Genomic DNA, 43,564 nt, shown 5'->3' with positions numbered 1-43,564 from the left:
GAATGAGGGGAATATTTTTTGAGGAAAAACTCGGAGAGACTCGGAGAAACTCGGAGGGGGTGGTGGGAATAGCCCCCGAACCCCCGAAGGGGGACTAGCCGGAAAGGGGGTGCGAGACGCACGGGCAGGAATGGGAATTAGGAATGGGAGCGGAGGGGTGCGAGCTGTGCGGGCAGGGATGGAGGGGTGAGATGAATGAGAAAATTAGGAAAAGAGAGGGTGGTGATGGGATTTGATGATTGGGGGATGGGTGATAATGAGTTTTTTGGGGAAGATAATAATAAAATTTTGCCAAAGAGACGAACTTTTGAGATTATTCATATCTTTGGCAAAGTGTAGATTGTTTTTATTCTTCGTCATCACCATCCCAGTATTCTAAAAACTCTTTAATGAGTTTGGCGGGATTGGCTTTTTTAGTCCAAAGAATTGGAGTTTCTTCAAAATCTTGCTGATGAATAATAATAGGAATATTACGACCGAATATTTTCTCTATTTCACCTTCATCTAACAATTGTTTGGCAAGGGCGATCACTTCTTTTATAAATTCTTTGCAAAATCTATCTCCTTTTTTGAGGAGTTTATCGTACAAATCCTCGTCTTCTTCAATAGCACGATCATTTTCTTCATCGGTGTAAAAGTGAGGGGTTTTGGCAAACCACTGTTTAAGCAGTTTATCTTTTTTACCTCCTATAGTTTCCATTTCAGTTTGTAACCAATAATCAAAATTCCACTTGGCTTCTTCTTTAGAGGCAGCATTGTAGCTTTCTTCTTTTACATTTGAAAGGGTGTTATAGCTCAGTGTAATTTTAGGGAATCGCAAATCGTCGTCGTCACAGGTGTAGCAAAAAGACAGTGTGTATACATCTTTTTTATCCTCCTCATTCACAATCTCTTGAATTGCATTTTTCAACTTCTCGTAACTCTTCTCTGTAAATTTTTTTCGTTCCTTTTCCACTATTAATATTGCTGTTTTAGTGTTATTTATTTGTAATGCTTTTTTTAAAATGATTGCAAAAGTAGTTATTTTATTTTACATAGCGCAATTTTTTTAACTATTTTTTTTCATTTTACACAATGAGTAAAGAAACGAACTTCTTAAGATAGTATTTTGTATAAATTCGTAAGTTTTAATGCTACTGTTTCATCAAAAGAGGTAGTATTTTTCACTTGTATATCGGCCTCTTTATGTTGAATAGCGAGCGTAAGTTGCAACATAGGATGAGTTATAGGGTTGATAAGTGCCATAAACTTTACATTAGTTGTTTTGACTAAGAAGAGTTTATGTTTTGTAATTTCCTCGGTGAGGTTTTTGATGATTTGCATCATACACACCCCGGGAGTGATAGGGTTGTTAGGAAAATGCCCTTCGAAAATAGGGTGTTGAGGATTGAGGGTAAGGGTACAGAGGTAATTTTCTGCATCTTGTTTTTCTAAGCTATTGAGGGTATAAAAATCTTTTAACATCTTTAACAATTGACAATTAAGAATTAACAAGGGGTTCTAAAACTATTTTAATGGTAAGGGTGTGGTGCTCTATGGTTATGTTGTTAGGATTGTATATAAAGGTAGTATACAACCTTTTACCTTGTATATTGAGTTGCTTTTGGAGTGTATCTTCTGAGGTAAACAGATAAACTGTATCATTCCCATCTTTGCTTTGTTCCACCACTATAGTGTTGTTATTTATGTATTTTTGGGTAACCTGCCAATGGGTTTTCAGTAGGTGATTAAAGTCGGTATTGAGGGTACGAATAATGATTTTTCTATTGAGATCAGGAGTTATATAGTTGGTTTTTATCTTTCCGTTTTGGTTTTCAAAATCGAAAAGCGTGTTGCCAAAGTCGGTAGTGAGGGCTACTCGCCACGTATTATCTGCGGTAACTTTAGCTGCTAAGAGTCCGCTAAAAGTGTGACCATAAGCAGTAATAGTAGCTCGATAGAGGTACTCCTCCCCTACCCTTATGTGGGGATTGGCTATCGTTGTTGGCGTTGTAGCCATTGATTGGTATTCAGCAGGAAGATTATAAGAAGATGAACAGCTGCCGAGCCATATAGCAAACAGACTACATTTTAAAATTTGCTTCATCAATTTTTGTATTTAGTTTTTTATTGCTGAATAGGATTTCGGTGTAGTCTTTAGAAGGTTCAATGAGTTTTACGCGCTCTACTACGCTATCGACATCGAAATAGAGATGTATTTCGCTCACATATTTTAAGAGAGTCTTATCCTTAGGCAATAGTTTTACCAATGTACTTTTGTCCGATTTGGCAAAGGTCATAGCAAATTCTTTCTCATTGAACATATCACCACTGATAGAACTCACAATAAGGTTATTTATTTTTTTAAATACTTTATTATCAGCTTTCATCTGTGAGACATTACCTGCATCATTCACTGTGATTTTATCTTTCTGAAAAATAATGCGATACTGGTAAGGTTTAGTGTATTGCCAATTCAGTTTATCGGGTTTAGCGAATGCCATTTTACCTAATGTTTCAATATCCTTACTCATAAAATCCAAGTGTTTTTTCTGAGTAAAATCCGCTTGCAATGTTTGGATTGACTTGTTTTTAGCAATAGTTTGCGTTTTGAAGTCGCGTATTTGGGCTTCTGTAAGAGCTTGGGCACTGATTGTTAAAGGTGCAACACAAATAAGGAATATTAAGAGTTTTTTCATTCTAAATTGTTTGTAATTGTATAGTTATTTTCTTTGAGGTACTGCAATAAGCGTTCCAAAACGGTAAGGGTATGAGGCAGACGGTCGTGCATCAGTATGATATTACCGTTGGTAAGTTTGCGCACAATGCGGTGAAAAAGCTTGTCTTCATCGTGTATTACGGTATCTAATGAGCGTACATCCCAACCTATAGCTTTTTTAGCTGTTGCCTGAATTGCTCTAGCAACGGGCGGTGAGGTGATTCCGTATGGAGGTCGGAAATATGGGGTAACGATATCCAAGTGCGCCAAAGCTTCATCGGTATGGCGAATTTCGTTGGCAAGGGCTTTTGCGTGCAGAATATTTTTAGGTTGATGTGTAAAAGTATGATTTGCCACTAAATGACCTTCAGCTTGCATACGTTTGACGACCTCTGTATACTTTTGTATTTGTTCACCTACACAAAAAAAGACTGCTTTGGCGTTGTATTGCTCCAATAGATCTAAGAATTGTGGTGTGAGTTCTGAGGGACCATCATCAAAAGTTAGCGCTACTGTTTTTGCTGGACGCCCCTTTAAGAAGTATTGTGTTTTAACAAAATAAGAGAGGCGGATATCGAATACGCCCCAAGAGATAATGCCTAAAAACAACACTATTAATAATACATATACCCACCAAGAAGCATTTTGTATAAATGCTGTTACAAGAGCATTGATAAATATTGCAATTGTAAAAAGATATTTGTTCAATGTTTAAATGATATAGAGTTGATACTTTGTTAAGGAAAACCTCACACGGATTTCACGGATTTACACGAAATTAAGACTAAAAAAACTTTTTGTAATATATTATTTTACAAATTTCCACCTAACAATGAATACTTTAGTTTTTCTACAATAAAAGTTGTTTCAGCACGGCAAAAGTAACATACATTTTACTTCCTTACAAATATTTTAATTATTTTTTCTTGAAACATAGAAATTCAGTTTTTGAAAGAAAAGATCTTTTTATTCTTTTAGACAAAACTTTTTGAAGAAATTTAAACTAAAAGCGTTTTACTATCAATCTTAATATATTTATCTATCTTTCAAAAAGAGATTTTATACATAACTTTATTTATCAGCACTAATGAGGAAATTTAAACATTAGTAGATTTTCAAATTAAAATACTCGTATAATGCTAAATACAATAAATATAAAATGGAAAGATACTATCTGAAAAGTTTAATTTTGAAAAGATGCTACAAAATAAAGATCAAACTTTGGTAACCTTTTTACAATGAAGGGACAGTCCGAAAAAGTTCTATTTATGTGGGCGTTTACAAAACGCCCCTACACAAAACACTCTAAAACACTTGATTATCAAGGTAATAAAATTTAACAAAGTGTGAAACTCTGCCAAAGACACAAGTTGTAAAGTCAATTTTAATACTTTTCAAACAACCTCTTTTATTTCTTCAACAGTACAAAACTAAAATCTTTGCCCCTATATGAATTTACTAATAAAATATATTGTATGGGAGTAGAGAGAGGAAGTTCACAAATGGCGGGAAGGGTTTGCTTTTGTAGTACTTGACAAGCAAACCAAAGTCCGAAGGCTGAAGCAGTATAATACTCACTACTCAGGGTTTTATAGTGCAAGGTAGGGAGTCGCCAAGAACGATTTTCTGCTTCACCGGTAAGTATCAAGTCTATATTAGAGAGGGTAAGATGGTGGCGAGAAAGAAAGTCCTTTAGGGCTGTTTGTTGTTGCTCGGGAGTGAGTTCATTGTACAAAGCTACATCCACAAGTTCTCCATAGGTATTGGGGGTAGCCTCTGCTGATAATGCAAAGAAACTTGCGCCTTCTCCTTTTTGGTCAAGCCCTACTAAATCATATAAATACAAAGTGTGCGGACTGTGTTCATCTACACCTCCTACCAAAGCCGTATTGATAGTGTCTTGTTCCATTTGCATTTTGGCATCTAACAAAGCTGATTCAAATGATACAGCCCCATTTACATAGGTAAAGTTTTCTCCTTTGCACTGCAACAAAAGAGCTATCTGCCCCGCAACAGTATTATGAGTAGATTGTATAAAAGCCGTGGGGGTGAGGTGCTCCTCGTTATCATTGATAAGCGCTGTAAGAAATTTTTCAGAATCTTGCAGGCACCCCATACCGGTACCCACCAAAATAGCATCGGGGGTAGAGATATGTGCTTCTTTTAGAGCTTCAGCAGCAGTAGCTATAGCCATTTTTACGCCTTTAGCCATACGACGACTGGCATTAGGGGCAATATATTCTTTATAAGAAGGTTCTTGAGCGTAACACACTTCCTCTGGAGTAACTTTTAGGGCTTCATCGAGGAAATGAGGAGTTAAGAAAGTAGGTTGAGCCGAGATACAGGCTGTTCCATTGATATAAGACTTCATTCAATTAACAATTAACAATTTACAATTTACAATTAATAATAACGATTTAGGAGTTAGATATTAGGAATTAGTATTAGACTTTGGTAAAACTTGTGATGTATTTTTCACTCTCAAATACGATACCAGTCCTAACAACAGCACTATACCCACAGCATAATACACAAAGGTAGGGGTGATAATTTTATCGCCTGTGGCATAGCTGTGCATACCTGTAAGGTAGAAATTCACACCAAAATAAGTCATCAAGATACTGCTAAAGGCAACAATGCTCATAAAATTGAACGCCCATCGTCCACGCCAATGGGGTATCAAGCGCAGGTGTATCACCAAGGCATAAACCATAATGCTAATCAATGCCCAAGTTTCTTTTGGATCCCAGCCCCAATAACGTCCCCAGCTTTCATTTGCCCACATACCACCCAAAAAATTGCCTATGGTGAGCATTACGAGCCCCACTGTAAGAGCTAATTCGTTTACGATAGTGAGTTCCTGTTGTATGAGGTTGATTTTATGAGCGTTCTTGCGGGTGGTAACTATCATCAGTAGGAGGTTGATAACACCTAAGAGCATTCCTAAGACAAAAGGTCCATAACTACCTACAATCACGGCAACGTGCAACATCAGCCAATAGCTATTGAGCACGGGTTGGAGGGTTCCAATAGCAGGATCCATCCAATTCCAGTGGGCGATCATCAGTATCATAGCGGTTACAAAAGCGGTAGCAGCAACCGTGAGGGGGGAACGTCGAGAAAAGAAAAGTCCTACCCCAATAGCCGACCATCCTACATATATCATACTCTCATAAGCATCGCTAAAAGGTGCGTGACCTGAAAGATACCAACGTACAGCAAGTCCTACAGTATGCAGGATAAAACAAATCCATAACAAGGCTATACCTATTTGGGTAAGTCTTCTAAAAATTTGTTTTGGCATAAAAATATGCCATAGTAGTACTATAAATAGCACTGTACCAAGATACAAATACGCTTGAAAGAGTTGTTCAAAAATATTGATGCGATTGTACCACAATTCAGTTTGTACTTTGGCAGGTGAGGGCAATACCTCAGCCGAGTAAAATTCTTGTTGTAGTTTGATATTGTCGAGCACCTTATCAGCTTTGCTATAATCGTCTGTTTCAGTGGCTTGTTGTAGCAAAATAAGGTAAGCTGGCAGTGCGTTTTTTACAAATTGTTTGTACAGTGGGTCGGTGATTTGGAGGGTATCGTTTACGTAATCTAAGTGCGAAATCCACTTATAATTAGGGTCATTAGGCACAGGGAAGACCTTAATAATATCACCTTGTAGCGCTCTGTTGAGCAAGCCAATACGTTGGTCTACTTCCTTAAAATCTTTTTGAAATTGGTTAGGAGTATTTGTGTTGTAAATATCTTTCAATAAAGGGGCAAGCTTGTACTGTCCATTTGCATCAAAAAAATCTTTAGGCTTCACCCATTTGGTTCCTTTGGGGACTCCCAAAAAACGATGCAAACTGTCATTAGCTTTCTTCACATAGATAATGTCCGACTCATACCACGCCTGCGGACTGAGGAGCATCGAAAGCAAGACTTGATCGGAAGTTAAACCTTTATAAGTATCGTGTTTGCTAAGTTTGCGCAAAAGTTCTGAAGAGAAGGTATTCACGGGCTTAAAGCGCCCATCATCTTGAATGAGCATTGCACCAAATTTTTCAGCGTGCGCTTTATCGGGTACTACCATAGAAGTTTGGGCAGTAGCGAAAGAGCCAAAACATAATGCCAAAACCATTGCAATCCTTTTGGCTTGCAAATCTTTAAGTTGCTGATTGAGTTTCCTAAATCGAGATTTGACTACAAACATAAATGCTAACAAACTGACAAAAAGTAGTATATAACCTATGTAAGTGATGAGGATACCCCAAAAGTCACGATTTACCGAGAGTATAGTACCTTGTTCATCGGGGTGAAAAGAAGATTGGAACAAGCGATAACCTTGATAATTGAGAATATGATTCATCTCAATATCATAAGGAAAGGTCTCCCCTCCCCCACTCACGGTTACTTTGCTTTTAAAGGAAGCATAACTATTCTCGGTACCAGGATATTTTTCGGCTATAAAATCGTTGAGGGTGAGACTGAAAGGCAACTTCTCTTCACGTGCTCCATAGCTTAGATGAAACTGCAAGCCGTTCAAAGTGATTGTGGTAGGAGGGTATTGCATACCGCGTTTGCCCATCACCGTTACTTCTTTGCGCTGATCACCTGAAACAACTTCCAATACCAAGGCATTCATTCCCTCACCTATACGTTTAAACGATTTATACGTAATGCTAAAAGGTTTGCCTTTAAAGTCAGACGACCACTTGTAATGATTAGAGGTATATGAAGAAAAAAGCACCTCTTTTTGTTTCTTTTTACGCAAGGGAGCTCCTTGATAATTGCCATCTACCATTACAGTGATATAAGTGCGGTCAGAAAGGTAAGTATTTGTAGTTTCTCCTTCACGTAGAGAAATCATACCTTCATTGCCAAAATAGCGCGTAACCCCAGCCCCTACGATGATAAACACCCACGAGAGGTGTAACACCAGCACTGCCCAATTCTCTCTTTTGAGCAATTGATAGCGAGGAATATTACCTATAAAATTCACAACAAAAAGTACCATTATCGCCTCAAACCACCAAGTGTTATACACCAAAATGCGGGCGGCATCAGTATCGTAATCATTTTCTACGAAAGTACCCACTGCCATAGCAATGGCAAAAGTAATGAAGAGAATTGCCATTAGCTTGGTGGAATAAAAGAAAGATATGAGTTTCTGTATTGTCATAAATCAGGGGGCAAAAGTATAGATAAATTAGCAATTTAGCAATTTTTTCAAATAAAAACTACCTTCTAATTCTTTGCTGTTTCATAAGTATTTACTAATTTTGCAAATTGAAAATGATAAAAAGACAATCGTTACATACGCGCATCTTCGCTTTTCTGCTACTTTTATGTATGCTGAAAGTCGCTTTTCCAGTGGGTGAATTCTTTCATAATCACCACACTAAGGAAGAGTTATGCACTATAGCCACAGGCGATGAGTGCCATCACCAAGCACACTTTTCCGCTACCGATACTCATTTTGATTGTATCTTTTTACAACTTCACCAATTCTTTGCTCCTTCTTTTTTTACTTACCACTTGTGGGAGCAAACTATTTCAACTGTATTTTCCTTCATTGAAAAAGGCATCTCTCAAACTGCCTTTAGCATTCCTTCACGGGCTCCCCCTACTAATTTATCAATGTGTCAATTTGCCTATTAGCAAGTTGACAAATCAGCAGATTTGCTAATTTTTCAAATTAAATTTTTATGCAAAAGATATTATCTCTTCTGCTACTTTTGTGTGCGCTTTCCGCTTTTGGGCAAAACCAATTACAATTGCAAGTAGAAGATACACAGCAATTGCCTTTGGTAGGGGCTGTAGTGCACTTTATGGGCAAACACTACCTCACTGATAGTAATGGCAAAGTAACTATTGAGAAACTACCGAGAGGAACTTACCCCCTCAAAATTACCTATCTTGGCTTTCACGACTACGAGACGGTTCTTTCATTAGGTGTCGTACAGTTTTATAAGATAGTAATGAAGGAAACGGTCAGTCAGTTAGAAGGCGTAACTGTAGTAGGGGAGGGTATTAAACAGCAAATGACTTGTAAACTGCCCATTATCGTTCGCACACTTGAAAGAGAGGGCTTCGTAAATCATTCAGGAGACGAACTATCTAAAATTCTTACCCAAATAGCAGGTGTCTCAATGATACAAACGGGGGCTACTATTGCCAAACCAGTAATTCACGGCTTGCACAGCAATCGTATCTTGATACTCAATAACGAGGTGCGCCAAGAAGGACAACAATGGGGTGCCGACCACGCTCCTGAAATAGACCCTATGGTAGCTGACCAGATAACCGTGGTAAAGGGCGCGGATGCCGTGCGCTACGGATCCGATGCACTGGGGGGGGTAATTCTCATAGCTCCTAAAAAGCTACCCTATGGAGATGGCGTGCACGGCAGATTACTTCCCTCTTTCGCTTCCAACGGTAGAAAAACAGTCTTAACAGCAAGTGTAGAAGGTTCTGTCCCTAATCTTCATTCGTGGGCGTGGCGCGTACAAGGTACGCTAAAACGCTCTGGCGACCTCAGTACCGCCAACTATTTGCTGAACAATACGGCTGCTCGTGAGGCTGACTTTTCGGTAGCTACAGGCGTACAAAAAAAACAAGGTACTGCCGAGCTGTTTTATAGCCGTTATGAGAATGAAAGCAGTGTTTTCTATGGGTCTCATATTGGTAATTTAGACGACTTATTAGGTAGGTTTGAAATCGGTAGACCGATTACTACCTATCCATTTTCGTATACTATCAACGCCCCTAAACAGAAGGTTGTGCATCACCTGCTGAAAGCCAAAGCGTTTTATCATTTACCTTTTGGTGGCAAACTCACCGCGCAATACGCTTTCCAAAAAGATATACGCCAAGAGTTTAGCCTCCGCCGTATGGATAGAACGCGCATCCCTGCCCTCAATATGGCGCTTACTACTCACTCCCTTGATGTAGATTGGGAACATGACTACAACCGTTGGGAAACAACAATAGGAGCGAGTTTTGGCAAGCAGGACAACTTCAACCAACCGGGTACAGGGGTAGTGCCTGTAATCCCTAACTTTGCATCGTTTAGCTATGGCGTTTTTGGTATACAACGTTATGACTACTACAAATGGCTTGCTGAGATAGGACTTAGGTACGACTACAAATACCTCAATGCCGATGGCTACGATATGTACTCGCAACGTTATGGAGGCGAACATCAGTTTCACAATATTACCTATAGTGCAGGAGCGTTATATCGTTTCGATAGATGGATAGACCTTAGCACCAATGTAGGGGTAGCGTGGCGTGCTCCTCACGTAAACGAGCTGTATAGTAGCGGGCTACACCACGGAGCGGGTACTTATGACTTGGGTGATGAGACGTTGCAGTCCGAAACGGGCATCAAGTGGCTTACCAGCTTTGCTTACAAGCACCCCAAGTTATCGCTCAATGTAGATATGTACCTGCAATGGATAAAAAACTATATCTACGATTACCCTACAGGTGAAGTACGCACTCTATTTTCGGGCGTATACCCTATCTTTCAGTACACTCAAGCGGATGCTTTCTTTAGAGGCGTAGACCTTGAGGCAAGATTACTACTGATAAAATGGCATCGCCTAAACGACTATGAACTAAGCTATGAGCTGAAAAGTTCTGTAGTCTTTGCCAACGAGATGCAAACCAAACGCTATTTCCCTTTTATTCCTGCTCCTCGTCTGAGTCAGCATTTAAAATGGAATATAGATCCCAATGGGGGCTTGCTGAGAAACCTCGTTGTGGGTATAGGGCATACTTTTGTGGCTAAACAAACCCGCTTTGAGCCTTCTCAAGAGTTAGTTCCCACCACCCCCGATGCCTATCACCTTTTTGAGGCTAATATAGGCACTACCTTAAAAATTGGCGACCAACAGACCTTAGGAATAAGAGTCTCCGCCGAAAACCTTTTAAACACCGAATACAAAGAATACACCAATCGTTTTAGATATTATGCTCACGATTTGGGTAGAAATGTATTCGTAAGATTAAATTATAATTTCTAATAAAAACATCAAAAATGAAAAGAATATCATATTTATCAAAAGCTATCAGCTTAATAGTTTTAGTAGCTTTTACATTCAGTAGTTGTAGTAAAGACAACACCCAACCTAAAGCTGCTACTGATGAAACCAAAGACAGAGGTCACGATATGCCTGACAAAGTGCAGTTTATCATCACCGATATAGGCACTAAGGAAGTACAAGAGCGCACCGCAAACAAATCACCTAAAGGAGTTGTATACGACATCAGTACCCCTATACAATGGCAAGTAGGACACGAATACCGTTTCGAAATTGTATATTACAACAACAATGTGCGTATGAACCACGAGTTTGTAACCGCCGAAATGGCACCTATCCACCAACATTTCTTTCAGTTATTTCAAGGGAATTACCCCGAAAATAAAGACGGAAGAGATGCGATGGTAACCGCTATGAACAAAGCTGTAAGTTATGAATATCAAGATACCGACCCCGAAAATGCCTCTTATGGCACACAAGGAGTAAAATTGCGCTTCCGTACTTGGGATAAAAAACATCCTGAACTACGTGACCCTATCGGTCTAAAAGGTATCTTTCACATCAAAGACGAGGCTACTGCGGGCGATTATAAGTTACGTATCAAGTTAGCACACTTCCTTATTGCTAATAAACTCAACCCTCAAACCCAAGAAGAACGCCCTTACAACGTTGTGGAGTATTCTAGTGCCTTTCAATTAGACTCCGATATGACACTCCCTATACAAATTAAACAATAACCTTTTTAACATTAAAAAACGATGAAAAATATATACGACCTTTTTAAAATCTCATTGCTCTCAATATTTGTTACTTTTCTTTCTGTCTCTTGCAGTAAAGACGATAATAAAGTAACCCCTTCTACTACTCAATCTTCTACTACTACCGTTACCACAACTTCCACAACCACAGCTACTACCGAAGAGTTTGTAGCTAAGTGGAGCCGACTTGAAGTGCGTTTTACCAAAGGGCATTCTCACGGCTATTTCCACGGCAACCCCGACTACCCCGTGAAATACCTCAAAACAGTACAACGTTTCTATTTTGAGAACAAAAATGGTGTTATTACCCCAGCAAGCGATAATCCTACCGCCATCCGTTGGGAAGGAAGTAATGATCTAGCTGGAGTATCACTCTCTGGAATAGAACTTATCTTCTATGATAAAGAGGGTAAACGTATAAACTCACTGTTGACTACTGGTCAGGCTCCCAATCACTATCAATTCTTCTTTATCGCCGATAATTTCACAGCAGTAGCTAGCAATACTACCGTCCCTACTCAAGCAGAAGCCTTACATTACAAATACCGCGATACCAATCCTGAAGAATTGTACATCAAAGGCGGTAATTATGATAAAAATCCAAACGCCCCTAAAGGAGTACTCCGTAGAGAGCAAATAGGATTGAAAGGATTCTTTGAAATCAAAAGAGCTTATGTAAATTTCGATTTGAAAATCGTATTAGGCTATTTCACCACCAAACCCGCTGAATTAACTTATAGTACCCTTCCTGCTAACAAAGTTATGGAGGTGAAAATCCCTATACACATTTACCACGATATCATAGCAGAAGATAAACAAATAGAAGATGCAGTGCGCGAATTTGGCGTGAGTAAAGCTGAAATCGAAAAAGACCAAAACGACATTATAGCTTCTGATCTTTCTCCTGAAAGTAGTGGTACTTTCTTGTAAAAACAAAAAAAATAAACAACAATACTTTGCCAAAGTTCATAACACAACAAACTTTGAACTTTGGCAAAGTTTTTTATATGATTTCCTTCCTAAATTTTGCTGGTTCAAATAATTGTCGTACCTTAGCCGAAAATTTCTAATTTATTATTAACAACTTAAAACACGAAATAACAATGGGAAAAGGATTTTTTAAAGTACCTAAGGCTGTTAATGAGCCTGTAAAGAGCTATGCTCCCGGAAGTCCCGAGCGTGAAGCGGTGCTCAAAGCTTACAAAGAATTGTGGAACACCCCAGTAGATGCTCCCCTCTACATCGGTAGTGAAGAAGTGCGCACTGGCAACACTGGTGAAATGCACCCTCCTCACGACCACAAACACTGCTTAGGCATTTACCACAATGCCAATAAAGCTGAAGTAGAAAAAGCTATTTCAGTAGCCCTCGAAGCCCGCAAAAAATGGGCTGCTCTCGCGTGGGAAGAACGCGCCGCTATCTTCTTAAAAGCAGCTGACCTTATCGCTGGTCCTTACCGCGCCAAAATGAACGCTGCTACTATGATTGCACAATCAAAAACTGTACACCAAGCCGAAATCGACTCAGCTTGCGAACTTATCGACTTCTTGCGCTTCAATGTCGAATTTATGGCTAATATCTATAACGACCAACCCAACTCTTCTGAAGGAGTTTGGAATCGTGTTGAATACCGCCCACTTGAAGGATTTGTATATGCCGTTACTCCTTTCAACTTTACTGCTATTTCTGGCAATTTGCCCGCCAGTGCTGCCTTAATGGGTAATGTGGTAATTTGGAAACCAAGTACTTCGCAAATCTTCTCCGCTAATATGATAGTCGAAGTCTTCAAAAAAGCAGGCTTACCCGATGGCGTTATCAATGTACTACACGGCAATGCCGCTATGATTACCGACACACTACTTGCAAGCCCTCACTTCGCAGGCATTCACTTCACTGGCTCTACCAATGTATTCCAAGATATTTGGAAAAAAATAGGCAACAATATCCATAATTACCGAACTTATCCTAAAATCGTAGGTGAAACAGGTGGTAAAGACTTTATCCTCGCTCACCCAAGTGCTTGTCCTAAACAAGTGGCTACAGCTATTACTCGCGGTGCTTTTGAGTATCAAGGGCAAAAATGTAGTGCCGCCTCTCGTGTCTACTTGCCTAAATCAAAAGCTGATGAAACCTTAGCCTTCGTAAAAGAAGATGTATTGTCTTTCAAAATGGGTTCTCCCGAAAACTTCGAAAATTTCATCACTGCCGTTATTCACGAACATTCTTTCGATAAATTAGCTAAATATATCGACCAAGCTAAAAAAGATAAAGATGCCGAGATATTCGTCGGCGGTGGCTACGACAAGAGCAAAGGCTATTTCATTGAACCTACCGTGATTGTCACTACCAATCCCCATTACACCACTATGGAAACCGAACTTTTCGGACCTGTAGTAACCGTGTATGTATATGATGACTCTAAATGGGAAGAAACCTTGAAACTCGTTGACGAAACTTCAGCTTATGCGCTCACAGGAGCAATATTTGCTACTTGTCGTTATGCCATAGACGAAGCTGTGAAAGCCCTTGAAAACGCCGCTGGTAACTTCTATGTAAACGATAAACCTACAGGAGCTGTCGTTGGGCAACAACCTTTTGGTGGCGCACGTGCCTCAGGTACTAACGATAAGGCTGGATCAGCTCAAAATCTGTTGCGTTGGGTATCGCCACGCCTCATCAAAGAAACATTTGTACCACCCGTAGACTACCGTTATCCGTTCTTAGGATAATAAATAAAATTTTAACTTTGCCAAAGTTCTCTGCCCGTGTGGTTCGCATCTTTGGCAAAGTTTCTCTTAAATTTATATAAAAAACAGTTCCCTTACAAACACTTGTATTTGTTCGGGGGCTTAATTAATCATTAAACACTAAACATTAATCATTAAACATTAAATGGAATGGCTTTGGAATTTGATGACTAACCACGAAAGTGTCGCCTACACCGTAATAGTGTATAGCGTAGTCATCGCAGTAGGAGTTGCCTTAGGTAAAATAAAAATATTCGGCATTTCATTCGGGATCGCTTGGGTACTTTTTGCAGGTATCGCTATGGCCGAATTAGGCTTTACTATCAATTCTCACATACAACACTTCATAAAAGAATTTGGACTTATTCTATTTGTATATACCATCGGATTACAAGTAGGACCTGGATTCTTCGCTTCCTTCCAAAAAGAAGGTATCAAACTCAATTTATTAGCTGTACTCTCCATTGTAACGTGTATGTTTACAGTAATTGCTATTCACTACCTCACCCAAACTGATATGGGCACCTTGGTAGGAATAATGTCAGGCGCTGTAACCAACACTCCAGGACTCGGTGCTGCACAAGCTACATTAGAAGATGTATTCAAAGGCGACCCCACTACAATACCTTCCCTCTCTACTGCCTATGCAGTAGCTTACCCATTTGGAGTATTGGGAATCATATTAGTGATGTTAGGACTCAAAGCTTTTCTAAAAGTAAATGTAGAAGCCGAAAAACGCCTCAATGCTGTGCGCCATTCTAAAGATCAAGTAATTATCAATAGATTTGCTATTAAAGTTACAAACCCTGCGCTCTATGGCAAAAAATTAAAAGTCATCAGAGAAACTCTTGATTTTGATTTTACTGTTTCTCGTATGTGTCGAAAAGGCGAAATACTAATGGCTGATGCAACTACTGTTATTCAAGAAGGGGACATCGTACTGATAGTAGTCAATAAAAAAGAAAACGAGAAGTTCCTTACTCTAATGGGCGAAAGTGTTCCTATTCTCGACTATTTCCCCGACGAAAAAGAAATGCGTTACACCTCTCGTCGCATCAATGTTACCCAGCGTGCTATTTTCACTAAAACCTTAGCCGAACTCGATGTGCGCAAGCGTTTTGGAGTAACGATTACTCGTGTATTTCGTGCAGGTATTGAGTTTGTACCTTCTGCTCATACCAAGTTGCAGTTTGGCGACACCATTACTGTAATAGGCGACGAAACTCATATACAACTCGTGAGCAAAGAGTTTGGTAACTCCAAACGCCGATTGCAAACCCCTCATATCGCCGAACTCTTTATGGGAATTACCCTCGGAGTACTTTTAGGCTGTATTCCTTTCTCTATCCCAGGAATTCCTGTACCTGTAAAATTAGGATTAGCAGGTGGCCCCCTTATCGTAGCAATACTTATCAGTAGATATGGAGGTAAATTTTCAGTAACACACTATGTATCTCAAAGTGCCAACCTAATGGTGCGCGAAATAGGTATTGTACTTTTCCTCGCCAGTGTAGGCTTGGATGCAGGAGCTACTTTTGTAGAAACGATCTTGCATGGTCAAGGTTTATATTGGATGGGATTAGGCGCACTTATCACTCTTATACCCCTCATTATCACATCTTTGGCAGCACGTATCAAAGGAAAATTGGACTATTTAGAAATTTGTGGTTTGCTATCAGGTGCCTCTACCGATCCCCCTGCTTTGGCTTTTGCTAATGATATGAATAATTCCGAAGTGCCAGCCCTCACGTATGCAAGTGTTTATCCACTTACTACCTTCTTGCGAATAATGGTAGCACAATTATTGATTGTTTTTTTTGTGTGATGTTTCAAAAAAAGTTGTACTTTTGCCCTCTGAAAAAATAAAATATTATGTTTGAAGATATGATGGGAATGATGGGAAAACTCAAAGAAACCCAGCAAAAAATAGAAGAGGCTAAAGCACGTTTAAATCACGTATTAGTTGATGAAATTGCCGCTGATGGCAGTGTGAAAGTAACTATTACTGCCAATCGAGAAATTAAAAGCATTCAAATAAACGAGGCTTTATTAGAAGACAAAGAAGCCTTGGAGGATTATTTGATTATCACACTCAACAAGGCTATTGCCAAAGCTACAGAAATCAATGAATTAGAATTAGCTAATGTAGCCAAGCAAGGACTTCCGTTTAACTTTTAAAAACACTAAATCTATGGGTAAAATAATAGCTATTGCAAACCAAAAAGGAGGCGTCGGAAAAACTACTACCTCCGTGAACTTAGCTGCCTCATTAGGCGTATTAGAAAAAAAAGTATTACTCATTGATGCCGACCCACAGGCAAATGCTACTTCTGGCTTAGGTATTGATGTAGATTCTATTGAACACGGCACCTACGAGCTCTTAGAGCACACTATGGAAGCTAAAGATATGATTGTTCACACTAGCTCTCCCAATCTCGACCTTATCGCTGCCCATATCAACTTGGTCGCTATCGAGATTGAGTTAGTTGATAAAGAACAACGTGAGTTTATGCTCAAAAAAGCCTTAGAATCTATCAAAGATGAGTATGATTATATTTTAATTGACTGTGCTCCTTCCTTAGGGCTCATCACTCTAAATGCTCTTACAGCTGCCAACTCAGTGATCGTGCCTATCCAATGCGAGTACTTCGCTCTGGAAGGATTAGGCAAACTCCTCAATACTATTAAAAGCGTACAAAAAACCTTCAATCCCGATTTAGATATCGAAGGCTTATTGCTCACTATGTACGATGCACGCTTGCGACTCTCTAACCAAGTAGTAGAAGAGGTCCAAAAACACTTTAGCGATATGGTATTCAAAACCATTATACAGCGCAATGTACGCCTCAGTGAAGCACCAAGTTTCGGCGAAACCATTATCAACTACGATGCTACCAGTAAAGGGGCTACCAATCATATCAACTTAGCTCAAGAGATTATTGATAAAAATAAAACTGTATAATGACGAAACCTGCTAAAAAACCTGCCTTGGGGAGAGGTATTTCAGCCATTTTTGGCAATAGCCCCGAAGTGGCTATCAATTCTATAAAAGATAAGAACGCCGATAAAATCGTAGGAAATATCATAGAACTCGAACTCGACCTGATAGAAACAAACCCCTTTCAACCTCGTACTTCTTTTAACGAAGAAGAACTACAAGGGCTCGCTTCCTCTATTGAAGAATTGGGGGTAGTCCAACCTATCACCGTGCGCAAACTCGACGGCGAAAACAAATATCAGCTCATATCGGGCGAACGCCGTTTCAGAGCTTCCAAATTAGCTGGACTCAAAACAATCCCAGCCTATATCCGCATCGCCGACGACAACGAGTCGCTTACAATGGCTTTGGTTGAAAATATCCAACGCCAGGATTTAGACCCTATAGAAATTGCACTTTCTTACCAACAACTTATCGAGCAAGTAAACCTCACTCAAGACCAAATGAGCAAACGCGTAGGTAAAAAACGCTCCACAATCACTAACTATCTGCGTTTGCTGAAGCTCGCTCCTATCATTCAAACAGGCATACGCGACGGCTTTATATCTATGGGACACGGACGTGCAATTATCGCTATAGAAGACCCCGAACAACAAGCTGAAGTGTACCAACGAATCATTTCCGATAACCTATCAGTACGTGATACCGAAGAGTTAGTGCGCCGCTTGCAAAACCCCGAAACACCTAATGTGGTAAGTATTCAAATCCCTAAAAGCAATAGTAAAACTGAAGTACCTACTTATATCAAAGAAAATATGAGTAGCTTTAATCATTTTTTTGGCACCAAAGTTGCCGTAAAAATGAACAAAGATGGAAAAGGTAGCCTTACCATCCCTTTTACTTCAGAAGAAGATTTCAAACGTATTCAAAGCTTATTACACAAAAAAGATGAGTAAAACATTTGTTTTCATAATGGCACTCCTTTCCGGAGTGGGTATTTCGTACGCACAAAACAATACAGAGGAAGTGGTGGAAGTACCCTCCGATTCTATGCAAGTAGCCGTTATGCAAGACAACATGAAAAAAGTTCCTTGGAATACCGACCCTCTTTCTCCTGCAAAAGCAGCTTTCTATTCAGCTGTCGTACCAGGCTTAGGGCAGATATACAACAAAAGCTACTGGAAAGTCCCTTTGGTGTATATCGCTATCGGAACCCCTATATACTTCTATATACAAAACTCTAAGGAATACGATCGTTATCTCTCCGCCTACAAACGTCGCCAACAAGGATTTACCGATGATGAGTTTTATGGCAATCGCCCTGATGGACAGCCGCGCCTCAGCACCGACGGTTTGCGCCGAGGTATACAGTTCTATCGCCGTAATAAAGAACTTTCTATTCTTATAGGAGTAGGCTTATACGCCCTAAACATCATCGAGGCAAATGTCGATGCCCATCTCAAACAATTCAATGTAGATGAACGCCTTACCTTAGAACCTTTCATCCAACACAATTTCTTTACTGAACCTCAATTTGGTTTAACGCTTACCTATAAAACTAAGAAATAATAATGAACACACAAAACCTATTAGAAACCTTGCGTCACATCGTTGGCGCAAAATACGTTATTACCGACCCCTCAAAAACTGAACGTTACCGCACTGGATATCGTTTTGGTACTGGCAACGCAATTGCCGTTGTGCGTCCCGCTACTTTGTGGGAACAGTGGCAAGTACTTGAAGCCTGTGTTGAAGCCGATGTGATTGTAATTTCTCAAGCTGCCAATACAGGAATTACAGGTGGGTCTAACCCTTTTGGCAACGATTACGATCGCGATGTGGTAATCATCAACACAATGCGTAACGACAACATTCAGCTTATCAACGAAGGGAAACAAGCTGTATGCCTCACTGGGGCTACACTCAACCATTTAGAACAAGAACTAAAAGTATACGATCGCGAACCTCATTCTGTAATTGGCTCTTCTTGTATTGGAGCTTCAGTAATTGGAGGTGTGTGCAACAACTCTGGTGGATCTTTAGTACAACGTGGCCCTGCTTATACCGAAATGGCTCTTTTTGCCCAACGCAATGCCGATGGTAAATTAGAGCTCATCAACCACTTAGGCATTGATTTAGGAAGCTCTCCTAAAGAAATTCTCACTAATCTCCAAGAAGGCAAATACCAGCAAAAGGACATCCATTCCACTGACAAAAAAGGACACGACCACGACTATTGTAACCACGTACGCGAAATCAATGCTAATACCCCTGCCCGCTTCAATGCCGACCCCGCTCGCTTATTCGAAGCCTCAGGTAGTGCAGGTCGTTTAGGAGTTTTTGCTGTCCGTGTAGATACTTTCCCTGCCGAGAAAAAAACTGCCGTATTCTATATAGGTACTAACAATACAGCTGTACTCACCAAACTGCGCCGCGATATGCTTGGTACTTTCGAAGAAATTCCTATCTCTGGCGAGTATATCCACCGTACTGCCTTTGATATCGCTGCTAAATATGGTAAAGATACTTTTTGGTATATCAAAAATGTCGGTACTGAATACCTCCCTAAACTCTTCTCTCTCAAAGCGTGGGGTGACCGCGTAGCCAAAAAACTACCTTTTATGCCCAACCATTTCAGTGAAAAATTCTTACAATTCACCTCTAAATTAATGCCTCAACACCTTCCTAAAATATTGTGGGATTACCGCAACCAATATGAACACCACCTCATTCTAAAAATGGGAGGCAAAGGGGTAGACGAAGCACGCGCTTATTTGCAAAAAGAATTTGCCGATAGCACTAAAGGGGCGTTTATAGAGTGTGATGCCAAACTCGCTCAAGCGGCAATGCTCTTGCGCTTTGCAGTAGCTTCAGCAGCTATTCGCTATCGTTCAGTACACGAAGATGAGGTAGAAGATATCGTCGCTTTAGACATCGCTTTGCGCCGCAACGACGAGGATTGGTTTGAAAAACTCCCCTCTGAACTCGATGCTAAAATTCTTCACAAATTGTATTACGGACACTTTATGTGCCACGTATTCCATCAGGATTATGTAATTAAAAAAGGTTACAATTGTGAAGAAATAGAAGAAGAGATGCTCAAAATATTAGATACACGCGGCGCTCAATACCCCGCCGAGCATAACGTCGGACACTTGTATCACGCTAACGACGACCTGAAAAAATTCTACAATTCCCTTGACCCTACCAATAGCTTTAACCCTGGTATTGGTAAAACTTCTAAGAAAAAAGATTGGAAATAAGTAAACACACTATCTTATTAAAAGCTGTTTGATACTTTCGGACAGCTTTTTTTATGAAATTACCTCTTTTATGATCTGTTGATTTACAAATATTTAGAAGCTATTAGACGATTTTATACCTTTTTTAGACAACAAAAGGAATCGTTTATGCACGTTATTTATACTTTTGTGTCATCAAACGATACAAAAACAAACAACCATTGTATGAAAAGAAATCTATTTTTATCAGTTCTACTATTATTAGTGAGTTGGAGTTATGCACAACAACGCACCATTCGTGGAACTGTCAGCGATGCTACTACTAAGGAGCCTTTGATGAGTGCTTCAGTAGTAGTGAAAGGAACTACCAAAGGTGTCAGCACCGATATGGATGGTAAATACTCCATAGATGTAGCGGTGGGACAGACCTTAGAAGTCTCTTTTATGGGGTATGTAACCCAGAATGTAAAAGTAACTGCCAATACCCATGTGCCTTTGCACATTGCTTTGGCTGATGAACAAAAAAAGCTCGAAGAAGTTGTAGTTGTGGGTTATGGAGTTACTAAAAAACGTGACTTAGCAGGTGCTATCACCTCTATCAAAACAGGTGATGTGAAAGCTGGTGTAGTAGCCGATATGTCACAAATGTTAAAAGGGCGTGCATCAGGTGTACAAGTACGTCAGAATTCATTAGAACCTGGTGGTAATGTATCTATCCGTGTACGTGGTGCTTCTTCAGTGAGTGCCGATAATGAACCCTTATATGTAATCGACGGATTTCAAACCGACAATATGTCGCAAATTAGCATAGACGACATCGAGTCTATAGAAATCTTAAAAGATGCTTCTACCACTGCTATTTATGGCGCTCGTGGTGCCAATGGGGTCATCCTTATCACTACTAAAAAAGGTAAAGAAGGTTCTTTCAATGTAGAGTATTCTAACCAAACGGCTTTTAAAAATATGTATAACCCTTGGGATTTACTCGATGCTGGAGAAACCATTGCTCTTACTCGCCGCCTATATAATGAAACTGGGTTAGCTAAATATAATAAATGGACTGCTGCTCAAGCTACTTACCGCGGTAAAGGTACCGATTGGCTCAAAGAAACTACTCACGATGCTTTTACTGTATTACATCAACTTTCAGTATCAGGAGGTACCGACCGCCTTTCTGCTTTTATGTCGGCTAATTACCTCACTGAACCTGGTATATTGCTCAATACTGATTATAGCCGTTACGGCGGACGTGTGAATTTACAGTACAAAATTAGCCCAAAAGTAAGAGCTGGAGCTAATATGAACTTTTCCCAGTCTAAAAAGAAATTCTTAGATATGGGTACTATCTCTTCCGATAAAAATATAATGTACCGTATTTTTAACTTAGAGCCTTGGAAAAACAAAGAAGGTTTTGATGTCTTTGGAATTAAAGCTCGTCGTCCAGCAGTATTCGAAGAAATGAATGGAGCTCAACTCTATCGCCACTTCAATACGATGTATGCTACCGCTTATGCCGATATTGACCTATTGCCTTCTCTTACTATCAACGGTCGTTACACCTATGCTTACGACCATCTAAAAACCGAAAAATACTATGACCGCTCTACCTCTATCGGTCAAGCTTATAAAGGTCAAGCCTTCCTTAGCCACGAAGAAAACGTAAAACACCAAATTGAAGGTGTTGCTACTTATCACCCTAAAATGGAAGGTAAACACGATATAAAAGTAACCGCAGGTACTTCCTACATTTATCAAAGGGGCAAAGGTGATGAAGTTCAAGCCTATGGTTTCGCTTCTGATGTCTTCTCCTTCAAAAACATCGGCGCTGCCCAACACTTAGATTGGATAGGCTCCGGAGAATCTTCTATCAAAAAAGGTTCTGTTTTTGGTCGTGCTGAGTACATTTTTAACAACCGTTATATCCTAAATGCTTCTGTTCGTGCCGATGGTTCTTCAGTGTTTGGAGCCGACTATCGTTGGGGAATTTTCCCCGCAGGCTCTTTAGCTTGGCACTTAGGCGAAGAAAAATTTATGGCTTGGACAAAACCCGTGATTTCTCGTATCAAATTGCGCACCAGTTACGGCCTTAGCGGTAATGATGGTATCCGATTTGGACTCTCTCAATACCAATATTCTGTACGCGATGTGTACATAGGAGGTACTGAAGGCACTAAAGGTATGTATCCTTCCAACCCCTATAATCCAAAACTCCGTTGGGAAACTACCGCACAATGGAATGCCGGTATTGATTTGAATATTGCAAGTGTTGAACTCAGTTTTGACTACTATATAAAGCGCACTCACGATTTGTTAAACCCCGACCCTATTCACCCTTCTGGTGGTTTCCCTAACTATGTAAACGATGGCCGCCGTTTCGAGTATACCGCTATGATGGTAAACGATGGTGAAGTAGAAAATCGCGGATATGAAATAGCTATCAAATCTACTAATATTAATAAAAAAGGATTTACGTGGAATACCGCTTTCAATTTTGCTCACAACCGCAGCGAAGTGTTAAAACTCAATGATGGCAAACCTCGTTTCCAATACATACGCCCTCACGGTTCTTATGAAGAAAAAGAATATATGATGCTCAAAGAAGGTGAACCGCTCAGTGCTATCTATGGTTATGTGTTCGACGGTATTATCCAGCAAGGAGAACAATATGCCCCTCAAATCAAATCTGTGCCTGGTGATCCTAAGTTTAAAGACCTTAATGGCGATGGTAAAATAGACGAAAACGACCGTACTGTACTAGGAACTGGTATCCCTAAAACTATCATTGGGCTCAACAATAGCTTCACTTATAAAGATTTTGACTTCTCTTTCTTCTTTGAAGCTTCTTTAGGTGCTAAAATGCTCAACCTTACACGCATCTACCTCGAAGATAACAATCGTTTAGCCGCTTCATCCGATCGCTGGACTCGCGCTCACGCTTCCAATAGCGTTCCTCGTAACGGCTATCAAAAAAATGACGGTTTGCTTTATGGCTCCTATGTAAACTCTCGCTTCGTAGAAGATGCCGATTTTGTAAAACTCCGCAATATCGAATTAGGGTATACTTTCAATGGTAACAAATGGAATATGAAAACCCTCAAAACAATGCGTATGTTCGTAGGTGGTCAAAATCTGCTCACCTTTACCAAATATCAAGGTTTTGACCCCGATATCAGTACCAATGGTAGCAGTGCCATCGCACAAGGGTTAGATTTGAACTCTTATCCTGCTTATCGCACTATCAACTTTGGAGTGAAATTAACATTTTAACACTAAAAGAAAATGAAAACGAATTACAAACTATATACCTTAGTAGCTGCCTTAGGTTTATCATTTACAGCTTGTGAACTAAAAGAGGATCTCTCCTCTGTTTACAACGTAAATAATGCCTACACTACTGAAGAAAACGCTCAAGAAGGGGTAAATGGTATCTATAGATATTTAAACTCTGCCACTCACCCAAGTACCTTCTACATCAACGACCTTTCTACCGATGACGGATTCAAAGAAGGTAACGACTTCGAAATTTTAAATAATAATGGGCTTACAGGTAACATCCAATTATTAACAAGCTATAATGGCAATTGGCAAATGATAGGTTGTGCCAATACTGCTATTGATAATATAACAATGATACCCGAAACCCGTTTTAAAACCGCCGATAAGAAAGTAGAACTTTTAGCCGAAGCTCACTTTATGCGCGCTTTCGCCTACTATCAGCTCACTAACACTTTCTACCGTGTTCCTCTAATTACCAATGGTTACTATGCTGCTACCGCTAATCCTACTTTAGCTACTGTAGAAGAACTCGATAACCAAATTGAACAAGACTTGCTTATCGCAACTAATAATTTACCTCTAGAGTGGAGTGTAAACGGAAGTGATGCTGGTCGACCTACCAAAGGGGCTGCTTATGGTTACTTAATGCGTCTCTATATGCGTAAAGCAGGCCGCCTACGCGAAGAAGGTAGTGATGCTACTGCTGCTTGGCAAGCGGCTTTAGTTTATGCTAACCAAGTAATCGCTACTGGTAAATACACCTTGCTCGCGCACCCCTTCGATCCTTTCGACCCACGTACACGTGCTTCTCTTTACAACAGCGAAATTATCTTTGCAGTGCGTAGTAGTGAATCAGTACCCTCAGGAGCTTCCGATTTAGCACTCTATTTCACTTCTTGGGATTACAACAAAGGTTGGGACATCTTCAATGTGCCTTTAGAACTCTATTGGCAGTTTGATAGTAGCGACGAACGACTAACCCAATTTATCAAAGGCGAATTTTTAAATGTCAATGATGCCAATCAAAAATATGTCGCTCCTACTTTAACTCAAATGGGCACCCTCAACAACGAGGCTTCAAGCCCTCGCATTACAGAGCTCGCCAATGTGTATACCGATAAGTATTTCTACGAAAAAGCAGGTACTTATAATTATAATACACCCAACAACCTACCTCTATTGCGCTATGCCGATGTACTGCTCTCTAAAGCCGAAATACTCAATGAACTCAATGGCCCTAATCAAGAATCTGTAGATTTGATAAACCAAATACGCCAAAGAGCTTTTCAAGGTAGTTCTCACAATTACATCTTGGCTAATTTCCCTACAAAAGAAGAAATGCGTAGCAAATTGTGCGACGAACGCCTCTTTGAATTTAATATGGAAGGCTTGCGCCGTATCGACCTTATCCGTATGGGCTTGTGGAAAGATCGCTTAGATAAGTATATGGACACTATCAAACAAAAATTAGAAATTAAACAAACTAATCTCAATGCGAGAAGAGACCCTAATGTAGTAAAAAAACCTTACGACTTAAGCCCTCAATGGAAAGTATATCCTAAGTTCAACAGTCCTCTAAAAGTGTACGATATGCGTCGTTATTACCCTATACCAAGCGTATATAGCAATAAATTTCCCGACTTGCAAAATAACCGCTCCTTTAGAGAACAATAATTTTAAACATAACAAAATATGAAAACCTATACTAAACCTATACTAATAGTTGCAGCGATACTCAGCACCATCAGCTGTAGTAAAAGCGATGTTGATGGGCGTTTTAGTGAGAACCCTAAAAGTGAGATAGGCACACCTCAAACAGGCTCCGCTGATACTGCCAAACAAATCAAATGGAATTTCGACAACACCAACGATTGGATCAATGCCAGTCAAGGTGAAAATGCCAATGTTTCACAAACCTCTCTCGAAAGCAATACACAAGCTGAAGACGGTAAAGTAGTGAAAATCTATACCGAAGCCAATACGCAACAACGCAAAAAGCTCAAAACCAAAAAACAATACGGTGCTGGGCTCTATACTTGGCGTACCTATATTTCCGACTTGGGAGCCACTGAACGCGTGAGCATAGGTTCTTGGTTGTGGAATAGCGACAAACACGAACTTGATTTTGAAGTGGGTTCTGGTACCGCTAAAGAACGTGAAACCCTTAAAACTTCCGATGACGAAGTGATTGCCTACATCACCAGTCAAGATAATCCTTTTGTACAACAAAAAATAAAAATCAAAAAGAATGCTTGGCATACCTTTAAAATCGACTTGCAATTAATTGGCGATAAATATTTTGCAACTTGGATTATCGATGAGGTAAAATGTGCCGCTCAACAGCTTAACTACGGTCAAGAACACCCTTTCCACATCTTCTGTAGTACCGAAAATCTTAAATTTATAGGTGATAACTGGCCTTACCAAGAAAACTATGGCTTGTGGGATTATGTAACTTATACCCCTTATTCTTACTCTATAGCCCCTGTAGAACCTTCTACACAAACAAATCCAATAGACGAAACCCCTGAACCCGATAAAGGAGAAGTAAAACGCTGGGATTTCAATACTTTCCCTAATGATTGGGGCAAATGGACAAATGTAGGAGCTGACGGACCTGCCTTTAGCAAATTAGATAACGGCAAATTAATCCTTACCACCAATTCCTATTGCAATGTGTCAAAAGCATATTACAAACCTCAAGTAGGATATGGTAAATACACTTGCTCTATCCGTTTGCCTGAAGTAAACGAGTCGGCTAAAATACAAATGGGAATGATTCTCTATTTCTATACCGATACCCCAAAAACTATAGAACGCTTGTTCCAAATGGTAGCTCGTTATGGAAAAGATGAAGACCGCACTCGCCTCGGTGCTAAACAAGGTGAAATGCTCTTGTTTATCGCTTCTGCCGAACCTGGTTTGTCAAGCTACAAACAAGTCTTACAACCTAATAAAGATTATAAATTCACCATCGAATTGAAAAAAGCAGGTAATAAATATGTTGCGGTATATTATTTAGATGATAAACCAATACAAACACTTAAAACTAACTTTGGTGAAGATGACTTTAAGTTTGAATTAGGTATCAGTGCCGAATCTAATAGAGGCGATTGGCTACCAGGTAATAAACTGGAAGATCCTACTAAAAAATATAACGCTACTTTCAACTTTATTGAATATACCGCCTATTAGTAGTGAATCAATGTTTATCTCTATAAATGGCAAATTGATTTTTTCCAAAAAGGGGCTATCCTCTCTCATAGCCCCTTTTTCTTAAAAAAAGAAAACTAATAAAATTATATGAAACAACTAAACCTATTTTTAACATTTGTCTTTTTGAGCTTTTGTGTGAGTTGCAGCAAACAATCGAGTGATATTCCTGAGGTGACCATTGATAAAACCAAAGTGATGCGATGGGATTTTAAAACGCTTGACGGTTGGTTATTAGGCAATCAGGATGAGGATTACCCGCAAGGAAAGGACAAAGAAACTTATGCTAAAGCTGTAAGTGATTCTTACGCCAAAGATGGATGGGCTATGAAAATATGGACAAAAGCTTATACTGAACAACGCAAAAAACAAAAAACAGTACACCGTTACGGGGCTGGTATCTACACTTGGCGCACCTACATTCCACCAATGGAAACTGGTGCGTGGGCAAGTATAGGCTCTTTCTTGTATAACAGTGAAGGACACGAAATAGATTTTGAAGTAGGCTCAGGCGATGCTAAACGCAGAAAGAAATTAGGCGCAAAAGAAGGTCAGGTCGTAGTGTTTATGACCAGCCAAAATAATCCTTGGGCTCAAAATGCTGAAGTACTTATAGATAGTGACCAATGGCATACTTTCCAAATAAAATTAACTATCAACCCTCAAAATAACCATTACATTGCTACGTGGCTCATCGATGGAGTACAACACCTCCAGAAAGAACTCAACTATGGACAACAATATCCTTTCCGCATCTTTTGCAGTGTAGAAAATATAGATTTTATAGGCGACCACATCCCTACTAAAGACCATTATGCTTTATGGGATTATGTGATGTATGAACCTTTTACTAATGCTATTGAACCTGTAAATCCTGATAATGAATAACGCTTTCCCTCATTAAAACAATTGAAAAAAACTTAAATATAAACCTAAATAAATATGAAAAGATCAATTATTATTTTGTTTATAACCATAGGAGTACTTTTAATCTCTTGTAAAAAAGATGATAACATCGCTACTTATCAAGGCTCCTTAACCGATTTTTCGGTGGCTTTGAGTGGAACAAATTTCCTTCGTGCCGAAGTAACTGCTACTTTTAGCAGTGAAACACCTTTCCGCATTTTCTATTGGGAAGTGAGCCAACCCTCACAAGTGCAACACACCAATACTTATCAAGGAAAAGGAACTGAACACAAAACTCTGCTATTTCTAAAACCCGAAACTGAATACGCTTGCAAAATTAGCTATGGCAACGGATTAGAAACTGAAGCAAAACACTTCAAAACTAAAAGCGTACAATCATTTTTGCCAAATGCTACTCTGCAAGAGGACAAACTAAAAGACCCCATCAAAGGATATCTGTTAGCAAACGACCGCAAATCAAATAATATTTACCTAATGGATATGAACGGAACTGTAGTGTGGTATGAACCCGTACCCGATACTCCTGCAGTTGTGAACTACAACCCTCGTACACAACAATTCTACTTGCTCACCGATGCACCTTCCGAAGGACTCTTTGTATTCAACGCTAAAAAGCTAAAAATAATAGACCTTTTTGGGAATATCGTACTACAAAAAGAATTTGCATCTATCTCCGAACTGAAAAACCGCGAAGTACACCACGAATGCCGCCCCCTCCCCGATGGCAATATAGGCTTAGTAACCTATATTCATCAAACAGTAGACCTCAGTAGCAAAGGAGGCTCTCAAACAGATACCGTTACAGGCGACGGCTTTGTGATTATGAATACCCAAGGGGAAATCGTGAAAAAATGGAGCTGTTTTGACCACCTAAATCCACTTGACCACCCTAATATCACAACTAAAAAAGTGAAAGAAGACTGGATTCACGCCAATTCTATCGACCAAGATAGCGAAGGCAATTACTATATGACCACCAATCGCGATAGCGAGCTCTGGAAAATCAACGGTAAAACAGGCGAATTGGTGTATCGTGTGGGTAAAAATGGCACTATTAAACCTACCGAAAACCTCTTGTCTCACGGTATCCATTGTGCTGTGGTACAAGCTCCTAACGAAGTGTTAGTGATTGACAACGCACGCGAAAACAAAACTACAGGGTCAAGAGCACTTATCTATAAAGTAAACGAACATAGTAAAACCGTAAGTGTACCTTTGGAAGTAGCCTTGCCTAAAGGACAATTTTCAACCACTCGTAGCAATGTTCAATTCATAGATAATCAGCACGTACTTTTTGCCTTGAGCACTCAAAAACAAGTGCTCATTACCAACAGAAATACTACCCCTGAAATACATCGCACACTCTTATTGCCACAAACTTTTTATCGCGTAACCTATATACCAACAATCCAATATTAAACAATTTTCCAATGAAAAAACTTTTATTCAGCACGCTTGCCTTGTGTTTGATGGCTTGCTGTAAAGAAACAAAACCTGTAGTGAATTATGAGGTAATTCCACTACCACAATCTATTGAATACACTGAGCAAGAGCCTTTTCAATTAGATGCCAAAACGGTTATTACTTATCCGCAAGGCAACGCTTTACAGGAAAAGAACGCTTCCTTTTTAGCTTCTTATATTCAAGAACTTTCAGGAATGCCTATAAAAACACAAGCTGGAGTAACCAATGGCAAACGCATTGTATTGAAAACCGATTTGCAAAACGCAAACCAAGAGGCTTATCAACTCACTGTAACAAGCGACCAAATTACTATTGATGGTGCAAGCCCTGCCGGTGTGTTCTATGGTATTCAAACTTTGCGCAAATCTATTGATGTAACCCACCCTAAAGCCTTAGTTTTTCCAACTGTAGTTATAAATGATGCTCCCCGCTTTGCTTATCGCGGAATGCACTTTGATGTGAGTCGCCATTTCTTTACTGTAGATTTTATCAAGCAGTATATTGATATACTCGCACTGCACAACCTCAATAAGTTCCATTGGCATCTCACCGACGACCAAGGTTGGCGCATTGAAATCAAAAAATACCCTCGCCTTACTGAGGTAGGTTCAATGCGTAAAGAAACGCTTATCGGACATTTGCTCAAAGATAAACCCCATCAATTCGACGGCAAACCTTATGGAGGGTTCTACACTCAGGAACAAATAAAGGAAATTGTAAAATACGCTCAAGACCGCTATATCACTATTATCCCCGAAATTGATATCCCTGGGCATACCCTCGCTGTACTCACCGCTTATCCCGAGTTAGGTTGTACTGGTAAAGATTATGCTGTGGGTACTAAATGGGGCGTTTTTGATGATGTGCTTTGTGCTGGCAACGAGGCTTCATACAAGTTTTTAGAAGACGTTTTTGATGAACTTACCGAACTTTTCCCTTCTAAATACATTCATATAGGAGGTGATGAGTGTCCAAAAACACGTTGGAAAGAATGTCCTAAATGTCAGGCTAAAATCAAAGCTTTAGGCTTAAAAGGCGATGGAGAACACACTGCCGAGCAACAATTGCAAGGTTATGTAGTATCACGCATAGAGCAATTCCTAAAAAAGAAAGGCAGAGAAGTAATTGGCTGGGACGAGATTTTAGAGGGTAACAACATCTCACAAGATGCGATTGTAATGTCGTGGCGAGGCACCGAAGGGGGTATCGCAGCAGCACAACGCCACAACCGTGCTATTATGACTCCTCACTACAGTTTGTATTTCGATTATAATCAAGGGGAAGACCCCAGTAAAGAACCGCTTTCCATAGGTGAATACCTCCCCGTAAAAAAGGTGTATGACTACGAGCCTATCGACCCTAAACTCACTCCTGAACAAGGTAAATACATTTTAGGAGCACAAGCTAATTTATGGACAGAGTACATCGCGAGTCCTGCACACGCTCAATATATGCTCTTACCCCGATTAGCTGCCTTAGCCGAAGTGCAATGGACAGCCCCCGAGAAAAAGAATTTTCCTAATTTCCTAAAACGTTTGGGAAACCTGCTAAACTATTATCAGTTAAAAGGTTATCACTACGCCAAACACATAATGGGAGTTACCCCTGTAATCCAACCAGCTGCCAATAAAGACGGCATTCAAGTAGAGCTCCTCACCGTAGGTGATGGCAAGGTGTACTACACTACCGATGGCTCTACCCCCAATGCGAGCAAAACACTCTATACCCAACCTATTAAGTTGAGCAATGAGTTACTACTCAAAGCTGTTGCCGTACATAAGGATACTATAAGCGGAGTGTTTAGCTATCAATCCTTATTCAACAAGGCTACTTACAAAAAAATACAATTACTCACCGAAACCAACCCTAAATATACTTTTGGAGGAGCTACAGCCTTAGTCGATGCCCAAATAGGTGAAGATTCTTATATCGATGGACATTGGGTAGGATTCCCAGGTCGTGTAGGAGTAGAAGCAGTGATTGATTTGGGTAAAGAAGAAGAAATCAGCAATTTAAAAGCAGGTAGCTTAGCCGATACCCCTAACTGGATATTCCCTGCCTCGGAAGTTGCTATTTACAGCTCATCTGATGGTAAAAACTTCCAACTCATCACTCAGCAACCTTTGAAGATTGCTGAAAAAACCGACCCTATCAAGCGAGTACCTATCAGTTTAAACTTTGCTAAAACTAAAACCCGCTATGTAAAAGTAGTGCTCAAAGGTACTATAATCCCCGAATGGCACGAAGGTAAAGGCACCCCTGCCCTACTCTTTGTAGATGAAATCCAACTAAATTAATTTTGAAAGATACATTTTTCATACGTAATATTGCTTTTATTTAAAAATTGTGTAATTACACAATGGGGGCTGCCAGATAAAATCCGGCAGCCCCTTTTTATCACCTGATACCTGATACCTGACATCTCTTTTACTTTGCCAAAGTGTGAAACTTTGGCAAAGTTGATCTCCTCTCGCAACACTTACTAACTATTGACTTTTAACCACTTACGATTTTACTACCAAAAATAAATGTTAAAATTCTTGTATAGCGTAAAAATTGTTCATACTTTTACACCCGAATTAAACAACCGAAAACAATTTAAACACTATTTAAATGTGATTAAATAGCAATATAAAGACATAAATAATATTAGCGTTTCGCTTTACATTTTCCTTCTTATAGAAAACGACCATTTTTTAACATCAGGAAAGTGAAGTGGAAGTGCCTACGTTATAAGCGTGGGCATTCCTTTTTGCTTTGGTGTGCAGCCTTTGGTCGGGCTCTATAAGAGAAGTAATTAAGGAATGTTTCACGTTTTTTTATGTCCTTATATGAACAATAAAGGCGAAAACCGAAAAGCCTATAACAGAGTAGGTATGATTTTTAAATTTTTAACCAATGAAAAAAGTATTTTTGTATGCATTTTTAGCTATCTCATTAGTTTCTTGTGGGGGATTAGCTAAACAATTTGTAACCTTTACTGGTGACCAACCTTTACAAGAAGGTAAGAGTCGTATTTATGTAATGTTCTACAGTATGAATTCTACACCAATAATATCTCTATTTTGTAATGAGAATTTAATTGGTACAATTGATCACAATGGGTATTTAGCTTTTGATGTCCCATCAGGAGAAAAGTATTCTTTAGAGGCTACTACAGGGCGTCGTGAAGGCTACACTTGGAATGGTAATGCAGGTGAAGAACACTTTACAATTAATGCTAAGGACGGAAAGTCTTACTACCTAAAGCTAAGTTTTGGAAAAAGAGGGAAAGTAGGTGTTTATACTTTTGACTACATATCTAAAGAAGAGGGTGAAAGACTTATCAAAAGATTCCCTAAACCTAAATTGAACTATATAGAAGAAGATGAATAGTCTTCAATATCCAAATTTAACTTATAAATCTGACTATTTGAATTGCCCTATTAATTCAAACAGTCTCTAAAACTCAAAAACAATGAAAAAGATATTAGTAATTCTGTTTTTTGTATTCACTACAACAGCATTCTCTCAAACAGTTGTAGATGGACTAAAAGTATATGAGGGAAATATTAGCAATATGGAGGTGTTCTTTCCTAATCTTAAAAAATCAGAAATAAAAAACACCTTTGGTATTACAGACTGGGTTTACTTGTCGAATAATAATGTTTATTCGGTTGCCCGCTTTTATTTTCCAGAGTATGGAGAATATATGTATTTTCTAATAGAAAACTACACTGAGCCTTATAGCGATGTGTATAAAATCTCAAACACTACCGAATATAATAGACTGCTAAGTACTATGAAAAGGTATGGTTTCAATGCAACAAAGTAAATTTAAGGATATGAAAAAGATATTGATTTTACTTTGTTTAATTCTCTCAAACATAGCTGTAGCACAATCGGTAAGAGATTTAGATGCAAAGAATGGTTTTAGGCATTTCAAGTTAGGAAGTACTCCTGCTCAAAACAGAGATATTAAGAAACAAACACGACAGATTGATAAAAATCCTAATATCTCTGAATACGTTTACATAGGGAATGGCATAAAAACTGTTTTTAATGTACCTGTTTCAGAAGTACGACTAACATTTTTTAAAAATAAATTGTGTAGCATTCAGGTAGATCTTGGAGACATCGGCGAAGACAATGAGTTTACAGTAGCTCAGTTTCAAAACGTTCTATCTATTTTAGAAAAAGCTTATGGAAAGCAATGGTACGAACCTTCTAATAGCAGTGGTGTAATAATGAACGGAGCTATTTGGGATGGTGATAAAGTCCGTTTAGAGCTGTTTAGAGTAAATTTCTCCAAAGACTACAACAATCCTTCAGACTATGACCACAACAGCGGTTACATTCAAGTTTTTGACAAAGAAATGAACCGACAAAGAGCATTAAGTGAATTTTAAAATAGTACAAATATGAGAAGAATAGTTTATTTTTTAAGCTTCTTATTTGTTTATATTGGGTATGGACAGGTGAGCGACAATCTTAGAAAGTCAGCAGAACAAGGAGATGCAAGATCTCAATTTCTTTTAGGATTTGATTATGGTAGAAATAGTGATTTTAAAAATGCTTTCTACTGGTTTTCTAAATCAGCAAATCAACAAGATGCTGATGCTCAATTTTTCTTAGCTCGTGCTTATGAGAATGGAGAAGGTACCGAAAAATCAAAAGAAAAAGCTGAAATTTGGTTTAAGAAATCAGCTGAATTAGGAAATGCTGATGCTCAATTCCGTTTAGGCGGCCTATATTTTGAAAAAGAAGAATATGCTAAAGCTACATATTGGATTGAAAAATCAGCTGAGCAAGGTAATTTAGCTGCTCAATGCTTCTTAGGAGAATTTTACTATTCTGGAAAAGGCATTGAACAAAACTATGCAAAAGCTGCTTTTTGGTGGTTTAAAGCAGCGAACCAAGAAGTAGACATAGATAACGAGTCTCAGAGGAATGCATTAGCTAGAAGTCAGTATAGATTAGCAAGTCTCTATATACAAGGGAAAGGGGTTGAAAGTTCAGAAGAAAAAGGAAAATATTGGCTTCGTAAATCTTGTAAAAATTTTTATGATGAGGCTTGTGAAATATTGAATAAATTAAAAAAAATAGATAATGAATAATCTAAAAAACAAAACTATTGTAGTACTTCTAAGTTTATTGTGTATATTAATAGGATACTCACAACAAAGAGAAGCTAAAGATTTTATAGAAGAAGCTAAAGAAGGAGTTCCTGAAGCTCAGTTTAATTTAGCTCTGTGTTATGCAAGAGGGAATGGGGTAGAGCAATCTTATTCAAAAGCCGCTTATTGGTATGAAAAAGCTGCTAACCAAAACATAGTAGAAGCTCAATTTAATTTAGCAAATTATTATGAAAATGGGAAAGGAGTTGAACAGTCCTACTCTAAGGCTGTTTATTGGTATGAAAGAGCTGCAATGAAAGGAAATGATAGAGCTCAATTTAACTTAGCTCTTAGTTATTATGAGGGGAAAGGAGTAGAACAATCTTACTCACAAGCAGCTTATTGGTTACAGAAAGCTGCAAATCAAAATCACCCTGAAGCACAATGTAACTTAGCTATTCTTTATTATACAGGAAAAGGAGTTACTAAAAATAAATCCTTAGCTATTTATTGGGCACAAGAAAGTTGCAAAAACTTCAATGATAAAGGTTGTTCATTTCTAAATAATATAAAGTAAGTATTTTATGGCAGTTAAAAATTTTTCAGGTAAAACCTTTGTTGCTTTTGTCGATATTTCAGGCTTCAAAGTAATAATGAGTGAAGATAAAAGTCAAGCTGTTGGTGCTTTGAATAAGTTTTACCAAATAGGATATCAAGTTTTACAAGATTATCAGAACAAAGTAAATGGTATTTTTGTCTCTGATTGTGCGGTATTATTTGTAACAAAAAATACCTCAAAAGATGAACAATTAAATATATTGTTAGAAGTAGTTCAGAAAATTAACAAGCAAATGTTAGAAGAGAACTTTATGCTAACAACCAATATCTCTTATGGTGACTTTTATTATGAAGATAGAGTCGAATTTACAGGAATTTCAAAAAACTTATTACTTGGAAGTGCCTATTTAGAAGCTTATTTAGATAGTATTGCAAATCCTAAGATAGAAGCAGGAATGTGTAGAATCTTAAGTAAAAACATAGAAGACACAAGTTTCTTAGACAGTAATCAGTTCCTAATGAGAAAGAAACAACATTACTATTTTTATTGGAATGTAAATATTCCAGAGCAAATCGAAGCTTTTGAGAAAAATTATAGAAACGCTAAATATGATGGCATTTTACAATCACTAAAAAAATATCACTAATAATTTAAAAACACTATGAAAAATACAATACTTTTAGTAATGCTATTGTTAGCTATTATCAGCTACGGACAAGAAAAAACAAGAGTTTATAATGAATTGTTTGGGGATGACAAAGAAACATTAAAAGGAAATGTGAAAAGTGTCAAGGAATTCTGCTACGATCCTATTGAGTATTTTGGTGAAATAAAAAAAGGGAAGTTCAAATTTGATGGACGACTTATTATATGGAATCTTGACGGAAACATTATAAAAATTGAATCTTATAATGAAAAAGGAGAGGTAACGTCAAAACGAGAATATACATATTATTCTGATAAGAAAATAAAGGAATATATTCGATATTCAGCGTCAGAAGTAACCGACTTCATAAAATATGACAAACAAGGAAATCAATTTTCTGTACATTATGATTACAATAAAAATGGGAAATTAGAAAAAACTATCACTTCTATTCCATATTTCGATAAAGATAGTTTAGTAATTAAAAGAGAAGACTTTATAAACGAAGAAAAAGTCTTAGAGCGTTTTTATAAATATGATAAAAATAAGAATAAGATTTCACAAGAAAATTTTTATCTTTATGGTGGTTCTAAGACTAAAACTGTCTGGAAGTACAACAATAATAAGTTAGTAGAATACTTAGATTACGATAATGGCAATTTTTCAGAAAGTGTTAAATATGACGAAAAAGAGCGGTTAATAGAAATAAAAAAGGTTGGTGAGGAAGGAATTCATATCACTTCCTATAAATATGATGTAAAGAATAATCTTATAGAAGACACTTATAAAACAGATAAAACTTGTTTTATAACCACATATAAATATATAAACAACAACAAGTTAGAAGAAATTACAAAACATTGCAATAGTAAAGAAATAGAAAGCAAAGAAACTTTTAACTACGATTCAAATAATAATCTTATAGAAATAGCATCTTTTAGTAAAGAACCTACAAGAATTATAACAAGTAATAAAATTTTTAAAAACTTTGACGCTCAAGGTAACTGGACACAAAAAATATATTACTATAATGGAGAAGCAATTGGACTTACAGAACGAACTATTGAATACTATTAGTGAACTGCTAGATGATAACAATATAAATTCTATACTCATACTAGTACGCAGAACAGCTCGCCTTTTAAGATAAAATAATTTAATGAACGTTTAAATATTAACAATTTGATCTTTAAAAACAAAATATACCATTCCTTTTTCTCAGGAATTATGGGGTATTCTACTCTATTAGACCAATTAGGATGTATTTTGCAATGTATTAAAGAAATATAGTGGTATTCCTAAAAAGAACAAGAAGCTTTACTTGGTCTTAGAAATTGCTTGGTTCATAACTATAGATTAGCTAACAAGATTTACAATCAAATATTAAAACCTATGAAAAACATTCTTCTTATCATTACCCTATTCACCTCCTTATCTCTCTTTTCACAAGTAAGAAAAGAAGTAGAAAATGGTATTTGGGTAACCTTCCCTAAAAATCCGCAGTACAGTGTGGCACAAGGGGCGCGACAGTATATCGCACAAACAGACAACGCGGTGTGTATGGTGCAGAGTGTAGACCTACCTCAACGCTCTCAGTACTTAGTTGCTGAAAGAAACTTTTCAGAAACTCAAAAAAAAGAGGTAGCGGATAGTTTTCTCAACAACTATACTCAAGGGGTGATGGCTTCCTCAGGCAATACTGCACAAATAAGCTCTATCAAAAAGGGAGCTCACTATGGTAGAAAAATAAACTACTCCGCTGTGAATCCCGCTACGGGTGAGGTTACCCAGCGCAGTAGTATAGTGCTTTTTGTCCGTGCTAAAGTAGTGTCGGTAGAATGTATAGCAATGAACAACAGTTCCAAAGCTACTACCGAGATGAATAGCTTTTTAAACTCTATTACTGTGAGATAGTATTTTACAAAACATTTAAAACTTTGCCAAAAGTCATAGCCTTTATTGCTACAACTCTTGGCAAAGTCTTTCTTACTTCTTATCTTTTATCTCTTACCTACCCCCTGCTCTCCCACTCTACTTTTCGTGATACATACATCACAATAGCTAAAATGGTAAATAAACCAATACTGCCCACTAATAAAGCATAGTTTTCAAGCTGAATAATCACATAAATAAAGCCGTAGAGTGCCGCTAATGAAAGTCCTATAAAAGCAGGAAACTTCTTATTTTTCAGTATAGAAACCGAATACAAACTGATGAGTATTACCGTCATTACCGATGATATAAAGTAAGCAAGCGAGAAACTACTGTGTTCAGTAATAGAAATAAGTAAGGTATAGAACAAGATAAGGGATAAACCTATCATTGAGTATTGAAAGATATGAATCTTTATCTTGCTGATACTTTGTATCAAGAAGAATATCAAGAAAGTGAGAAAGATAACCAAATAACCGTATTTAGTAGCGCGTTCATTCTGTTGATATTGGTCTACAGGAATGATAAAATCTACATCATAAGTGTATTGCGCAATGCTTGGCAAACTTCCAAACGATTGTTGTGCAAACGGACGATTGATGTGCAACACCTTCCACGAAGCGTTAAACCCATTGGTATTTATCTGTTTGGTATAAGGCAAAAAGCTACCAGTAAAGCTGGGGTCAGCCCAATTGGAGGTAAGTGTGCCCTCGGTCGTCTTCCCGATAGGTACAATAGCTATCTTCTTGCTACCATCGTACTGCACCGTAAAACTAAACGACGGGTTAGCCAAAAACTCCTGATAGTTGATAAAACCTGTTTCAAGTGAGGACACCTCATTAGCTTTACTCTCATAGTCAGAGTAATAATTTTCATTATCACTTTGCTCATAGATAGGTTCAAAAGCGTAAGTCTTACCCCCTAATTGAATGCTTACCCCGTTTTTAATACTTGCAAGGTTAGTAGTGCAGATGAGAATTGTAGCCTTATCCCAACTGATATCCTCATTAGCAATTCCTTTAGTTGTAAAGTTAGGAGCTACATAACTACCTGTAAAATCCATAGTTGCATTAAACACCACCGACTCATAGTTATTGCGCTTCTTCACTTCAGTTTTTACATTCGAAGTATTTTTCAGTTCCTCGGGGAAGAAATAAGCATATTGAGTTTCAAAAACATTTTTGTTCTTGTCGCTATACACCTTATAAGGGATTTTGAGAATAGGTCCATAGAAAAAGACCTCGCGCCCCCACTTGCTATCAATCTCATTGATAACCTCCTGCTGACGTTCTTTGCGTTCTCTCACTAAGTTTTGCACTAATAAGAGCGGAATGAGCAATACCAAAGTAAGTGCCCCAATAAGCATCAAACGAAAAGTGTTTGATTGCCATACATTAGATGTTGTTGATGGTTTTTCTGGATACATAATATTTAAATTTACAATTAATAATTAACAATTAACACTAAAGCGCTTTGTAATTCAAAGTGCGTATATAAAAAAGAAAGGAGATAATATTCCTCCTTTACGGATTGTCCTCCTTCGGGGGTTTGGGGGCAAATTGGCAAATTTACTAATCTGCTAATTTTCCAATAATTTTCTCAAGTGCATTTAAATGCTCTTGGAAAGCCTCGCGACCCTTTTCAGTTACTTTATAAGTTGTATTAGTTTTGCGCCCTATAAACGATTTTTCAATAGTGATATACTCTTCAGCTTCCAAGGCACGGGTATGGCTTGCCAGATTGCCGTCGGTTACCCCTAAGAGTTCCTTTAGGGTATTAAAGTCGGCACTGTCATTGACCATCAACACCGACATTATTGCTAAGCGAATACGGTGGTCAAAAGCCTTATTGATATGTGCTAAAAAAGTTTTCAATTCAGATGTCAGATATCAAGTGTTAGGGATTAAAACTATTACTTTTTAGGTTTGATATAAAAATTTTTGTCGCTCAAAATATTAGTAATCATATATTTCCCTTTGTTATTTTTCTTCAATTGATAATCTACGCAAGTTTTCTTCTTTTCCCAGTCAGAAAGCAAAAAACATACTCTATATCTATCATTACCTAAAGAGGTAATTTTCAAACTGCGATTAAGAGTTTTTGCTTCATAGTCTTGTGCTTGTATAAAAGGGTCATATTCTGGTGAATTATCTTCGCGAGAGGGAGAAAATACTTTATTGAACAATTCCTTAGATACATATTTTAAAAATTGCTCTTCTTTCCATGAATTATCATCATATATTACTTTGTAAAACTCCTTCAAAGTAGCGATAGCCTTTTGGGTATCCGTATCATTGGTTTGTGCTTTTAGGCAGAGCCCTCCTATGAGGAATAATAGGGTTGTAATAAAAAATTTTGTCTTCATAGTATATTTATTATCCATCCCATCCTATATGGGTAATTTCTTTTCCTTCAAAATCTATTTCTAACAAATGATCAGGGGTAAAAATATCCCCAGCAGATATATGAGCAGCGACTCCTGTACTCCAAACATTCATACGACCTCTATATACCTCTAAAGTATCATACCAATTATCATCAGCTTGAGGTGTATATTCAGCACAATGCTCATTATAATAGCTAATGAGTGTCTCCTTAGCATCCGAAAGCCATTCTAAGTATTCCTTTATTTTGTTAAAACAGCTTTCTATAGGAGTATCTTTGTTTATAAAGAATGAAAAATCCTTTCCTTCTACTTCTTTGTTAAAAATCACTACTTTTTTCGCTGAAAGGATATACTCAATATCCAAACTAAATTCCTCTACTTTCTTGAAATCACCAATTTGAAAAGGTTGCTGTTTTTGCTTTGCTCTCAGTTTGCGAATATCCTTGATACAAAAAGTATTTTTATGCGTTTTGGCTTTATCTTCCAAAACTAATAGTTTGCTTTTCTCCTTATAATTAGTCGTATCTGCAATGCGTGAGAAAGTCTCATAAGCTGAGAGGTGGTATTCTAATAAGGTGTAAGTATCGGTAAGGATACGTTCTTCCTCTTTAGTGCGCTGGGTTTTAGCTTGCAAATCGTACAACAAATCGTACAATGCGATAGCTCCCTCGTGAGAACCTCCTGCTTTGCGAAAAGCATTAGAAGCATCGATATAGCGTTTTAAGATTTCGGTCATCATTTATTATTTTCGTTCATATTTGAAGTGCATAATGCCTCCATAGAGAATATGGCATACGCCAAAACCTAATGTCCAGAACAAGAGTCCGTAACCAGAGAAATATACAGCTAATAAGCCTAAAATAATTTCGGTAATACCGAGATAATGCACATCACCAAAGGTGTATTTACTCACGTTCACACACGCCAAACCGTAGAAAATAAGTGTCATAGGAGCTAACAGTCCGTAGTACTCATTTTTGATAAGCAACACACTGAGCAAGCCTCCTGTGAGTAGTGGAATCATAAAGTTATACAATGCTCTTTTAGCAGTAGGTGTTACTAAAGTTTCGCCATTGCGTTTGGCTTTGCGCACTGAAAATAAGTAAGCTGTGAGAATAGAAGCTACAAGCACCGCTAAAGCAATAGCTATAATAGCTTTAAAAGTTTTGCTTTCGATATACACATACGGATAATAGTTATAATGGTGCTGCAATAATACATACACTCCTGCTGCTCCCATAAGAGCATACACACCTGCCAATACCCCCGAAAGTCCGCTAAGCGAAAGAAAAAGGGTAGATTTACGCATCATTTGGCGTATTTCACGTAGATCCTCTAAATATTTATTATTTTCTTCCATAGTGAAGCACTTTGTGCCGCAAAGTAACTACTAATAGTTGTAACTGCCAAATATTTTTGAAACAATTTGTAAAAATATTTTTCTAAACACTGAATTTGAATAGGTTACAAAATTAAAAACTTTGCCAAAGGTTGTAGTAATGTGTTACAACCTTTGGCAAAGTAAAAATATTGATATGTACAATTAGAATTGTACGATGATAAACTCACTTCGGCGGTTAGCTTGGTGTTCCTCTTCGGTACAAGGTACGCCATTAGAGCAACCATTTACCAATTGCGTTTCACCATACCCTTTACCTGTAATTCTGTTTTTATTAATACCGTGACTTACAATCCATTTGATAGTAGATTTAGCACGGCGCTCAGAAAGTGCTAAATTATATTTATCAGAACCACGGCTATCTGTATGCAAGCGTACATCTACTTTCATTGTAGGGTGTTCTTTCATTATAGCTACTATTTTAGCCAATTGTTCTGCAGCATCTTTGCGGATATTAGCCTTGTCATAATCAAAATAGATGTTTTCTATCTTCAGTACTTTAGCTAAATCAGTACCTACCTCTATTTTAGGGGTTGCTGGAGGAACCGGGGTAAGCAATACCTCAGCAGTTACTTTTTGGGTGCTATTGAGAGCTACTGATTGTTGTCCGGATTGGTATTGTTCTTTTTCCGATTTGAGTAGCAATTGCAAATCACCACAATCGGCGGTGTAGAGAAGGGAAAAACGTCCTTCTTCATCGGCAGTAGTTTCTTCTAACAAAGTGTTGTTAGCTCCCCATAGCGTTACTTTTGCCATTGGTATAGTTTGCTTAGTATCAGCATCTTTTACCACCCCTGATAGGCTATATTGACAAGTAAAACGCAAGGGTGTATGCTCATAAAAACTATAAATATCGTCACTTCCTTTTCCTCCTGGACGGTTAGAAGTGAGATAACCTATCTTAGTTTTACTATTGATGACATAACAAAAATCATCTTCAGCACTATTGGCGGGACGCCCTATGTTCACAGGTTTAGTAATAGGGTTACCTTCTTCATCTAATTTCACTGCATAGATATCCAAACCACCCAAACCAGGAAAACCATCAGATGAATAGTAAAGGATATTATCGTCTGACACGAAAGGAAAAGACTCGCGTCCTGAAGTATTGATACGATCACCTAAGTTTTCAGGTTTTCCATAACCACTTTTGAGGATTTTAGCGCGATAGATATCTGAAGAGCCTAAAGTACCTTTCATATCTGATGAAAAGTAAATGTACTTGCCATCGGGACTGAGAGCAGGGTGTGCCACGCTGTGGATATTACTATTGAAAGGCAATTCTTGTACATCACCCCATTTGCCGTGTTTATCTTTAGTTGCTTTAAATATTTTTAGGAGCACGGTTTGGTCTCCATTAGTTTTCACTTCGTTGTTGATGAAGTTATTACGAGTGAAATACATTGTATTGCCATCTTTCGTAAAGGCAGCTGTTGATTCATTGAATTTGGTATTGATACCGTTCAATTTAGATTTTTTAGTAGCTTTCAAGCTATCGGTATTGGCTTCGTAAAGGCTATAGAAGTTATCACCTGTCCAATCGGAACGGCGCTTGAGGAATCCGCTTTTAGAAGTAGCATATACGATGTTATCACCATAGAAAGCTGTGCCATATTCCGATTTTTTAGTATTGATTTCTAACAAATTGAGCTCCATACGCCCTGAATTGCGTTTTACTTCCGCTTGATAATCTCTATTTTTGAGAAAAAGGGCAGCACGCGTATCTTGTTTGCCAGCCAATTCAACAAACTTATCCATTATCTTATCAGATTTATCGTAATCGCCCACAGTTTTGAGAGTTTGGGCATAACGATAGTAATATTCAGGTTTGATATTGAAAGGCTTGTTAGTTTTAGCATCTTTGCCTTCAAAAAGCTTGGCATACCACTTATTAGCTTGTTGATAATCGGCGTTGTAGTAATAAGCATTACCGAGATTTTCTAAAAGTTCTTGAGGTTGAGTACCTCTTTTGGCAATACTCTCATAAGCGTTGATAGCCTCTACATAATCTAAGTTTTTATAATGTTGAGCTGCTTTTTTGAGAGCATCTTTTTCATTTTGGGCATAGCCTATTTGTAGAGCTATTAGTGTAATAGCTAAAAGAAATTTTTTCATAAGTTTAATTTTCTTTTTTATTTTATGCTTGAATTTTTCTTTTGATGTTAGAAGAATCGAGGAGATACGATTTTTTTGTAGGTTTTTACCAATTCATAACGCAAGAAGATTTCGTGTGAACCTGAA

Annotated in this window: 39 protein-coding genes; 26 read left to right on the top strand and 13 right to left on the bottom strand. The window is 38.2% G+C overall.

The features are described from left to right. Window positions 1–195 precede the first annotated feature (195 nt). Window positions 196–339 (top strand): RidA family protein, encoded by a 144-nt coding sequence (locus I7X29_RS14430; RefSeq protein WP_198475685.1) that lies wholly within the window; start codon window positions 196–198, stop codon window positions 337–339. A gap of 7 nt (window positions 340–346) precedes the next feature. Here the strand turns inward: I7X29_RS14430 and I7X29_RS14425 are convergent, their stop codons facing one another. The 7 genes from I7X29_RS14425 to ccsA form a co-directional block, all read right to left on the bottom strand. After that, window positions 347–955 carry a hypothetical protein gene (locus tag I7X29_RS14425; RefSeq protein WP_198475683.1) on the bottom strand — a complete coding sequence of 203 codons (609 nt, stop codon included), beginning with the start codon at window positions 953–955 and terminating at the stop codon, window positions 347–349. 140 nt (window positions 956–1,095) lie between these two features. Further along, window positions 1,096–1,464 carry a 3-hydroxyacyl-ACP dehydratase gene (locus tag I7X29_RS14420; protein ID WP_198475681.1) on the bottom strand — a complete coding sequence of 123 codons (369 nt, stop codon included), beginning with the start codon at window positions 1,462–1,464 and terminating at the stop codon, window positions 1,096–1,098. A gap of 16 nt (window positions 1,465–1,480) precedes the next feature. Beyond that, window positions 1,481–2,086, bottom strand: a complete 606-nt coding sequence (locus I7X29_RS14415; protein ID WP_198475679.1) for a hypothetical protein — start codon at window positions 2,084–2,086, stop codon at window positions 1,481–1,483. Next, the gene (locus I7X29_RS14410; RefSeq protein WP_198475677.1) at window positions 2,064–2,678 is read right to left on the bottom strand and encodes a LolA family protein; all 615 of its coding nucleotides are present in this window, start codon (window positions 2,676–2,678) and stop codon (window positions 2,064–2,066) included. The genes I7X29_RS14415 and I7X29_RS14410 overlap by 23 nt, the downstream gene beginning before the upstream one ends. Then, window positions 2,675–3,406, bottom strand: a complete 732-nt coding sequence (locus tag I7X29_RS14405; protein ID WP_198475675.1) for a polysaccharide deacetylase family protein — start codon at window positions 3,404–3,406, stop codon at window positions 2,675–2,677. The genes I7X29_RS14410 and I7X29_RS14405 overlap by 4 nt, the downstream gene beginning before the upstream one ends. A gap of 700 nt (window positions 3,407–4,106) precedes the next feature. Next, window positions 4,107–5,069 carry a beta-ketoacyl synthase chain length factor gene (locus I7X29_RS14400; protein ID WP_198475673.1) on the bottom strand — a complete coding sequence of 321 codons (963 nt, stop codon included), beginning with the start codon at window positions 5,067–5,069 and terminating at the stop codon, window positions 4,107–4,109. Between the two features lie 60 nt (window positions 5,070–5,129). Continuing rightward, window positions 5,130–7,829 carry a cytochrome c biogenesis protein CcsA gene (ccsA, locus tag I7X29_RS14395; RefSeq protein ID WP_394368710.1) on the bottom strand — a complete coding sequence of 900 codons (2,700 nt, stop codon included), beginning with the start codon at window positions 7,827–7,829 and terminating at the stop codon, window positions 5,130–5,132. A gap of 215 nt (window positions 7,830–8,044) precedes the next feature. On the opposite strand from ccsA, the gene I7X29_RS14390 reads away from it, so the two are divergent. From I7X29_RS14390 to I7X29_RS14270, 25 genes are all read left to right on the top strand, one after another. Further along, entirely contained in the window at window positions 8,045–8,353 is a 309-nt protein-coding gene (locus tag I7X29_RS14390) for a hypothetical protein (RefSeq protein ID WP_198475687.1), read from the top strand. 47 nt (window positions 8,354–8,400) lie between these two features. Beyond that, window positions 8,401–10,722 carry a TonB-dependent receptor gene (locus I7X29_RS14385; protein ID WP_198475669.1) on the top strand — a complete coding sequence of 774 codons (2,322 nt, stop codon included), beginning with the start codon at window positions 8,401–8,403 and terminating at the stop codon, window positions 10,720–10,722. Between the two features lie 14 nt (window positions 10,723–10,736). After that, on the top strand, window positions 10,737–11,477 hold the full coding sequence (locus I7X29_RS14380; protein WP_198466973.1) for a hypothetical protein: 741 nt from the start codon (window positions 10,737–10,739) through the stop codon (window positions 11,475–11,477). A gap of 21 nt (window positions 11,478–11,498) precedes the next feature. Next, window positions 11,499–12,428 carry a hypothetical protein gene (locus I7X29_RS14375; RefSeq protein ID WP_198466972.1) on the top strand — a complete coding sequence of 310 codons (930 nt, stop codon included), beginning with the start codon at window positions 11,499–11,501 and terminating at the stop codon, window positions 12,426–12,428. A gap of 173 nt (window positions 12,429–12,601) precedes the next feature. Then, window positions 12,602–14,227 carry an L-glutamate gamma-semialdehyde dehydrogenase gene (gene pruA, locus I7X29_RS14370; protein WP_088595287.1) on the top strand — a complete coding sequence of 542 codons (1,626 nt, stop codon included), beginning with the start codon at window positions 12,602–12,604 and terminating at the stop codon, window positions 14,225–14,227. A gap of 163 nt (window positions 14,228–14,390) precedes the next feature. Further along, window positions 14,391–16,070, top strand: a complete 1,680-nt coding sequence (locus tag I7X29_RS14365) for a putative transporter (protein ID WP_198466970.1) — start codon at window positions 14,391–14,393, stop codon at window positions 16,068–16,070. Window positions 16,071–16,117: 47 nt separating this feature from the next. Beyond that, window positions 16,118–16,423, top strand: a complete 306-nt coding sequence (locus I7X29_RS14360) for a YbaB/EbfC family nucleoid-associated protein (RefSeq protein ID WP_009411986.1) — start codon at window positions 16,118–16,120, stop codon at window positions 16,421–16,423. A 13-nt stretch (window positions 16,424–16,436) separates the two neighbouring features. After that, window positions 16,437–17,207, top strand: coding sequence for a ParA family protein (locus I7X29_RS14355; RefSeq protein WP_198475667.1), 771 nt, complete (start codon window positions 16,437–16,439; stop codon window positions 17,205–17,207). After that, the gene (locus I7X29_RS14350) at window positions 17,207–18,139 is read left to right on the top strand and encodes a ParB/RepB/Spo0J family partition protein (RefSeq protein ID WP_198475665.1); all 933 of its coding nucleotides are present in this window, start codon (window positions 17,207–17,209) and stop codon (window positions 18,137–18,139) included. The genes I7X29_RS14355 and I7X29_RS14350 overlap by 1 nt, the downstream gene beginning before the upstream one ends. Further along, complete coding sequence (locus I7X29_RS14345) at window positions 18,132–18,752, top strand: DUF5683 domain-containing protein (RefSeq protein WP_198475663.1); 621 nt, start codon at window positions 18,132–18,134, stop codon at window positions 18,750–18,752. Before I7X29_RS14350 ends, I7X29_RS14345 begins: the two co-directional genes overlap by 8 nt. A 2-nt stretch (window positions 18,753–18,754) precedes the next feature. Next, window positions 18,755–20,446, top strand: a complete 1,692-nt coding sequence (gene dld, locus I7X29_RS14340; RefSeq protein ID WP_198475661.1) for a D-lactate dehydrogenase — start codon at window positions 18,755–18,757, stop codon at window positions 20,444–20,446. A 204-nt stretch (window positions 20,447–20,650) separates the two neighbouring features. Next, complete coding sequence (locus I7X29_RS14335) at window positions 20,651–23,692, top strand: SusC/RagA family TonB-linked outer membrane protein (protein WP_198475659.1); 3,042 nt, start codon at window positions 20,651–20,653, stop codon at window positions 23,690–23,692. Window positions 23,693–23,704: 12 nt separating this feature from the next. Further along, window positions 23,705–25,375 (top strand): RagB/SusD family nutrient uptake outer membrane protein, encoded by a 1,671-nt coding sequence (locus I7X29_RS14330; RefSeq protein ID WP_198475657.1) that lies wholly within the window; start codon window positions 23,705–23,707, stop codon window positions 25,373–25,375. Between the two features lie 18 nt (window positions 25,376–25,393). Next, complete coding sequence (locus I7X29_RS14325) at window positions 25,394–26,896, top strand: toxin-antitoxin system protein (protein WP_198475655.1); 1,503 nt, start codon at window positions 25,394–25,396, stop codon at window positions 26,894–26,896. A 108-nt stretch (window positions 26,897–27,004) separates the two neighbouring features. Then, a complete protein-coding gene (locus I7X29_RS14320) occupies window positions 27,005–27,802 on the top strand; it encodes a hypothetical protein (protein ID WP_198475653.1) in 798 nt (265 codons plus the stop codon). Between the two features lie 54 nt (window positions 27,803–27,856). Further along, on the top strand, window positions 27,857–29,260 hold the full coding sequence (locus I7X29_RS14315) for an aryl-sulfate sulfotransferase (RefSeq protein ID WP_198475651.1): 1,404 nt from the start codon (window positions 27,857–27,859) through the stop codon (window positions 29,258–29,260). Window positions 29,261–29,271: 11 nt separating this feature from the next. After that, window positions 29,272–31,602 carry a glycoside hydrolase family 20 protein gene (locus I7X29_RS14310; RefSeq protein WP_198475649.1) on the top strand — a complete coding sequence of 777 codons (2,331 nt, stop codon included), beginning with the start codon at window positions 29,272–29,274 and terminating at the stop codon, window positions 31,600–31,602. A 601-nt stretch (window positions 31,603–32,203) separates the two neighbouring features. Next, window positions 32,204–32,680 carry a hypothetical protein gene (locus I7X29_RS14305; RefSeq protein ID WP_198475647.1) on the top strand — a complete coding sequence of 159 codons (477 nt, stop codon included), beginning with the start codon at window positions 32,204–32,206 and terminating at the stop codon, window positions 32,678–32,680. 82 nt (window positions 32,681–32,762) lie between these two features. Continuing rightward, window positions 32,763–33,119, top strand: coding sequence for a hypothetical protein (locus tag I7X29_RS14300; RefSeq protein ID WP_198475645.1), 357 nt, complete (start codon window positions 32,763–32,765; stop codon window positions 33,117–33,119). Between the two features lie 10 nt (window positions 33,120–33,129). Continuing rightward, a complete protein-coding gene (locus I7X29_RS14295) occupies window positions 33,130–33,693 on the top strand; it encodes a hypothetical protein (RefSeq protein WP_198475643.1) in 564 nt (187 codons plus the stop codon). A 12-nt stretch (window positions 33,694–33,705) separates the two neighbouring features. Further along, window positions 33,706–34,401, top strand: a complete 696-nt coding sequence (locus I7X29_RS14290; RefSeq protein ID WP_198475641.1) for a tetratricopeptide repeat protein — start codon at window positions 33,706–33,708, stop codon at window positions 34,399–34,401. Then, a complete protein-coding gene (locus I7X29_RS14285; protein WP_198475639.1) occupies window positions 34,394–34,978 on the top strand; it encodes a tetratricopeptide repeat protein in 585 nt (194 codons plus the stop codon). Before I7X29_RS14290 ends, I7X29_RS14285 begins: the two co-directional genes overlap by 8 nt. Before the next feature lie 7 nt (window positions 34,979–34,985). After that, the gene (locus I7X29_RS14280; RefSeq protein ID WP_198475637.1) at window positions 34,986–35,606 is read left to right on the top strand and encodes a hypothetical protein; all 621 of its coding nucleotides are present in this window, start codon (window positions 34,986–34,988) and stop codon (window positions 35,604–35,606) included. A 15-nt stretch (window positions 35,607–35,621) separates the two neighbouring features. Beyond that, window positions 35,622–36,683 (top strand): hypothetical protein, encoded by a 1,062-nt coding sequence (locus I7X29_RS14275; protein ID WP_198475635.1) that lies wholly within the window; start codon window positions 35,622–35,624, stop codon window positions 36,681–36,683. Window positions 36,684–36,998: 315 nt separating this feature from the next. Continuing rightward, window positions 36,999–37,520, top strand: coding sequence for a hypothetical protein (locus I7X29_RS14270; RefSeq protein ID WP_198475633.1), 522 nt, complete (start codon window positions 36,999–37,001; stop codon window positions 37,518–37,520). Window positions 37,521–37,617: 97 nt separating this feature from the next. Here the strand turns inward: I7X29_RS14270 and creD are convergent, their stop codons facing one another. The 6 genes from creD to I7X29_RS14240 all read right to left on the bottom strand — a co-directional run bounded on the left by creD (window position 37,618) and on the right by I7X29_RS14240 (window position 43,438). Then, complete coding sequence (gene creD / locus I7X29_RS14265; RefSeq protein WP_198475631.1) at window positions 37,618–38,964, bottom strand: cell envelope integrity protein CreD; 1,347 nt, start codon at window positions 38,962–38,964, stop codon at window positions 37,618–37,620. A gap of 145 nt (window positions 38,965–39,109) precedes the next feature. Further along, window positions 39,110–39,412: a winged helix-turn-helix domain-containing protein gene (locus tag I7X29_RS14260; protein WP_198475629.1), complete on the bottom strand. Its 303-nt coding sequence runs from the start codon at window positions 39,410–39,412 to the stop codon at window positions 39,110–39,112. 38 nt (window positions 39,413–39,450) lie between these two features. Then, window positions 39,451–39,903 carry a hypothetical protein gene (locus tag I7X29_RS14255; protein WP_198475627.1) on the bottom strand — a complete coding sequence of 151 codons (453 nt, stop codon included), beginning with the start codon at window positions 39,901–39,903 and terminating at the stop codon, window positions 39,451–39,453. A gap of 10 nt (window positions 39,904–39,913) precedes the next feature. Then, window positions 39,914–40,660: a hypothetical protein gene (locus I7X29_RS14250; RefSeq protein ID WP_198475625.1), complete on the bottom strand. Its 747-nt coding sequence runs from the start codon at window positions 40,658–40,660 to the stop codon at window positions 39,914–39,916. Between the two features lie 6 nt (window positions 40,661–40,666). Next, window positions 40,667–41,284, bottom strand: coding sequence for a hypothetical protein (locus tag I7X29_RS14245; RefSeq protein ID WP_198475623.1), 618 nt, complete (start codon window positions 41,282–41,284; stop codon window positions 40,667–40,669). A 183-nt stretch (window positions 41,285–41,467) separates the two neighbouring features. Next, entirely contained in the window at window positions 41,468–43,438 is a 1,971-nt protein-coding gene (locus I7X29_RS14240) for an OmpA family protein (protein ID WP_198475621.1), read from the bottom strand. Window positions 43,439–43,564 lie beyond the last annotated feature (126 nt).

This window comes from Capnocytophaga periodontitidis, from assembly GCF_016126015.1.
Classification (GTDB): domain Bacteria; phylum Bacteroidota; class Bacteroidia; order Flavobacteriales; family Flavobacteriaceae; genus Capnocytophaga; species Capnocytophaga periodontitidis.
This window is presented reverse-complemented; position numbering and strand designations above follow the sequence as displayed.

Bases quoted from the DNA above. Each gene is read 5' to 3' on its own strand.
- I7X29_RS14270 (WP_198475633.1), top strand. From the start codon at position 36,999: ATGAAAAACATTCTTCTTATCATTACCCTATTCACCTCCTTATCTCTC.
- pruA (WP_088595287.1), top strand. From the start codon at position 12,602: ATGGGAAAAGGATTTTTTAAAGTACCTAAGGCTGTTAATGAGCCTGTA.
- I7X29_RS14295 (WP_198475643.1), top strand. From the start codon at position 33,130: ATGAAAAAGATATTGATTTTACTTTGTTTAATTCTCTCAAACATAGCT.
- dld (WP_198475661.1), top strand. From the start codon at position 18,755: ATGAACACACAAAACCTATTAGAAACCTTGCGTCACATCGTTGGCGCA.
- I7X29_RS14320 (WP_198475653.1), top strand. From the start codon at position 27,005: ATGAAACAACTAAACCTATTTTTAACATTTGTCTTTTTGAGCTTTTGT.
- I7X29_RS14400 (WP_198475673.1), bottom strand. From the start codon at position 5,069: ATGAAGTCTTATATCAATGGAACAGCCTGTATCTCGGCTCAACCTACT.
- I7X29_RS14360 (WP_009411986.1), top strand. From the start codon at position 16,118: ATGTTTGAAGATATGATGGGAATGATGGGAAAACTCAAAGAAACCCAG.
- I7X29_RS14325 (WP_198475655.1), top strand. From the start codon at position 25,394: ATGAAAACCTATACTAAACCTATACTAATAGTTGCAGCGATACTCAGC.
- I7X29_RS14250 (WP_198475625.1), bottom strand. From the start codon at position 40,660: ATGACCGAAATCTTAAAACGCTATATCGATGCTTCTAATGCTTTTCGC.
- I7X29_RS14350 (WP_198475665.1), top strand. From the start codon at position 17,207: ATGACGAAACCTGCTAAAAAACCTGCCTTGGGGAGAGGTATTTCAGCC.
- I7X29_RS14290 (WP_198475641.1), top strand. From the start codon at position 33,706: ATGAGAAGAATAGTTTATTTTTTAAGCTTCTTATTTGTTTATATTGGG.
- I7X29_RS14255 (WP_198475627.1), bottom strand. From the start codon at position 39,903: ATGAAGACAAAATTTTTTATTACAACCCTATTATTCCTCATAGGAGGG.
- creD (WP_198475631.1), bottom strand. From the start codon at position 38,964: ATGTATCCAGAAAAACCATCAACAACATCTAATGTATGGCAATCAAAC.
- I7X29_RS14335 (WP_198475659.1), top strand. From the start codon at position 20,651: ATGAAAAGAAATCTATTTTTATCAGTTCTACTATTATTAGTGAGTTGG.
- ccsA (WP_394368710.1), bottom strand. From the start codon at position 7,829: ATGGCAATTCTCTTCATTACTTTTGCCATTGCTATGGCAGTGGGTACT.
- I7X29_RS14285 (WP_198475639.1), top strand. From the start codon at position 34,394: ATGAATAATCTAAAAAACAAAACTATTGTAGTACTTCTAAGTTTATTG.
- I7X29_RS14390 (WP_198475687.1), top strand. From the start codon at position 8,045: ATGCTGAAAGTCGCTTTTCCAGTGGGTGAATTCTTTCATAATCACCAC.
- I7X29_RS14365 (WP_198466970.1), top strand. From the start codon at position 14,391: ATGGAATGGCTTTGGAATTTGATGACTAACCACGAAAGTGTCGCCTAC.
- I7X29_RS14245 (WP_198475623.1), bottom strand. From the start codon at position 41,284: ATGGAAGAAAATAATAAATATTTAGAGGATCTACGTGAAATACGCCAA.
- I7X29_RS14375 (WP_198466972.1), top strand. From the start codon at position 11,499: ATGAAAAATATATACGACCTTTTTAAAATCTCATTGCTCTCAATATTT.
- I7X29_RS14345 (WP_198475663.1), top strand. From the start codon at position 18,132: ATGAGTAAAACATTTGTTTTCATAATGGCACTCCTTTCCGGAGTGGGT.
- I7X29_RS14315 (WP_198475651.1), top strand. From the start codon at position 27,857: ATGAAAAGATCAATTATTATTTTGTTTATAACCATAGGAGTACTTTTA.
- I7X29_RS14330 (WP_198475657.1), top strand. From the start codon at position 23,705: ATGAAAACGAATTACAAACTATATACCTTAGTAGCTGCCTTAGGTTTA.
- I7X29_RS14415 (WP_198475679.1), bottom strand. From the start codon at position 2,086: ATGAAGCAAATTTTAAAATGTAGTCTGTTTGCTATATGGCTCGGCAGC.
- I7X29_RS14380 (WP_198466973.1), top strand. From the start codon at position 10,737: ATGAAAAGAATATCATATTTATCAAAAGCTATCAGCTTAATAGTTTTA.
- I7X29_RS14430 (WP_198475685.1), top strand. From the start codon at position 196: ATGAGAAAATTAGGAAAAGAGAGGGTGGTGATGGGATTTGATGATTGG.
- I7X29_RS14355 (WP_198475667.1), top strand. From the start codon at position 16,437: ATGGGTAAAATAATAGCTATTGCAAACCAAAAAGGAGGCGTCGGAAAA.
- I7X29_RS14275 (WP_198475635.1), top strand. From the start codon at position 35,622: ATGAAAAATACAATACTTTTAGTAATGCTATTGTTAGCTATTATCAGC.
- I7X29_RS14280 (WP_198475637.1), top strand. From the start codon at position 34,986: ATGGCAGTTAAAAATTTTTCAGGTAAAACCTTTGTTGCTTTTGTCGAT.
- I7X29_RS14305 (WP_198475647.1), top strand. From the start codon at position 32,204: ATGAAAAAAGTATTTTTGTATGCATTTTTAGCTATCTCATTAGTTTCT.
- I7X29_RS14410 (WP_198475677.1), bottom strand. From the start codon at position 2,678: ATGAAAAAACTCTTAATATTCCTTATTTGTGTTGCACCTTTAACAATC.
- I7X29_RS14420 (WP_198475681.1), bottom strand. From the start codon at position 1,464: ATGTTAAAAGATTTTTATACCCTCAATAGCTTAGAAAAACAAGATGCA.
- I7X29_RS14240 (WP_198475621.1), bottom strand. From the start codon at position 43,438: ATGAAAAAATTTCTTTTAGCTATTACACTAATAGCTCTACAAATAGGC.
- I7X29_RS14300 (WP_198475645.1), top strand. From the start codon at position 32,763: ATGAAAAAGATATTAGTAATTCTGTTTTTTGTATTCACTACAACAGCA.
- I7X29_RS14310 (WP_198475649.1), top strand. From the start codon at position 29,272: ATGAAAAAACTTTTATTCAGCACGCTTGCCTTGTGTTTGATGGCTTGC.
- I7X29_RS14385 (WP_198475669.1), top strand. From the start codon at position 8,401: ATGCAAAAGATATTATCTCTTCTGCTACTTTTGTGTGCGCTTTCCGCT.